Here is a 40,375-nt window from a genome sequence, read left to right as displayed (position 1 = left end):
CTAACCACACCTCATCCGCCGATTTTTCAACATCGGTCGGTTCGGACCTCCACTTGGTGTTACCCAAGCTTCATCCTGGACATGGTTAGATCACCAGGGTTCGGGTCTATAAACACTGATATCTCGCCCTCTTCAGACTCGGTTTCCCTTTGGCTCCAGCATTCTCGCTTTAACCTACCAGTGCCTATAAGTCGCCGGCTCATTCTTCAACAGGCACGCGGTCATCCGTTAAATCGGACTCCCACTGCTTGTAAGCTTATGGTTTCATGTTCTATTTCACTCCCCTTCCGGGGTTCTTTTCACCTTTCCCTCGCGGTACTTGTTCACTATCGGTCACACAGTAGTATTTAGCCTTACGAGGTGGTCCTCGCTGATTCACATGGAATTCCTCGTGCTCCATGCTACTCGGGATTCAGCTACTATCCTTTGGCTTTCAACTACGGGACTTTCACCCCCTCTGGTACAGTATTTAGCTGTTTCGTTTAGCCTCTAGATTCGATATTGCTGTCCCACGACCCCAAAGGATAAATCCCTTGGTTTAGGCTCTTCCCCTTTCGCTCACCACTACTTAGGGAATCTCTAGTTTGATTTCTCTTCCTCCAGCTACTAAGATGTTTCAGTTCGCTGGGTTGGCTCTTTCCTGTCTATATATTCAACAGGTAGTACATAGGGTTGCCCCATTCGGATATTTCCGGCTCTTAGTTTGCTTCCAACTCCCCGGAACATTTCGTCGGTAACCACGTCCTTCTTCGCCTCTGTGTGCCTAGGTATCCACCATTAGCCCTTATTAGCTTGACCACAATGTCTGCTTGTTTGCTTTCACATCCATCTCAATGTCTGTGTCTGCGGTGCTTTTTCTCTTTCTCTTATGCAGTTTTCAAGGTTCTGGCTGGAATTTAACCCAGCAGTCTAACTATGTTTGTTAGGTGCTGACTTTGATTCAATTTTTGAACTAAGCCAAATAATACTTTGAAAGATATCTACCAATCTCGACCGACCTAGGTTAGACCAATTTAGTTTCTATTCACAATTTGCATTGCTTTCGAGTTCTAAATGGATTAGGTCTCCCTAAAAGGAGGTGATCCAGCCACACCTTCCGGTACGGCTACCTTGTTACGACTTCACCCCAGTCATCAGTCCTACCTTAGGCATCCCCCTCCAAAAGGTTGGGGTAACGACTTCGGGCGTGACCAACTTCCATGGTGTGACGGGCGGTGTGTACAAGGCCCGGGAACGAATTCACTGCAGTATGCTGACCTGCAATTACTAGCGATTCCTCCTTCACGAAGGCGAGTTGCAGCCTTCGATCTGAACTGAGCTACGGTTTATGAGATTCGCATCACATCGCTGTGTAGCTGCCCTTTGTCCGTAGCATTGTAGTACGTGTGTAGCCCAAGACGTAAGGGGCATGCTGACTTGACGTCATCCCCACCTTCCTCCGGTTTGTCACCGGCAGTCTCTCTAGAGTGCCCAACTTAATGCTGGCAACTAAAAACGAGGGTTGCGCTCGTTGCGGGACTTAACCCAACATCTCACGACACGAGCTGACGACAGCCATGCACCACCTGTGTTCACGCTCCCGAAGGCACTTCCATCTTTCAACGGAATTCGTGACATGTCAAGCCTTGGTAAGGTTCTTCGCGTTGCATCGAATTAAACCACATACTCCACCGCTTGTGCGGGCCCCCGTCAATTCCTTTGAGTTTCACAGTTGCCTGCGTACTCCCCAGGCGGGATACTTAACGCGTTAGCTACGGCACAGCTCGGGTCGATACGAGCTACGCCTAGTATCCATCGTTTACGGCTAGGACTACTGGGGTATCTAATCCCATTCGCTCCCCTAGCTTTCGTCCCTCAGTGTCAGTCTTGGCCTAGCAGAGCGCCTTCGCCACCGGTGTTCTTCCTGATATCTACGCATTTCACCGCTACACCAGGAATTCCCTCTGCCCCGACCACACTCTAGCTTTGTAGTTTCCACTGCTTTTATTTGGTTGAGCCAAACTCTTTAACAGCAGACTTACAATGCCACCTGCGGACCCTTTACGCCCAATCATTCCGGATAACGCTTGCATCCTCCGTATTACCGCGGCTGCTGGCACGGAGTTAGCCGATGCTTATTCCTCAGGTACCGTCATTTTGTTCTTCCCTGAGAAAAGAGGTTTACAACCCAAGAGCCTTCCTCCCTCACGCGGTATTGCTCCGTCAGGCTTTCGCCCATTGCGGAAAATTCCCCACTGCTGCCTCCCGTAGGAGTCTGGGCCGTGTCTCAGTCCCAGTGTGGCTGATCATCCTCTCAGACCAGCTACTGATCGTCGCCTTGGTAGGCTCTTACCCCACCAACTAGCTAATCAGACGCAAGCTCTTCTTCAGGCAGCAAGCCTTTCACCTCTCGGCACATTGGGTATTAGCCACCGTTTCCAGTGGTTGTCCCCAACCTGAAGGTAGATTCTTACGCGTTACTCACCCGTCCGCCACTATCTCCGAAAAGACCGTTCGACTTGCATGTGTTAAGCATACCGCCAGCGTTCATCCTGAGCCAGGATCAAACTCTCCATTTTGTGTTTTCGAGTTTGTTGGCTCCGAAATTAGTTAAAATCTCGAATCCTCTTTCAATTATCTTTACGACGAGGACTGGTTTAATCTATTCTTTCAAAGTATTATTTTTTCTCGGTTCAGTTGTCCGGGAGTTGTTTCTTTCTCTCGGCACTTATCTAATATAGCAATCCTTCCTTTTTCTGTCAAGTGGGTTGAGAAATATTTTTTTAGGGGATGGGCTGGAAATAGCTGAAAGCTCTATGCAATTAGGGATTCAGGGTATTTTTGATTTATCGGATCGGCAATAATTCTATGGATATGGCGAAAAAACAAGAGTGATATTTTCTGCTTGATGCAGGTTAGAGAAATATAGTAATAAGTAGGGGTTGCTGGGAAAGTTATCTGTGAGGGACATAAGTATGGCTAACGCCACGCTGCGCTATCAGCAAGCCCTAAGTAGGTGAACACAATAAAACCAAACTGTGTAAAGAAACGTAAAATCGCTGAAAACTTCTTTACTCTTGCCTCTTGCCTCTTGTAATTTAAGGTTATTTATTGGGAAGTTTTTGAGGGGGAATCCTTTTGTAAGCGCAGTAATGTATTATAAAGCTGTCGTTTTAAATTACTGTTTTTTTGGATTTCTACGGTAATTTTGTTAAATTGCTCGATGGTGAGACCACTATCCTCAACTATCTTTTGAGAATGGTTGCAATAATTTACGGCAATATCTTTGGCTTTGTTTGGTAGTGTAATGAAACTTTTGGAATCATTACAGATTACTTGGGGAATGTCTTTGCTACCGATCAGGTTTTTAATTTCTTTGAATGCCTGCTGACGGGCTGGCTCCATGCCTAATACAGCTTTTGCGTAATTAGTTACTTCTGTACTGTTAAGGTTTAAAGTTTGAGCAGTTACTTTGGAATTGAGGCCAAAAGTCCCGGAAATCAGGCTTGTACTGGTAATAGTTGCCAAGATCAAGGATTGATAGAGGGTTCTCTGCAACCGTTTGGTTAAATAAAGACTATAAGTTTTGAGCATACAACAGGTGACACAGAGGGAAAATAGGGAATAACATAATATGTTTGAATTATTTTCTGAATTAGAAGTTCCAGTCAAGATTGAAATTGAATATTTCGATGTGGGTATCAAGTGCGGCGGCATATTTGACAAAGTTCGATGACTTTAGTTTGTAGTGTTGAGGTTTCGGATGCACCTTGCTTGAGGCTGACTTCTAATTCTAATAGCAGTGGTAAGGCAGAGATGAGTTGCTGTAGGGGGAGGGATTTGACTTCTTGCTGTAGGAAGTAGATGCGTTTGGGGTTAGAGATTTCAGCACCTTGAGCGATCGCTTGGGGGTTGCGTTCACCACTGTCCATCATCATTTTGACTAATAACCAGGTGCGAAATTGACCAATGAGTGTGGCAACTATCCGTAAACCTGGTTCTGCGGCATTACTGAGATCGCCTAAGATTCCTAAAGCTTTTGGGGTATCTCCTGTTCTGATGGCTGTTGCTAATTGTAAGGTATTTTGAGTAGTATTTCTGACTAACTCAGATACTGTATTTACGTCTAAGGGTTTGTTCCTGCCTCCGCTGTAGAGGCGTAATTTCTCCAGTTCATTGTAGAGAAGACGGGTATCATTGCCTACGGATTCGGCTAATAGTTCGGCTACTAGGGGACTGATTTTTAGACCGATGGTTTGAGCGACTTGTTGAACTGATTGGACTAAAAGTTCGGTTTTCCAAGGGGGAATGAGGGAAAATTCGGAAATTGTCGCAAATTGTTTGAGGAGTTTTGTGCTTTTCAGTCGTTCATCTGGTTTGTTGCGACTGGTTAATAGTAAGGTAGAGTCTGGAGGGATGACCTTAAGAGTGCGTTGTAATTCTGCGAGGATGTGGTCTGGACAATTTTGCCCCAGAGCGGTGTTGATGAGCCATACGAAACGCCCACCAGCACCGAATGGCGGTGTCATTGCTTGATTTAAAGCTTGGACGATAGAATCGGGTTGATCTGGAGGAAATGAGGTATAGTTAAAACTAGTCCACAGGGGATCAAGAATGCGATCGCGCAAAGTGACTACGGCTTTTTCCATCGCAAAATCATCTTCGCCCCAGTAAACATATATTGGCATGGTAATTTAGTTAAAATTAAAAATTAATTTGGTCAAATTGAGTAAATCTCCCTACAATCTATCAAAAGAGCGCAAGGTGATCAAGATTGGACGACAACTACCAAACTTATTTAAATCGGGTAGCACGCATGACGCTACCAGAATCTTACAAAACCCAGATTCAGCATATTCAGGAATCTTCTAAATTTCGAGTTCATGCTGGAGTCAGAGAGGCTACACCCTTTCCAGGCTATACGCTGATTACCCCACCAGCAGCAGAAGATGCAAACAACGCTGCTTTTTACAGCCAAATACAAGCCTATCAACAGCAATTATTAGAGTTACCCATTGCTAGGGATTTGATTGTACCTGTTCCTCCTGCTAGTTTTCATATGACGGTGGCAGATTTAATTTGGGACAGTGCTTTTCATCATGCTTGTGCAAAAAACCCCCAATTTGCTGAAGATTTGAATTCTCAATTAGCTGAGAGGTTTCAAGAATATCAAAAATTGATGACAAAGGGATCACCTATATCTTGGCAAATGTTAGGATTGATTGTCATGCCCAGGGCTGTGGGTATGTGTTTAGTACCAAAAGATAAACGTTCCTATGAGGAAATTATTCAATTTCGGCGGATAATTTATCAAAATCGCAGATTAATGGGTTTGGGTATTGAGCAGCATTATCATTTTACAGCCCATGTGACATTGGGTTACTTTGGCGAAATTCCCCCAGAATTAAACAGGGTAAACCTGACAACCATGTTTTGTGAGTTTAATCAATCATTGCCGTTAGATACGCCAGATTTTCTCATTGATCAGGTGGAATTACGAAAATTTGATAATATGACCCATTATTATCGTCAACCAGACTGGCCAAGTGTAAATTTCTAAGTCAATGGGGGTTGAGCAAAAGCTTAATGGTGTCAACTTAAGCTACAGATGGCTTATTTGTTTGGCTTCCATACCCACTCAGAAATGATGGCGTAGCGTGGCGTTAGCCATATGGAACGAAGTGAAATGAAGCAATCGCCAGGGTTGTGATTGCTTCCCTTCCCTCGCAATGACTGTAAATATTTTTGTCCAATTACTTATGGCAATTTATCCAAATAAGGACTGACATCAACAGCTAATTTTTGTCCTAGTTTCAGTAATTGACGACATTGCATAGTTTCTGCTTCACTCTCAAGACTGGTAATTCGTGGCAATATTTGACTGTGTAAACAACTCCAATAGAGTTCTTGGGAATGGTTTAAATTAATGCCAAGATGTAATTTATAACCAACATCAATTAATCGTTCTAACCGCTGAATATCTGCATCTATCTTGCTATTGGCAGTATATAATAATTGCCACAATAACCGGACTATTAATTGCTCTAAAATTTGATTACCATCGGGAATATTCAATTGACAACGCAGATGTTCAGCTTCTGTAGCGATCGCTTCCAACTCTCCAATCAAATTCCAGCTTAATTGCAATTCAGTAATATCTTGTTCTAGAGATTTCAACGTTGTTAGACAACGATACCCCAAAGCAATTTCCGCCGCTACCTGTAATTCTCGTGGTACTTCCAACTCATCCCGATGAAAAGCCATAATCACACCGTAATTATCACGATATGCCTGAGTATATAACTGGTCTAATCGTGCCAGTGTATCCTGACTCAACAACCGCATAATCCGGTGACGTTCTTCCGCAAATAAAGTCTGTAAACTAAAGGTATCGTCCCCAAATAATTGAGTCATCACCAAAATCACATGAGCGATACTAGCCTGTTGCAGGGCTGTAAACAGCTTTTCCTTGATTTGACTATAGTTACGTCGTCCTGCGAACTGCTGAATACAGCAATGAAAATCCCAACCACCCAAATGCAAAACCGCAAATACTAAATTTTCACTTTCCCAAGTAATATCTGACACTAGCTGCAAATGCCCCACTGCCATAGTTAATGGTCCCAAGCTTTGCTTATGATAATCTAGCTCATGGGCATTATAGCAATAAACACGCTGATGAGGAATATGGTGATGTTTATCTGTTTGGTGTTGAGGGAGAGTATTTTTGTGATGATTAAAAAGGGAAGTAATAGCGTAATGAGCGGCAACTTGTTTAAAATCAATTTGGGCAGTTAGCACCAACTGACGATATATTTCTGCCCCATGTTTAAACTCTTCTACATTACTAGGAGCTAAACCCAAACGTTTAAGAAAGCCTTTTTCTAATTGTACACCTGCCACATCTCCTGCTAATTCTAAAGCGCGAGAGGCATAACGCAAAATCTGTGTTCCCTCTGGGCGAGAAATTTCTTCAAAAAACCAGCCGCAACTGGTGAACATCAGCAAAGAGTGACGCTGCATTTCCAACAAGCGTAAAGCTTCTACCTGTTCAGCCGCTTGGAGTTTGCGAGTTTGATGGTGAGATAGAAATCGTTGAATATTAGCGGGAGTGCGATCGCCCATGACATGAATATATTCGTCCCTCGCTTGCCAAGGATCACGAAATAAAGGATTACCATATTCCTCATAGACATCAATTAACTGATCTCGCAGCCAATTTAAGGCATTACGTAACGGTCGCCGCCATTTTTGATGCCACACACCACCTTCACCACCACAACCACAATCATCTTGCCATCTATCAACACCGTGAGCGCAACTCCAAGCCGTCACTGACTTTAATTTTACTTCCCAAGAGGGAGGATTTAAACTTAGATAGTGGGCAAAATTGGTGACAGTCCAACCATGACGGGGAAACTCACCAATAAAGGCATAGGCTAAAGTCTTCTCTGTTCCCTTTTTGTGATGTCCAAAAGTTTCTCCATCTGTAGCTACAGAAATCAATTGGGACTGACGATGATCCCCGCGAATAGCCGCCCCAATCCGTCCTGCAAAATGATGGGAATTGTAGACAACATCACTAAAACCCATATCCCGCGAAATTGGACCATCGTAGAAAAAGATATCAATATAGGCAGTTGATGTTTTTGCAGGCTCGTCACTATCTAAATAACAGCGATAAGGACGAGTAGGATCAATCTGATTACCCCCCACCTCATGCCATTGACTACTAGAATCATCTTCTGTGGGGATTGGACGACAACGCTGGGCTTGAGAAGGGGCTAAAATGATAAATTTAATGCCTTCCGCTACCAAGGCTTCTAAAGTGGCATAATCTACGGCTGTTTCCGCCAACCACATTCCTTCAGGTTCACGACCAAAGCGAGAACGGAAATCTTCCTTACCCCAGCGAATTTGTGTATGTTTATCCCGTTCATTGGCTAGAGGCAGGATAATATGATTATAAACTTGAGCGATCGCATTGCCATGACCATTGAGGCGATCGCAGCTTTTAGCATCAGCCTCCAAAATCCGCTGATAAACCGACCCATCGTGGCGTTCTAACCACGACATCAGCGTTGGACCGATATTAAAGCTCATGTATTCATAATTATTCACAATCTTCACAATCTCGCCTCGGTCATTGAAGACCCTAGCAAAAGCATTAGGACGATAGCATTCCCAATGAATCCGCTCATTCCAGTCATGAAAAGGACTAGCACTAGGTTGACGTTCAATCGCATCAAGATAGGGATTTTCTCTAGGAGGTTGATAAAAATGCCCGTGAACCGTCACATAAACGCCCTGAGCAGTTTTCAGGGGATCATGTTCAGGACTGGATTTAGCCTCTTGATCTAATGGTAATATTGAGTCATAACTACTTGGTATTTCCGCTGCCAAAGTCATATATTTTTATCCAAATAAATGTGTAATTTTGAAGAATATTCTTACTATATATACCTTTTCACAATTGTTGTCACTGTGAGGAATAGAAGTTCAGGAGTATGGCTAACGCCACGCTACGCTATCAGGAGGTAGGGGCGCAATGCCTGCGCCCGTTTAGGAGTAGGAGGAAGAAGAATTTTCTCAATGACCAATGACTAATGACCAATGACTAATGACTAATGTACAGATATGATAGGTATTCAAATGCACATGATATTTTAGACATTGTGTAAAAATCCCCTAAACTCAAGGTAAAAATGTCAATCAAGAACATTATTTTCAGCATTCTGCTCCTGTTTATACCCATATCCCTAGCAGCCCACTTTTTAGAATGGGGAGACTTAATAGTTTTCATCACCGCAGCATTAGCGATTCTCCCCCTAGCAGCTTGGATGGGTACAGCTACCGAAGAAATCACCGTAGTCGTCGGTCCAGGAATAGGCGGATTTTTAAACGCGACTTTTGGCAATGCCACAGAATTGATTATCGCCTTAGTTGCCCTGAACGCGGGTTTAATAGATGTCGTTAAAGCCAGTATCACAGGTTCAATTATCAGTAACTTACTCTTAGTCATGGGCTTATCCATGCTACTAGGGGGAATTCGCTACAAAGAGCAAACATTTGAATCAGTTGTAGCGCGAGTAAATGCTTCCTCCATGAACTTAGCAGTAATTGCTATTTTGCTACCAACAGCAATGAACTATACCTCCGTAGGTATTAACGAAGCAACCGTACAGAATCTCTCCCTAGCTGTAGCCATTGTCCTAATTTTGGTTTACGGCTTAACACTACTATTTTCGATGAAAACTCATGCTTATTTGTATGAAGTTGGTATAGCAGAAATAGAAGAAGACGAAGTTACCCATGAAAAACCAAATCTTTGGTTATGGAGTGGTGTGCTTTTAGTTTGTACCCTGTTAGTTGCCTGGGAGTCAGAATTGCTAGTTGATTCCTTAGAAGTCGCTACATCTAAACTAGGTCTAAGCGCACTATTTACCGGGGTAATTTTAGTTCCCATTATCGGTAACGCTGCTGAACACGCCACCGCAGTCACCGTAGCCATGAAAAATAAAATGGATCTGGCTATGTCTGTCGCTGTAGGTTCAAGTATGCAAATTGCCCTGTTTGTTGCCCCAGTCTTAGTAATTGCCGGTTGGATAGTTGGGCAACCAATGGATTTAGATTTTAACCCCTTTGAATTAGTGGCTGTTGCTGTATCAGTTTTAATTGCTAATAGCATTAGTTCCGATGGTAAATCTAATTGGTTAGAAGGAACATTACTTCTAGCAGCTTATACTGTCTTGGGTTTTGCCTTCTACTTCCATCCAGTTACTAATGGGATGGGTTAATTACACCATGCCACGGTGCTGACAAATACCCCAACAAATTTATTCAAGATTTGATATTCCCAATCTAATCAATTGGGATTTTTTATCCTTTACTAAGACCTAAATATTTTTTTGATAATTTTAACTCCCTTAAGATAGATGAATAAAATTCATAATAATTATAGTCTCAAATCAGATCATTCTTCCGATATTAACCGCTAGTACCGCCAGGCGCAAGTGAAAAATCAAAAGCAATAAGTCATAAGCTTTTTAGCGAGTGAGAATGGCTGGGTTATTTAAGCCGCAGTGTACTAGATTTATTGTGGGAATCTTTACAAAAAAGAGAGTGGGGAATAGGGATTTTTATTTGTTCCCATTTATTCCCCAGATATTCAATTAATTTTGCTCGGATACCTGTATACAGGTATTATGCTAAACACGGGTGAGATTTAAACTTTTGCCAAACGACAAAGAACCCAAATGTGTAGGGGTAAAGCCCGCCTGGGAATGAATTCCCAGTCTAATAGCAGAAGTCATCTGAAGATGACTAAAAATCCCCAGTTTACTTTAGTAAACTTTACTTATTAGCCCGGAAATATGGCTTACGCCACGCTACGCTATCATTTCTGGGTGGGTGTTGAAGCCAACAAATAAGGCATCTGTAGCCTAAGTTGACACCAATGAAGCTCTTGCTTTACCCCTACCTTTAGAATCAAACAATCAAGCCGTTTTGAGTATATATTTAATTTTCTAAATAACTCAGTACCATTCTACATTGCCTCTACTTTTCTTTTGCTATTTACTACTTTATAAATAAGCACAGCGATAAAATAAAATGACTGAAATCGGACTGCTGATGATGGGTGTATTAAATCCAAAACCACTAAATGTACCCCGTTTTCTCTCACAGAAAATCTTTCCCAGAGAGAATGGTATGGGTTTAACAAATCATCAATCCAATAAATTAGCTGTTTACCCTCAAATTACACCGCCAGAATTTACTCAAATCGGTATAACTTCCCCAAATCATCTTTCAATCCTCTCATTCCGAAGGCACAAAATCTTTGAGCAAATAACCCAAAAACAGATGCCCCTGAGTTCTTTTAAAATAGCTGATGCTGGCATCCCCATCACAAAAAAAAGGGGTATTCCGGTATCCACAAGATATCCCAGAACCCAGAACCAACCCATGCCGGTTATTAGTTTTGGTAGTTCAGGTATATCTGTGAGAGCTTTACAAAAACTTTTAATTGCCAACGGTTATGGAATACCTGTTGATGGAGTTTTTGGACCAGTCACCGAAACTGCTGTCAAAGCTTTTCAAAATCGTCGCCGTCTATCAACAGATGGTGTAGTTGGTCAAAAAACTTGGTGGGAATTAACAATGTAATTGGTCATTGGTCATTGGTCATTGGTCATTGGTCATTGGTCATTGGTCATTGGTCATTGGTCATTGGTCATTGGTCATTGGTCATTGGTCATTGGTCATTGGTCATTGGTCATTGGTCATTGGTCATTAGTCATTGGTCATTGGTTATATAAATCATCTAAATCACAAGAATGATAGTTAAAGATGAGTTCTATCAGTCAAAATTTCATACCCACTATCTGTAACTAATACAGTATGCTCAAATTGAGCAGATAAAGCATTATCAACTGTTACCGCAGTCCATCTATCAGCTAAAATTCGGGTATTCTTAGAACCAGCATTTAAAATTGGTTCAATTGCTAAAGTCATCCCTGAGCGCAATTTCACATTTGGTATCTCACGAGTCCGATAGTTAAATACCGCTGGTTCTTCGTGTAAATTTCTACCTACACCATGACCAGTAAATTGTTCCACTACTGTAAACCCATTGGCTTTGACATGATCTTCAATTGCACCTGCAATCTCTGTCAAATGGACACCAGCTTTTACCTGTTCAATCCCTTTATATAAAGATTCTTCCGCTATTTTAATCAGTCTTGCGGCTTCAGTTGTTACATTACCCACTGCGATAGTAATGCAGGAATCACCATGAAAGCCTTGATAAAAAGCACCTGTATCAACTTTTAGTACATCTCCTGAGCGGATTACCTTTTTAGAGTTAGGAATTCCATGTACAACTTCATGATTAATACTAGAACAAATCGAGGCGGGGAAGCCATGATACCCTTTAAAGCTAGGAGTGGCATCCATTTCGCGGATACGTTTTTCGGCATAAGCATCTAAATCAGCCGTTGTCATTCCTGGTTGCACTAACTCAGAAATTTCTTTAAGAACAGTTGCCACAATCTTCGCCGATTGCCGCATAATTTCGATTTCACGGGCTGATTTAATTTCAATCCCTCGGCGTTGTTGTTTTTCAGGTTTTGGCTGTGCTGGTTGCGAAAGTAGGTTGGTGAAAATATTCATAAGAATACCCGGTAAGTGGGAAACGAGCGCGTCTTTAGACCTGAGAGGGAAACGACACGAGCGGTTTTAACCGCTGTGGATATTAAAATTGAAACCAGATTTTTGATTGGAACCTGGAAACCAACTCCCATTTCTGGGGTAATGTTAGCTTCGACCTGTTATAAGAGCTTGTTAGGCTTGCAACACTGTTCCAGTGACCTTAGAACTGTTTAATCACAAGCGACAGAGCAGGGAACTAGCAACGCATTCCGGGGTGTCGTGACTCAAATAACGGCTACCATGAGAGTAAACTCAGGGTGGTCTGGTCAGTACGGCTTGCTTGATTACTCTTGCAAGCCCAGTCCCTTTAGGGCTGGGTTACTGACATGAAGTTTAGGAGTTAGCGGCGCTTTACCGATTGGGTTTGAAGTTGTTGAGATTTATTGCCAAAAATATCTATGTTTTAAGTTAACTTATTTTGCGCCTCTAGGGGTAGATTATCACTTACTTAATGATAATTTCTCCTTTCATGCCTGCTTCTGTGTGTCCAGCAATAGTACATCGTAAAGTGTATTTACCTGGTTTCATAGGTACAAATACCCATTCTGCCTCTGCGCCGGGTTTAAGTTCTAATTCGTGAATATTACCTTTAATTTCTACATTTCCGGCTTCGACTTTTTGCGTCCAAATTGCATCGGCAAAGTCTTTGGCTGTAAAATAGTGTTTTTGTGAGCTAGGATTACTTAATTTGAGATTGTAACGTTTACCTGAGATCAATTCTAAGTGATTTGGCTCAAATTTTAATTCATTACTAGAATTACCCAAGTTAACTGTAATTTCTATAGCTGGTTGTTTTAGTAAATTATTAGATAGGTTTTCTGCTGTTGCTGGAGATACACCCATGATTACCAGACTGATTAGCAGGGAAAATATACAGATGATTCGAGGTAGATTGTAGTAGACCTGAATTAAGAAGTTACTCATGGCTAAATGGATATTTGCAAATCACATCTATTCTTATCATTAAGATTTATTTAATCTTTTTATGGGCAAGAATTGGTGGACCTGCTGTGACAACTACAATTTTATCAGGATGAAGTAATTCACGAGCAGCTTGATTGACTTGATTGAGGCTGACTTGCTCTATTTTGCTGATATATGACCGCAATTCTTCCTGATTTAAGCCGTAAACTTCATTCATTACCATTTTTTGGCTTAATTGTTCGGGATTGGCTAAGGAAATATTATAACTGCTGATTAAATTCCGTTTGGCTGTTTCTACTTCAATAGGGGTAACACCTTGTTGATGAACTTGTTTGAGGAGGTTGCGGGTACTGGAAATTGCTTTGGGTGCGTCTTCTGGACTGGTTTGCATTTCAATGAGAAATGTACCAACATTTTTACCTGTGATGAAATTGCTATAAATTCCGTAGGTTAAACCTTGGCGATCGCGCACTTCTAGCCCTAGTCTACTCGATAATGTATCACCTCCGAGAATTTGATTCAAGATCATCGCTGCATAAAATCGTTTATCTTGACGATTAATGCCGGTATAACCCATGTAAGTTATCGCTTGGGGTTTACCAGGAACAACAGGATTAACGTGAATCATATTTTTCGGCATCCCCACATTGGGATATTTTAGCGTTGGTGGTTTGCCTTGAACTTGCCAATCTCCTAATTTTGCTTGAATGAGCGATCGCACTTTGTTAACATCAAAATCACCGACAATTGCTAAAACTGTAGTATCAGGGCGATAATGTTGCGCTTTAAAAGCTATCACATCTCGACGTTGAATTTTGCTAATACTCTCCGCAGTCGGAAAGGTATGTAATGGATGTTTTTTCGGATAAATGGACTGCACAAAGATCCGATTTGCAACCTTATCGGCATCATCTAAATCTGAATCTAAGGAAGTTAAAGCTTGTTGACGCGCAAGAGCAAACTCTTTTTCAGGAAATGTACTATTTCTAATTACATCCGTCAAAGTCCCCAGCAAAATAGGTAAATCCACCGCCAAACTACTACCTTTAATCTGCACACCTTCACGATAAGCTTCAAAATTCAAATTTGCGCCCTTTACCTCTAATCCTCTGGCAATAGTCCGCATATCTTGATTTTTAGTGCCATTCATCAGATTTACTGCCACTAAAGAAGCTAATCCTCCCTGATTGTCGGACTCAAATTCTGTTCCCGCTTTAATATTGCCGCTTAAAGTAACTGTCGGCGTAGTTTTATCTGGTAACAGTAGTATGCGTAACCCATTAGCAAGTTGTAATTGCTGGGGTATTTGTCTTTTCTCAGCTTTGGGTAATATGTCTAAAGGTGGTAAATACTGCTTAACCTCCGCAGGAACTACAGCCACATCAATACCAAAATTCTCTTGTGTTGGTGTTGAATAAGATGAACTTTGAACTGTTGCTACTTGTTTAGTCGGTTCAAAAAATCCCACTTTCCGTGCTTCTGGTTGCAAGTATTTATTGATGACATTAATCACATCAGCAACTTGAACCTTACGAATATTTACTAAGTGATTTTCGGTATACTGGTAATTATCGGTCGTGATTTGATCATTACCCAACTGCATAGCTTGATTGGTAATATCACGGTTATTTAAAATTACTGAAGCCGTTAATTGAGTTTTGGCTCGTTCTACTTGTTCCTTTGTCACACCAATTTTAACAAGTTTATCCAGAGCCTTGATTACCGCCGCATCAAGTTTAGTTAAATCCTGAGTTCCCACAGATGTCACTAACATTTCATACCAACCACCCGCGCGTAAACTAGCGACATTTGCCGAAACATCATGAGCTAAACCTGATTCAACTAGCTCTTGATACAAGTAAGAATTTTTACCCGCAGTCAAAATATAATCCATGACTTCCAGTGCGGGGATATCTGGTTGATTGATTTGAGGAAGTGGGTAAATTATTTGTAGTAATGGATTTCCCCCCGGTTCTTGTAACTTAATCACAGGTGTAGGAGTAACGGCTGGGGATGGAATTATGAGCTTATGGGGTGAATATTGACGTTTAGGAATTTTACCAAAAACAGTTTCTACCTTTCTCAAAGTTTGTGAGGTGTCAAAATCTCCCGCAATTACCAAAACAGCATTGTCAGGACTATAGAATTTTTGGTAATATTCCCGCACTTGAGCAACTGTGAATTTTTCTACATCCGCCTTAGTTCCACCAATGGGTAATCTATAGGGATGATCAGGAAAAACCGACATCATCACAGCGCGATTCAGCCTATATGCTGGGCTATTTTCATAACCTTGTAATTCAGAAATAACTACTCGCTTCTCACTAGCTAACTGTTGAGGATCTATTAGTGAGTTTTTCATCCTATCAGCTTCTAATGTCAACAGAGCGGTGAGTTTATCCCGTTCTGCCGTGTTGTAATATGCGGTTTGGTCATAACTGGTAAAAGCATTAGAATCACTGCCTAAAGCACTAAATAACCGCCCAAATTGAATGGGACGATTGCTAGTACCTTTAAACATAAGATGCTCTAGTTGGTGGGCAATACCATTTACCCCAGATGCTTCTTGTCCTGAGCCAAACTTGTACCATACCTGCACTGTGACTACAGGAGCATTATGAACCTCTTTAGTGAGAACAGTTAACCCATTATCAAGGACTGTCTTCCGAACATTTGCTGTAATAGCGAGATTTGATGTTTCCTTAGCGACTAGTGTTTTATGAGATTTTTCTGAGTCGAAGTTGTGGAGACGGGGAGAAAAATCCGCTTTATCTCTGCTAAGAGCAGCATCTTGATGGAAGATAAAAGCCGCTATTACCCAAATACTCAAGATAACTAAAGAAAAGCGATGTCGTTGTGCGATAGAGAAAAAAGACATACTCTTTGGCGAATAGCTATATGTAATTTAAGTTACATATGTTGATTGACTGAGGAAATTGGGCAAATGTTTCTGTACTTCATGGAAATTAAAAATGTAGCTGTAAAGGAACAATATTGCATCAGCCAAAAGGCATTAATAGTAATTTCAAGTTGATTTATGCAAAAACCGCAAAAATTCCAGGGGCAACCCGTCAAAATCAGCGATAAACGCAACTTCTAAAATGTTATCGCCAATTTGCTGCTGTGTAGGTTCTAAAAGAATTTTCAGGGGTGGTAAATATTCTATTGTTGCTAACCGTGTTCTTAAACTTTCCAACCAAGTTGGTAAATCTGGTGTAATCTGTGTCACATCAAACGCCAGATGATAATAGCCTACATAATGCTCGTCATTAAAAGCATCTGGGGCTGGTTTGGGTTGGGGAATTTGGATGAGTTCAATTCGAGTCCCTAAACCTTCCATCCAGCAAGCTAGAGTATAACCGGTAGTGAAGCGATCGCCCACCGTAAACCCTAGCTGCTCATAAAAAGCGATCGCTAAATGGATATTTGCCGTTCTAATAGAAGCATGGTGCATAGAATTTTGGATTTTAGATTTTGGATTAATCTACAATCTAAAACCCAAATTGGGGAACAGGGAACAGTAAGATATTTATTTAGACTTTCTTCTCTCTTACCTCTTGCCCTATTACCTACTCAAACAACCGAAAATATGGGTAACGCACCGGCACACCAGGTTCTTTATCCAAATCAAAGTTAATTACTTCCCAGCAAGGTTCAGCAGCGGAATCGGGGCTAAACTCTACAGGTAAGCCATATAATCGCGCCCCCGTAGCAACTTCCCCTTGTCCAGAACGCCAAGGTGTACTCCGTTCTAAATAGCCACTCATCAACTCCTGATAACGGTTAGCAACAATAATCCTCGTAGCTCGATAACCTTGAGTATAAAGCTTGTCCAAAGCTTCATGAATTTCAAAGCGAATCCCATCAGGATGAGTATGTTGACGATACCATTCTCCATCCCATCTGCGCCAATGACGACCAGACTGTAAATGAACTAACTCCCCAGTTTTGGGTTCAGCTTCAAATGCGCCATGACGAGGACATAAATAAGTATCCGTCAATGTCAATGCCGAAATCGTTTGGCGACAGTGAGGACACTGTATTTCAGGGCCAAATATCGGGTACTGAAAGCCTGGATTTATCATGAAGTGCGTATAAACATAATATTGTGTTTTTTGCCAGCACCGGTAGGTTTAACTTTACACTCCTGTTCCACCACTTTAGATAACTTGCTCAATGCTACATAAAATGAAGATAGTGCTTGAGAAGAAGTTTCACAACCGCCTAACGATAGAAGGTTAATGTCGTGATATTCTGGTTTCGCAACCAGTTCTAAAGGTTGGAGTTTCTCCAGTGTTCCTGGGTACCATATCCATATTCTATCGTGTCTATCTCTTCCGTCCGGAAATCTCCAGAATTTTCTCAAGCTGCTTTTGTGGCAGCAAACGCCATCATTATTGGTTCTGTCACCATAGCAGCCAAAGCCAGCATTTGGTATGGATCTGTGGTGAGAGGTGATGTAGAACGCATTGAAATTGGCGAATGTACAAATATTCAAGACGGGGCAATTCTTCATGGTGATCCTGGTGTCCCCACAATCTTAGAAGATCATGTCACTGTCGGTCATCGCGCTGTGGTACATTCTGCTCACATTGAGCGGGGTTGTTTAATTGGTATTGGGGCAATAGTCTTAAATGGCGTAAGAGTCGGCACAGGTAGCATTATCGGCGCAGGTGCAGTAGTCACTAAAAACGTTCCCCCCGGTTCTCTAGTCATGGGTGTCCCCGGTAAAGTAGTCCGTCAACTCTCAGACACCGAAATCACCGAAATCATCGAACACGCCGAAAAATACCACCAATTAGCCCTTCTTCACGCTGCTAATGGCTAGGAAGAGGCAGGGGGCAGGGGGCAGGGGAAAATGACCAATGACCAATGACCAATGACTTTTAATCAAACTTTACATAGAATCTGGGAAAAATTCCCCAATTTAGATAAAAATAAAAGTTGAGAACTGTTGACAAAACTTAAAATTTTTTAATTTACAGAGGGCTTCTAGATATGGAACTTGATAATCGTGTACTAATTGTTTTAGCACCTGTAGTGATCGCTGCGGGTTGGGCTGTTTTCAATATCGGTGCTGCTGCCCTTAGACAAGTACAAAACTTTTTGAGCAAAGAAGTGTAATTTAGGGAACAGGGAACAGGGAACAGGGAAGAAATTACCAATTACCAATTAATTACCAATTACCGATTCTCATGAACGTAGATTCCCTGCTTCAACCCTTTCAGCATTTTGGTGTGAATTTGGGATTGTCTCGGATTGTCAACTTACTGGCAACCTTGGGAAATCCCCATCACCAAGTGCCAATTATTCATGTAGCTGGAACTAATGGGAAAGGTTCTGTTTGTGCTTACCTATCTGCGGTACTTACTGAGGCTGGTTATAAAACCGGACGCTACACATCCCCCCATTTAATAGATTGGACAGAAAGAATCTGTATTAATGAACATCCAATTGATAGTAATAAACTGTGTGAATTAATACTCCAAATTCAAGCAGCTATTAATTCAGATGAAGAATCACCAACCCAATTTGAAGTCATTACCGCTGCGGCTTGGTTATATTTTGCCCAGCAACAAGTTGATATTGCGGTAATTGAAGTAGGATTAGGCGGTCGTTTAGATGCAACTAATGTCTGTGATAATCCTTTAGTTACAGTCATTACTTCTATTAGTCGAGAACATTGGCAACAACTTGGACCAACTCTAGCCCATATTGCCAGAGAAAAAGCCGGAATTATCAAACCAGGATGTCCGGTGGTGGTGGGTTCATTACCAGCAGATGCGAAAAATGTTGTAAAATCGCGTATTCTAGAGTTAGAATGCCCAATTTTTACCCCACAACCATCTAATCAAATTAATCAAAACTGGGCAGAATATCAAAAAATATCAAGTCCAGAAACAATAAAATATCCTTTACCATTACAAGGACAAATTCAATTACATAACTCAGCTTTAGCTTTAGCTGCTTTGGAAATATTGCAAACACAAAATTGGCAAATTCCTGAGAAAGCTATGATTAATGGTATGGCTAAAACCAAGTGGCCAGGCAGAATGCAATGGACAACATGGAAAAGCCATAAACTCCTCATTGACGGCGCACACAACCCAGCCTCAGCGACAGTTTTGCGTCATTATGTAGATAGTCTCAATACCAAAAATATCACTTGGGTAATGGGAATGTTAGCTACTAAAGATCATAGTGATATTTTTCAAGAACTTCTCAAACCAGGAGATAAATTATATTTAGTTCCAGTACCTGATAGCAATTCAGCAGATTTAACAGCATTAACTAAGTTGGCAACATCAATTTGTCCAGATTTGAACTTTTGTCATATATATCAAGATGTATTTTCAGCTTTAGAGACTGCTTTTAGTGCTACAGATAATCAAGTTGTTTTATGTGGTTCTTTGTATTTAATTGGTCATTTTTTAGCATCTTTGTCTGATAGCGCGCTATCAGACAAAATAAATCATCCTGAAAATCCTGATTTGTGACAAATATACTAAGCTGTTGTGCATTTAGTTTGTATAATTCTAGCGGGCAAGATGCCCGCACTACAAAGTTCAAGTAAATTATGGTTATCAAATTTAGCTGCGTAACAGCTTAAACACGGGTGAGATTTAAACTTTTGCCAAATGACAAAGAACCCAGATGTGTAGTAGGGGTAAGGCAAAAGCTGATATGTGTCAACTTAAGCTCAAATCCCTACCACATCTCGTTCCTAGTCTCTGACTAGGAATGCAGTTAATGAGGCTCTGCCTCTAATATCATTGAAGGCAGAGCCTTCTAGAATTCATTCCCAGTCAGAGACTGGGAATGAGACGACTTGAGGTTTTTCGTAATTTTGTAAAAGTCCATGTCTGAACCGTGTTTAGTATACCTAATCCCCCATGATCAATTACCGATTATCCCACTGCTGGGCGGCATCTTCCACAGCTTTATCTACTGTTTTTTGTCCTAACATTGCCGCTTGTAAATTTTCGTAAATTGATTTTTGCAAAAGTTTAGAATCTTTGAGTTTGGGGGTTAATACCTCCGCTTGTTTTAATTGTGCCGCACTAATTACCCGCCCCTTTTCCGCCGATGTAGCATTAGCAGGAACTTCCTGGAAATAAGTATCAGACAATGCCTTAACGGTAGAAGGTAAAACATTAGCAGCTTTAGCAAAGGCTAATTGGTTTTCATCATTTGTAACAAATAAAGCAAACTTAACAGCCTGATCAGGATATTTACTATCACGAGGAATAACTATATTCATCACGGCAACATTTTTCTTACCCGTATCACCCGTAATTTGTGGCGCAATTGCCGAAGCTTGGGCAACCTTGGGAGCATTATTGGCAATAGTTTTCAGAAATTCAGGACCAGAAGCTAAAAAAGCTGTTTCTCCAGACTGGTATAAATCTATAGCATGACGATGCCCTTGAGTTAAAGACTCCTTGGGCAACAAACCTTTTTTATACAAATCTACCCAATATTGAAAAGCGGCTTTTCCTTGCGGGGTATTAAAACCGGCTTTACCTTCAGCATTAACTAGGGTGACACCCATTTGTACCAAAGATTCCAGTACCTCACCAGAGTCCTGGGGGACAAAAGTAGCGAATATTGCATACTTACCAGTTTTATCCTTAATTTGTTGTGCTGCTTGCCCTAATTCTGCATAAGTGGCAGGAGGTTTTGTCATACCCCCTTGTTTTAACAAATCGGTGTTATAAATAGTTAGTCGCGTGGTGAGATACCAAGGAATCCCAAAACTCTTACCATTGAGGCTACTTGCTTGCCAGATATTTGGTAAATAGGTAGAACGGACTTGACTAGGAACTTTAGCATCTAAATCTAACCAAGCATTTTTACCTGCTAATTGGGACGCAAAGTCAGGATTAAGGTTCACAACATCTGGTGGCGTTTTTGCTGAGACTGCTGTTAGAATCTTGTTCTCCATCGCTGACCAAGGTATGTCTACCCATTTAACTTTGATACTTGGGTTTTGTGATTCAAATGTCTTAATCAGACCTTGGAAATAGTCGGTAAATTGCGGTTGGAGTTGCATTGTCCAAAACTCAATGGTGGCAACCCCAGCAGCCGCAGGTTTGGGATTATTATTAACATTGCTTGTGCTACAACTAACAATCCAGCTAGTAAATAAGCCTAGTAATGCTAAAGAAAACAGTTGTTTAAATTTTTGCAATCGAATCATCGTAGTAGGTGGTAGTATTTTTAGAATTAATCTAGGTAAAAAGAGGATAGAGAACTTAGGATATATCAATTATGGTAATGGGTAATGGGTAATGGGTAATGGGTAATGGGTAATGGGTAATGGGTAATGGGTAAAAATTTTTGTCTGACAACTGACAACTAAGTAGGTGAACACAATAAAACCAAACTGTGTAAAGAAACGTAAAATCGCCCAAACCCTCTTGCCTCTTGCCTCTTACCTTGCCATAACGACAATTTTCAACGCCAACCTACTTAACCTTAATATTTTTCTTTAGTAATCTAACGGGTAAAACAGTGGTTAAAGCTTTTACTAGTTTCTTTGGTAAATCCAATAGAGGTATTGGGATTGAACTAGCACCGGAACGGGTGAACGTAGTTCAACTACGCAAACAACGCCAAAACTTAAAAATTGAATCTTTGACAACCGTACCAGTGCCAGAGGGTATATTTACTGATGGTCAAATTACTGATTCTCCGGGAATGTCCGAAATTATTCAGCAAGCGATCGCCCAAAGCAAAATCAAAGCTACACGGGTGGCTACTTGTATTCCAGGAAGAGATGCGATCGTTCGCTTAATTCCCGTCCCCTCGGAATTAGATGACCAAGAATTGCGAGAAATGGTACTTAACCATGAAGCCTGCTTATATTTGCCCTATGACCGCCAAGAAGCTGATGTTGATTATCAAAAACTTGGGTACTTTATAGACGAAGACGGCATCGAGAAAGTACAGGTATTATTAGTGGCGACTCGTAAAGATGTCACTCAAACCTATTTGAATACCTTTGAACAGGCAGGATTAACCGTTGATATCTTAGAAATTAACAGCTTTGCCCTCATTCGCACCATCCGTGATCAACTGCGGCTATTTGGTCCAGAAGAAGCAGCCGTATTAGTTGATATTGAATTTGACAGTACAGAAATTGCCATCATTATCAATGGTGTGCCACAATTCTCTCGAACAGTGCCAATAGGAACTTATCAACTACAAGCAGCACTGTCAAGAGCCGTGAACCTACCCACATCACGGGATATGGATATATTAGAGAGCATGACTATTCCCACAACCTCAGCAGATTCAGTCAATACTGGGGTAACAGGTAGTAATCCTGGAATGGCTTCTATGTTGAGAATTTTGGGAGAATTAGCCGATGAACTGCGCCGTTCCATTGATTTTTACCTCAATCAAAGTGAAAATTTAGAAGTCGCACAGATTCTTTTAGCAGGTCCTGGGGGAGGATTACCACAAATTGACGAGTTTTTTACTCAAAGATTGAGTTTACCAACTACCCAAATAGATCCAATTACTTCTTTGTCCTTGGAGGTAGATGCTGAAAAATATCCTTTAATTAAACGTCCTGGGTTGGGTATTATCCTGGGTTTAGGAATGCGAGGGGTGTAATAAAATGTACAGTTTAGATATTAACTTTCTTAAAGATCGCCCAGAATATCAAAAGCAAATAGCAACGAAAGTTGAGAAGTCACCTATTCAACTAGGGAATTTAATCCCAGTTTATATAGGAGTGGGAGTAGGTTTAGTATTCCCAGCTTTAATATTTATTGGTTTATCCATCCTGGAAGGGAAAACCGCTGAAGTCACCCAAGAAATCGCCAAGTTAGAGGAGGAAGGTAAGAGCTTAGATAGTAAAATAGCCAACATTAGCAAAATCAAAGCAGAATCAGCCGGCATTCGTACCCAAAATAAAGCCTTAGTAACAGTGTTTGATCAAATACGTCCTTGGTCAGCAATGTTACAGGATTTGCGCGATCGCATTCCTAACAAAGTGCAAATCGAAACCATTAAGCAAATTGCCCCCCCTCTCCCTGGTAAAGATGCCGTAGCTGCTACCACCCCCAACAACACCAACACCGCTGGATTCTTAGAAATTTCTGGTTTTGCTATTTCCTATCCCTTAGTTAACGATTTTGCCCTAAGTCTAGGACAATCTAAGTTTTTTAATAAAGAAGAAACCAGAATCATCACAGCAGAATTAATAGATGCACCAGCCATAACAGGATTTCTGCCCCTAAAAACTGATAAATCTGATCTAAAAATTAAACCCATTCAAGTAGTTAAATACACTATTAAAACAGGTTTAAGTAATGTGCCAGCATCTGATTTAATTCAAGAATTAGAGAAAAAAGGTACAGTCGGACTAGTAGATAGACTTCGTAATATCAAAAAAGTAGGAGTCATTGCCCAATGACATTCAGTGATGATTTAAATTTCCCCAATCAAGGTACAGAGATTCAAAATTCTGGTCCTGTTGTTTTTGGTGTCACCTTAACACCAACTATTATTGGTGGTTTAGTCGGCTTCTTAGGTGTAGCGGGTGCAGGTTATATGCTATTTAACATTGCCCTTCCCGTTTGGGATACCTATCAACAACTGCAAACCAAACAAGATCAACTACAAACAGAAGTTAATCAAAAGAAAACCCAAGCTCAACAAATTGCTAAAATAGAAGCCGATTTAACCGAAGCCAAACAACAACAAAAACAAATTCTAGCTTTATTTGCAGATGAAAAAAGTTTGGATACTCTATTATTAGATACCAGTCGGTTAATAGATTCCAGTAATAGTAAAGCTTTTGGTAATGCCATTAGAGCCAAACTAAAAAGATTTGTCCCGACCTCTGAAAAACCTGTTCTCGTAGAAGATGGCAGTTTTGGGGTAGAAGTTAACAATAAACTCAAACGCAGCATTATCACTGTGGACATGGAAGGGGATTTTGAACAAACTCAATCAATCATGCGAAACATTGAGCGATTACAGCCTTTATTATTAGTTAAAAACTATGACTCTAGATTATCTACACCAGAAATGTCAGAGGATAAAGATAACCCCGTGCAAATTGGTATCGGTAAACTAACAACAACTTTTGCCCTAGAAGCTTTAATGCCACTAACTCCCGAAGAAATAACCGATTTAGCCGCTAAAACAGCAGCAACACCGAAAAAATAATCAAACTTGAGGCAAGAGGCAAGAGGTAAGAGGCAAAAGGCAAAAGGCAAAAGGCAAGAGGCAAAATGAAATATTCTCCCTATTCCCTATTCCCTATTCCCTGTTCCCTGTTCCCTGTTCCCTGTTCCCTGTTCCCTATTCCCTGTTCCCTGCTATACGTGACAATTTAGACTTTTATTTTATGTGAGGAATGAACTGTGAAACAGTTTCATAATAGTGTTTTCGTATCAAGTGCAGCGGCTTGTGTACTCTTAGCCGCCCAACCAGTCCTGGCACAATTAACACAAATTACTGATGTCAAACTCAATCCCATTGAGGGCGGAATCAGTGTCATTTTAAAAACTGCTGCCGGCAATCGTCCCCAAGTATTTACAACTAAAAAAGATAAATCCTTAATTGCAGATGTAATTAATGCCCAACTGCGTCTACCCAAAGGTGATAACTTCCGTCAAGAAAACCCCGCACCGGGAATCAAGACTATTGAAGTTAAACAATTAGATGCTAATAGCATTCGGGTGATAGTCACAGGTGTTGATGATGCACCCAGCAATCAGCCCGTCATGCGAAAAGATAATAATCTTACCCTTGGCTTTACCACCACCACAAATTCAACAGCATCAACCGCCACTAAGCCTACAGAAAAAGTATCAGCAGCCCCAGCTACCACACCTGAATCTAAACCCGAACCCGGTAAACCTCCAGATGTCCTAGTCCCTAATCCCCAAGTCACCATTGACGGTAAAATTGCCCAATCAGCAGGACCAAATCAACCTTATAACCAAGCGCCTCCTTTCTTACCCAGAGCCGTCGCTCCACCAGTAGGAGATATTACTCAATCAAATATTGATACATCACCCACAGTAATTGATTTAGGGACTCAGGAACGAGTTCCCCGGTTGGTATTACGTGATGCACCTGTGAGAGAGGTGTTATCACTGTTAGCGCGGGCTGCTAATTTAAACGTAGTTTATATCGGTGGTGAAGCAGAAAAAGCACCAAGTGCGGCTGGTGGTGCGGCTGGTGGTGCGGAAACTGCAACTAAATCATCTCAGACAATTTCCCTAGATATAGAAAACGAACCTGTACAAGATGTTTTTAACTATGTACTACGTTTAAGTGCGTTAGAAGCTAATCGCACGGGACGGACAATTTTTGTCGGGGCTAAATTACCTAACTCCACCCGTGATACTGTCATGCGGAGTTTACGACTAAATCAGGTAACAGTGGGAGTGGCGTTAAACTTCTTGGTAACTTTGGGTGCGGAAAGTGCCGTCAGCCGGGAACGATTGGTTACTAGTGTCAATGCTGTAGCTGTTGAGAAGAATGCAGTAGCTCCCATTACCCAAACTCAAACTACCACAGAAACAAAAGTTGAAACTCAACGAATTGATTATAAAGATTCAACACCTTTACTGAGAGGATTACAAGCTTCAGGAGATGAGCGTACCAATTCTGTCACATTAATTGGTTCTCCTAAAATGGTGGAGATGGCAGTATCTCAATTAGTACAGCTTGATGTCCGTCGTCGCCAAGTGGTAGTGAATGTCAAAATTATTGATGTCAACCTTTTAGGTATTCAAGATACTAACTCTAGTTTTTCCTTTGGTCTTGGTAATAGCTTTTTTACTAATGATGGTGGTGCAGCAAGTTTCAATTTTGGTGGTTCTCGACCGGCTAAAGGTAGTGAATTAGCAAATAGTGTTACCGAAACACCTGTGATTCCAAATCCAGTTACAGGAGCGCCTTTCTTTGATATCAATAGTCCACAAACTTTACCAGGGGGTGGTCCGGGTACGACCATAATTAACACATCTTCTCAGAAGTTTACAGATAGTAGTGGCTTAGTGGTGGATTCTAATTCTATTGGACGTGTTGGTAATACTAATTCAACTTTCTATAAACCAATTGTGCCAACTTCAACTAATCCTTTACAACCAGGCTTCTCAAACATTACTCAGGCAACTGATAATGTCCTGACTGTAACAGATGTATTAGACGCGAATGGTTTTCCAACAGGAAGACAGACTGTTGCTTTATCACAAGGTACTCGTGGAACAGTAACGGCAGCCCTCCCTCCTCTCTATCAATTCCCTAAAAAGTTTCTGGCTAGTTTGACAGCACAAGTTACAAGTGGCAATGCCAAGATTTTGACAGACCCCACCCTAATTGTCCAAGAAGGACAGGAAGCAACAGTCGCTTTAACGTCAGAAGTATATGGAGGAATTAGAATAACGCCCACACTTAGAGAACCTATCATCAAGGAGGCAGGGCTAACTCTGAAAGTGAAAGTAGAAAGGATTGATGATAATGGTTTTGTGTCTTTGTCTGTTGCCCCTACTGTTTCTGCTCCTGCTGGTACAGTAACAACAACTGATGGTGAGATTGGCTTAAGATCGGGAAGAAGTCTTCAATCTGGTCTACTCCGCTTGCGAGACGGTCAAACGCTGATTCTTTCCGGTATTATTCAAGATCAAGACAGGACAACTGTTACCAAGCTACCAATTTTAGGTGATATTCCCCTGCTGGGTGCGCTGTTTAGAAAATCCAATAGAACTAATGAACGCAGAGAGGTAATTGTCTTAATGACACCTCAAATTATGGATGACTCTGAGCGTTCTAGCTATGGTTATAATTACACACCCAGTCCCCAGGTACGGCAAATCTTAGAACGTCGGGGGTTGAAGGTTCAGCCTCGCTAGTTAGTTCTTGGTGATTTTTGTCTGGATACCCGATTTATGGGAGAAGTAAATAAGCTATCCCTGTTGACTAGGGCAGGCAGGATGCCCACCCCACAAGATTAAAATATTAATTGTGGGGTGGGCTTCTAGCCTGCCCATCTTATATTTAATTGTCTAAAAAAGTTAATTTCAATTACTAATTAACTCCACAGCGTCTCGTCCATCACTATCTTGCAGATAAACTTTGACAATTTCTTCCTTCGCTGTGGGTAATTTTTTACCAACAAAATCTGGATGAATTGGTAACTCCCGATGACCTCTATCTACTAATACAGCTAAACGAATTACCTCTGGTCTACCATATTCATTCACGGCATTTAAAGCAGCACGAATAGTTCTGCCTTTAAAAATGACATCATCTACAAGTACCACGGTTTTACCTGTCAAATCAAAGGGAATATCGGTTTTTTCTGGAGTTCTCAAGCCGATTTTATCAAGATCATCACGATAAAATGTAATATCTAAAGAGCCTACAGAAACGTTGACATCTTCGAGAATTTCTATTTGACGAGCTAATGAATAAGCTAATGGTACTCCTCTAGTGTGAATACCCAGAAGTAACAACTGAGATAAATCTCGTGTTCTTTCTATAATCTGAGAAGCCATTCGAGTTAATGTCCGACGCAGTTCTTCTGATGAGAGAATTTCAACTACTTTAGTAGACATAAGATTGGTAATTGGTGATAGGTGATAGGTGATAGGTAATTGGTAATTGGTAATTGGTGATTTCTTGTTTCTCGTTCCCATACTCTGTATGGGAATGAATTCCAGAAGGCTCTGCCTTCAATAACAGCAGAGGCAGAGCTTTCTCCTGACCATAAGTAGTCAGACAGAATTAATTACACAATGTCATTGGGAATGGAACGAAGTGAAATGAAGCAATCGCCAGGGTTGTGATTGCTTCCCTTCGCTCGCAATGACTGTAAATATTTTTGTCCAATTACTTACTCTGTGTGGGAATGAATAAGTAGTGAGACAGAATTAATTACATAATGTCATTGCGTTAGCGCAGCGTGGCGTTAGCCATATGGAACGAAGTGAAATCAAGCAATCGCCAGGGTTGTGATTGCTTCCCTTCGCTCGCAATGACTGTAAATATTTTTGTCCAATTACTTACTAGAAGGCTCTGCCTTTAATAATAGTAGAGGCAGAGCCTCTGTGATAGCATTCCCAGTCAGAGACTGGGAACGAGATAAGGAGATAACTAAGGTATTAAAAATATTGCTAGTCCTAACCATAGTAAAAACGCATATCGGGTTAGTTGTAAAGCTTGATCAATAGAATCTGGCGTAATGGGATAAATAGGATCTCCTAAAAGTGGTTTCTCTTTAGCTATTCCACGATACCAATTTATGCCTCCCATTTGCACACCTAAAACCGCAGCATAAGCGCATTCACTCCAACCAGAATTGGGACTGGGATCTTTGATGGCATCCCGGCGACAAATTCGCCAAACTTTTACAGGTTGCAAGGATAATAATGATAAGGTTATCACTGTTAACCGACAAGGCAACCAAGTTAAACCGTCTTCCCACCGCGCACTAAACCAACCAAGATAAGTATAAGGTGCTTCCTTGTAACCGACCATTGAATCTAAAGTGCTACTGGCTTTATATGCTAAAGCCAAAGGGACAGCACCAATAATGGGGATGAATGCACCAATAATAGTATAAAAAAGAGGAGCCATTACGCCATCGGTAGCATTTTCGGTGACGGTTTCCAAAACTGCTCTGAGAATTTCTGCTGCGGAAAGATTGGCTGTATCTCTCCCGACGTAATTACTTAAAACCTGTCGCGCTGGTTCTAATTCTCCATTTTTTAAAGGTTGCAGAACTTCCATTGCTGCATTTCGTAAACTTTTGAAAGCAAAACAACTAGCTATAAGAATACTTTCTACGGCAATTCCTAAAAATGGATGTACCCATTTGGCGACTTGAACTATTATCCAACCCACTAAACCACTACCGATTATCACAATTATCCCTAAGAAAATTCCGGCGAGACGTTGAGAAAGAGGATTTTGACAATATTGGAGGGCGAGGTTACTCAAGCGAGAAATTACCCATCCCATGACTCGTACGGGATGAGGCCAACCCCAAGGATCTCCTATTAAGTAATCTAACAAGGCAGCGAAAACCAAAACAGCAGATGTCATTTATTCTTTTTCCTAACTCCTACAGCAAATTGTCATTAAACCCGAAACAAGAACCCCCCCTCCCCGCAAGTGATGAGGGGGCTAAGATGTACCTCTCATAAGATTGGAAATCACTGTAATTGCTGACTCTGGACAACTACGGGGGGTTGCCCCTACTAAACTACAAAATTGGCTTCTTCTCCTTGAGATGCTTGCCAACTACGGGCATCATAATAAAGGTCTGCGAGGGTAATATTGTACAAGGCTTCTTTTAGCTTTTGGTTGAGTCTGTTCCAGAGGCTGGATGTTACCCAATCTGCTGTTTGAGTAGGTGTGGGATTATTTAAGGGTAAGTTAGTAATATTTTCACCAACTGCTTCTAAAATTTGACCAATAGATATAAGTGCCGGTTTTTTGGCTAGTTTGTATCCACCGTCGCTACCACGAATTGATGTAACTAATCCTGCTCGACGCATTTCGATGAGTAGTTTTTCTAGATAGGGAGCAGGAATATTTTGACGTTTGGCGATCGCTCTGACAGATTCAGGTCCATATTTTGGACGTAAACTCAAATCTAGCAATGCTTTCACACTATAGTGTCCTCTTGTCGTTAGTTTCATATAGCAGTTATCATGAATTTTATTTTCCCAATCTCTCTTTCCTCATCCCTACCTGATTTGATAATTTGGCAAATCAAATAACAATACTACATAAGACTCCCATTTGATGCTTGAAAAAATTCATTACACATCTAAGAGCTATTTTCTCCTGTTCCCCCTTCCCTGCCTACATCAATAAATTGATATCTTCTTGACTATTGCTATATCTATAGTAGCTATCAACATCATCGTAATTATATTTCCTATAATTTTTTAACAAAATTGATAATAGTGCAACAATTTTGGCTATGAGTGTAATATACTTGGCTAGGCTGATCCCAAAATTAAAGGATTATGTTCCTATTAGTTCAATGTCGGCTAAAATAAAATCCACTTGACAACTTCAAACATTCATTTTCGACCTAAGTTGATGCCTAAACAGAAAAAAATTGAACCCCTCGTCGGCGAAGAACTGCTCAAAAAAGTTAAAGAGCTAGAAGCCATCAGCAAAGACGACAAAGCTAAACAGTGTGGCTACTATACCATTACCAAAAATGGTATAGAGCGCGTCAATATGATGAAATTCTTGAATGCCCTAATTGATGCGGAGGGTATTCAGTTGGATAGTTCACCTAGTGCTAATGGACGTGGTGGACGCAGTGCCAGCTATAGAATTAGTGTCCAACAAAATGGCAATTTATTAATCGGTGCAGCTTACACAAAACAGATGAATCTTCAGCCTGGGGATGAGTTTGTCATTACTTTAGGGAAAAAACATATTCGACTGCGGCAAGTAGATTTGGAATCCAGAGAAGATGCCGAAGTAGAAGCTACAGCTTAATGAATATTCATTAGTTAGTTGTAGGTTGTCAGTTGTCAGTGGTTGCGTTTTAACCCTGACTGCTGAATAACTGACTGATTACCAAAATTAACATACTAGGCAATAGGTAATAGTGATAAATCCTGATTCCTATGCCTTGCAAAAAATTTGTATGGCTAACGTCACGCTATCAGCCAACCCCGCATAAAAAAGGCTGCTGAATTCAGCAACCCCAATATTGAGCAACATTGTGTTTTTAATCAATAGATGCCAATTTAACCGTTTGTAAAGATTTTGTCGTATCTACAATTTTTTTATTAATTTCCGACTTAATCGGATTACTACTACTAGAATTTATCTCTGGAGATAAGTTGTCTTGTCTCTCATCATAGCTAGGTTCATGGATGATCAGGCGATCGCACGGAATTGTATCTGATATAATCGCACTTGCCATCATCCCAGTATGAACTTCCATTTGTCCTTCTGGAGGCACTTCAAACACCAGCCTTTGTCCAGGAAAGACAACCCTTTCAAAGTACCAGTTAGGAATATTGGAGATACGCGCCACCTGGATTTTACTCGTGGCGTTGACGTAGCAGCAGAGAATTTTCCCCGAATGCTCCGGTGGTAGAGGATCTAATATCTGAGCCATAACTGCTGAAGAGCTTATTTGCTCCACAATTTTACATTACATCAGTAAAGCTAACACCCGATGATCCCCGGTTACTGTAACCGCGACTACCAACTGCGAGTTTCTGCATTATTTCTATCTAAAGATATATAGAGATTATAAAATTTTTGTAAATAAATCTGTATTTACTTAACAAAATAGACGATAAAGGAAAATCTCCATTGTTATATCCGCTAGAATCTCCGTAAATCCTTTACAGACAAGAATTTCCCCTTTTTACCGCCAAGATTTATCATCCCTGGTAAGTTGAATTATTTCTTGCATCTATCTTCGGAGTTACCACGAAAAATCATCGCTAAATTCATAAACTCGATGTTATGGTAAATGTATATGAAAATTTCGTTCATAAATCCCATCTATATATAACAAGCAAATTTTATGCAGTGCAGTTTTCACATTCACTTTGATCACTAACGGCAAAATTTTTTGCATACCACAAAACAACTGAAATGTCAAAAATAATGCTAGTCCAGTCAGAAGCAAATTCACAATTCCTCTAGTCTTTTTCTCAACTACGGCAAGCATTACAGTTAAACCACGTATGAACACAACTAAAATCCTCTACGTTCGCCTTCCCTGTAACCCTATCTTTCCGATTGGGGTTGTCTATCTTTCCGATCATGTCCACAAATTATTTCCCCATACCGAACAGCGAATTCTTGACTTAGGCACAATCCCCCCCCTAGATTATACTTCCGCCCTAGACCGATGTATTGATGAGTTTCAACCCACCCTACTAGTCTTTTCCTGGCGAGATATTCAAATTTACGCTCCAGTGGGTGGACGGGGCGGCAATCCTCTGCAAAACGCCTTTGAATTCTACTACGCGAAAAACCCGGTTATAAAATTGCGTGGTGCTTTGGGCGGGTTGAGAATTTTTATTGCTTATTATGTAGAATTATGGCGCAATTTGGGACTAGTTAAACGGGGTTTAAAACGCGCCCAAAAATATCAATCTCAAGCCCGTGTAGTCTTAGGTGGTGGTGCAGTTAGCGTATTTTATGAACAGTTGGGTAAAAGCTTACCGCCCGGAACAATTATTTCCGTAGGTGAGGGAGAAATCCTACTCACAAAACTGCTCAAGGGTGAAGATTTTCAGGATGAGCGCTGTTATGTAGTGGGAGAAAATAAACCACGTCAACGGCTAATTCATGAACAACCCACCCCCCTAGAAAAAACAGTTTGTAATTACGATTACATCGAAACTATTTGGCCGGAATTTAATTATTACCTGCAAGAACAGGACTTTTATATTGGTGTTCAAACCAAACGCGGTTGTCCCCATAATTGCTGCTACTGTGTTTATACAGTAGTTGAAGGTAAACAAGTCCGCATTAACCCTAGTGATGAAGTTGTAGCAGAAATCCGAGAATTATATAACCGGGGTATTCGCAACTTTTGGTTTACAGATGCTCAATTTATCCCCGCCCGGAAATTCATTGATGATGCTGTAGAACTTCTCCAGAAAATCGTTGATTCGGGAATGTCGGATATCCATTGGGCAGCATACATCAGAGCCGACAACTTAACACCCCAATTGTGTGAGTTAATGGTAAAAACAGGCATGAATTATTTTGAAATCGGGATTACCAGCGGTTCTCAAGAACTGGTTCGCAAAATGCGAATGGGTTATAACTTGCGGACTGTTTTACAAAATTGCCGTGATTTAAAATCCGCCGGTTTCAATGATGTAGTTTCTGTTAACTACTCCTTTAATGTGATTGATGAACGTCCCGAAACTATTCGTCAAACTATTGCCTATCACCGCGAACTAGAACGGATTTTTGGGGCTGATAAAGTTGAACCTGCTATTTTCTTCATTGGACTCCAACCCCATACCCATTTAGAAGAATATGCCTTTAAAGAGGGTATTCTCAAGCCTGGTTATGATCCTATGAGTTTAATGCCTTGGACAGCCAAAAAACTCCTCTGGAATCCTGAACCATTAGGTTCTTTCTTCGGTGCGGTTTGCTTACAAGCTTGGCGACAAAATCCCAATGACTTCGGACGAGAAGTGATGGATATTTTAGAAGCCAAATTGGGTTGTGCTGATTTGGAAGATGCACTTTCTGCACCCATAGAAAAACCAGATAAACAGTTAGCAAGCGTATCTTAAAACTCCTGGGCGATTAGCCCGGGTGATTAGAAATCACGGCTACACAAACAAAGTCCGCCTGCGCGGACTAATTAAAAATTAAGGGTTTGAAATGAAACCCACGCAGGTGGGTTTTGCCTGTGTAGACGCGGCTTATAAGCGCCGTATTATCGGAAATCCCCAATTAATTCCATGTTACAAGGTTCAATTCTCCAACAGTTAGAAGCATCTCACCGCCACAGTGCTAGACCTATTCATTTTGGCGTGTACTATAAAAATACCTTAGTGTCTCTCTGCCATGCTTTGGAAGATCATATTCTAACTAAAGATAATGATCCTTTCGTGATCACGGCTTTCCAGGAGGGTAAATGGTATCTGGAAGAGGCTCAAAGATACGCAGATATCGCGCAACACAGCCGGGAAATTGTCATTATGGCAACGGCTGATTCTGGTTTTGCTGAACATCCAACCGGTCAATTACCTAACATTGATTTGGTGGGACTAGCTGCTGATGATCCTGTGGCGCAGGAGTGGCACTTGATTATTCTAGCTCCTGATTACACGGCTATGGTAATTTGTCAAGAGTTATCTGAAGCTGACTATGGGAAAGATGGATTACCAACTTGCGATTTAGAGCGTAAATTCTATGGTTTATGGACATTTGAACCGGAATTGGTGGAGGAAACCGCAGAGTTAGCGATCGCTCACATTCAAGACTATCATCCCGAACTAGCGCTCAAACTGAGTCAATATAAACAAGCAATTCACCCAGCTATCTGTCCGGGCGAAGAAGTAGCTACCGTTGTCTCTCGTGTTGTTGATTACCTCAAAACCGGACAAGGTAACTTACCTGTTCTCACCGCATCCCACCAAAAATTTCTAGATCGTAACTTGGTATCTAACGAAATTCAGGCATTTTTGCGGATGGCACAGTTGATTGATCTAGCAGATAGTCGTAACCCCGCCGCTGCCTCAGAAGTAGCATCTCTTGTCGAAACAATGGGGCAATTATTAGATTTACCCGCATGGCAAATTAAAAGATTACGCCTAGCTGCTTTTTTGCATCGCTTAGACCCACTGCAAAAAGCCGAAAGCCTGATTAGTCCCACCCATATAACAACAGCTTATCAAGAACAATCTCCTAGTTGTCCTCTGGCTTGTCCCCTCGTCCCAGGAGCGCAAGCATTACGAATCATGCCACGACTACGAGCCATAGCCCAAATTATCACCCACCAAAGCGAATGGTGGAATGGTACAGGCGGACCCGCCGGTTTAGCCGGTGATGATATTCCTTTAGAATCACGAATTTTGTCATTGATAGCAGAATTTCAGCTACAAGTCAATCAGTATAAATACTCCAGCAAAGGAGAAGCAGAGATATTTACTCAAGCCTTAGATCAGTGTCGAAAACAACAATCTACCCGCTTTGATCCTAAACTTGTAGATACATTAACTTTATTAGTGATGGGTTTACAACAGGGGCTTGATTTACCGATAATGACACCCAAGGTCAGCAGTGGTTTATGGTTACTTGACTCCCGTTGGGATGCCGACAGCAAAAGTAGTGAGCAGATTTCAGTGTACAGCAAATGAATATAGAAACCATTAGATTAGGGCAAAACAAACAACTTCCCGGTGCAAATTTAGAAGATGAGGATCTATCTCACCTAGATTTAAGGAAGATAAATTTAACAGGGGCTAAACTGGTGGGGACTGACTTCACTGGTTCTAAATTAGAGGGTGGTCATTTTGAAGGTGCAAATTTAATGGGGGCAAACCTACAAGAAACCGACCTGCGGGCTAACTTGATGGGTGCAAACTTGATGCAGGCTAACTTGACAAGTGCGGACTTACGTGGTAGCAACTTACGGGGTAGTAACTTGATGGGATCAATCCTCAACGATGCCTCTTTAGCTGGTGCTTTTTTAAGTGGTGCTAATTTGCATGGTGTAAATTTGCAGAGTGTTGACTTACGATGTGCAGATTTACGAGGTGCAAATTTAACGGGAGCTAATCTCAAAGGTGCAGATTTAAGCGGTGCAGATTTACAAGGTGCTGTACTAATTGAAGCGAATCTTGAAGAAGCAGATTTAAGAACAGCAAATTTAGCAGGGGCTAATTTAACCGGAGCTAATTTACTCTGTGCTGAATTAGATGCAGTGAAGTTAAACGGGGCAAATTTAGATCGGGTGTGTTTACGGGGAACAGTTTTGGAAGCTAGTACCGCCGCAGGACGAAATTAAGGCGTTGCTGAATTAGGGTATGAAATTGAAAAATCAATGATTTCAAACTCTTACTCTCTGCGACTGGATCACCTTTGCGTGTGCCGTAGGCATAACAAAATCATACTCTTAACCAGCAACGCCCATTTTTCTTTGTCGGATTTGGAAAATTGAGGATATCCAGATCGTTGAAACTGTTCCCTGTTCCCTGCCTTCACAGACAAATTATTCAGCAAACCCTATAAGTAGTGAGATAGAATTAATTACATAATGCCATTGCGTAAGCGAAGATTGGCGTTAGCCATATGGAACGAAGTGAAATGAAGCAATTCCAAGGGTTGTGATTGCTTCCCTTCCCTCGCAATGACTGTAAATATCTTTGTCCAATTACTTATAGTTCCTCTGGGTTCTCGGATCAGGGATTAACTGAAATAATGATATTGTTATGAGTGTTATTTCCGAGATTTAACAGTTTAATGAATATTATCTCCACCTCTATTCCTGATATTCTTCTCCTCGAACCCCAAGTTTTCCAAGACTCACGGGGCTTTTTCTTAGAATCCTATAATCAGAAAACATTCACAGAGAAACTGGGAATTACAGCCAACTTTGTCCAGGATAATCACTCAAAATCTGAATACAATGTGCTACGAGGCTTACATTACCAAATCATCCAACCTCAAGGTAAATTAGTTCGCGCCATTGTTGGTAAAATCTTTGATGTCGCAGTAGACATGAGAAAAAACTCCCCCACCTTTGGACAATGGGTAGGTTACGAACTCAGCGCCGAAAACAAACGCCAATTGTGGATACCAGCAGGATTTGCTCACGGCTTTCTCGTGCTTTCAGAAACTGCCGAAGTTTTGTACAAAGCTACAGATTATTATACACCACCAGGCGATCGCGCTATACTTTGGAATGATCCAGATTTAGCTATAGATTGGCCTCTGAAAACACCCCCAATTTTATCAGCTAAAGATAGCAACGCTCCAACTTTCAAAAACGCCGAAGTTTATGAATAAATCAATATTATTAATAGGTAGTAACGGACAAGTTGGAACAGAACTACAACATACCCTTGCATCCAACTACAAAATTATAACAGTTGCGCGTCCGCAAATAGACTTAACTCAACCTGAAAACTTACGCCAAATTATCAGAGAAACCCAACCGGAAATAATTATCAATGCGGCTGCTTACACCGCAGTAGATAAAGCCGAAAGTGAACCAGATATTGCTCACATAATTAATACTACAGTTCCCCAAATTATTGCTGAAGAAAGTCAAAAATTAGGAAATTTATTAATTCACATTTCCACAGATTACGTATTTGATGGTAACAGTAATTATCCCTATCAAGAAAACAAGATTACCAATCCATTGAGCGTATATGGAAAAACAAAATTAGCCGGAGAAATAGCAATTCAAAATATTTGCCCTCAACATATAATTCTCCGTACAGCTTGGGTTTATGGAACTTATGGAAAAAGCAACTTCGTTAAAACCATGTTACGACTAGGTATTGAAAGACCGGAAGTTAGAGTAGTTGCCGATCAAATTGGTAGTCCTACATGGGCGCGAAATATAGCCTTAGCAATTACCCAAATTATCCCCCAATTAACATTAGAAACTGCGGGAATTTATCACTATACAAATAGTGGTGTAGCCAGTTGGTATGACTTCGCCATAGCTATCTTTGAAGAAGCAGAAAAACTCGGTTTCCCCCTCACCATCAAAAATATTATCCCCATTACCACTCCCGAATATCCTACACCAGCAAAACGTCCTGCTTATTCTGTCTTAGCTTGTGAGAAAATATCCAAAGTCTTGGGAACTTATTCTCCTCATTGGCGACAAGGACTCAGATTAATGTTAAAAGAATTACAAGAAAAATCTCTATGAAAGCCCTAATTTTATCCGGTGGAAAAGGTACTCGTTTACGCCCATTAACTTATACAGGAGCAAAACAACTTGTACCCGTTGCCAACAAACCAATTTTATGGTACGGCATTGAAGAAATGGCTACAGCAGGGATTACTGATATTGGTATTATTATCAGCCCAGAAACCGGGGAAGAAGTCAAGAGTAAAACCGGAAATGGTGAAAAGTTCGGCGTTAATATTACCTATATTTTACAAGAAAAACCGGCAGGATTAGCCCAAGCTGTCCAGGTTGCCCGTCCTTTTTTAAAAGATTCACCCTTTGCCATGTATTTAGGTGATAACCTAATTCAACAAGGTGATTTGAGTTCATTTTTAGATAAATTTACTCAACAACAACCAGATGCTTTAATTCTGTTACGGGAAGTCACAAATCCTAGCGCTTTTGGTGTGGCAAAGGTAGATGAAAAAGGCAGAGTATTACAATTAATTGAAAAGCCGAAAATTCCGCCTTCAAACTTAGCATTGGTAGGGGTTTATTTCTTTTCACCAGTTATCCATGAGGCGATTTCTCTGATTAAACCTTCAGCTAGAGGAGAATTAGAAATTACTGATGCAATTCAATGTTTAATAGATCAAGAAAAAGAAGTTTTAGCCTGTAATCTTGACGGTTGGTGGTTAGATACAGGTAAAAAAGATGATTTATTAGAAGCTAACCGTCTCATTCTTGATACCTATTTAACAAAATCAATTCTGAGTGATATTGACTCTACAACCCAGATTACTGGAAGAGTGGAAATTGGCGTTGGATCTAAAATTACCAACTGTACAATTCGCGGACCTGTGATCATTGGTAATAACTGTTATTTAGAAAACTGTTTTATCGGTCCTTATAGTAGTATTGCCGATAATTCAACACTGATAGAAACAGATTTAGAACACAGCGTAGTATTAGAAGGTGCTAAAATCACTGGCATTCAACAACGAATTATTGACAGCCTAATTGGACAACGCGCCCAATTAAGTATTGCCCCCCGTCGTCCTAAAGCATTACGCTTTTTAATTGGTGATGATTCGCAAATTGAACTGACTTGAAGGCAAGAGGTATTCTTCTAGACACTGTACCAATATTCAATAAAAAGGCTGGTTTTAGCAATACTATAAATACCTTGCTACAACTGGCTTTTATTTCAATATGTTCTGTCATGATTATTTCTTTTTATCTTTAGGACTTACGCACAAGTTACTAAAAACGAACCACAGAGAACACAGAGAACACAGAGGAATGAAAGTTTGAGATCGAGTAAGTATCTACCATTCATCAAAGTCAACCTTTTCACAATCTTGTTTTATTGCTTCACTCATTAGCTGTAAGTCTTCTTTGGGTATTGAACCGGCAAACTTTAGTAATTCTTTACCGGGAACGCCTTTGATTTTTGATTTTGTTAAATTGCGGGCAAATTCCAGGACCTGATATTGCAAGTCTTGAGGTATTATGTTTAATTGTTGAATAATTTGATCAGAAATAGATGTAGTCATAATTTCCTTGAATTTTGACTTTGAATGAGTGCAAATTAAACTACTGTTATCCGTGCATTATCTCTCAATTTAGGTTTGACTGTAATTTCTACATCAATTCCCAAAGTATTGAGAAATCTAAACATTCTTTCTAGAGAAAAACCTGTAAATCTTCCTCTCATTAAAGCAGAAACTTTTGGTTGATCAATTCCTAATAATTCGGACGCTTCTGCTTGGGTGATATGACGTGCAATAATAGCATTACTGATTTTACGTGCAAGTTCTGCTTTTACTAGCATTTCCTCTGGGTTGGGTAAATCTAAATCAGCAAATACGTTACCGCTACTGGTTTTTATGGCTCTTGCGTCTCTTTTATGGTGATTGAGGATTGATGATAACAAAACCCTTGCGGGACAAGGGTTATAAACAATTATTTCCATATTTTCAATGAAATGTCTACACAATAGGGCTTTCAATGATTTTGAACCAGGTTTTCCATAAAAATAACCGAAGAACCGTTTTTATTTCAATCTTTTCTGTATTGTAATTGTGCATCTACTTTAATTACTCAATTACAGGGATTTGCAATGATATCTTATTAGATGATATCAACACAACAGAATGGGATAAAGATGAATGGCAATGGTAGTCAACAGATTTGATGTATTCCTAGTTAATCTTGACCCTCCCATTGGCAGTGAAATTAAAAAAACACGCCCTTGCTTAATAATCTCACCCAACGAAATCAACCATTATATTTCCACCGTAATAGTTACACCAATGACAACAAAAGGGCAACTATACCCCACAAGAGTAACCTGTCAATTTCAAGGAAAAGAAGGGCAAATCGTACTTGACCAAATTCGCACAATAAATAAAACTCGACTAATCAAACTTCTCGGTCAAATTACCACAGAAGAACAAAAAGCCGTTTTGGATATCTTAGCGGAAATGTTCGCAGAATAAATAACCTTCTTCTTCCTTCGTGTCCTATCCCTACGGGACGCTGCGCGTTAGCTTCTTCGTGGTTTGTTTCTCATAAAACCAAGACGCAGAAAACGCCTTTTGCGCCTTTTGCGTCTCTGCGTGAAAAAACCCCTTTACACCATCTCAGAAGTCTGCACCGTAGCTTGTTTTCAAAACCCAAAAATTAAAAATCCAAAATTATTTTTTTTGAATTTTTAATTGTTTAAGTTCCTACGACACCAGAGTAAATTAAACCCCGCTGTATATCCAAAGTCAAAATTGCACCATCCTTAATTACTTGTGTCGCATCCTTCACGCCTACAATTACTGGTACACCGAGACGTAAACCAATAACTGCGGCGTGACTGGTGAGACTTTCTTCTTCAGTAATAATCCCCCCGGCTTTACGAATTGC

At 40.7% G+C, this 40,375-nt stretch carries 36 protein-coding genes and 2 rRNA genes (2 of these 38 cut by a window edge); 19 read left to right on the top strand and 19 right to left on the bottom strand.

Annotation, left to right across the window (positions count from 1 at the left end):
- From NG743_RS16770 to holA, 4 genes are all read right to left on the bottom strand, one after another.
- Positions 1-798 (bottom strand): 23S ribosomal RNA (locus NG743_RS16770); it reaches 2,027 nt to the left of the window's first position.
- A 273-nt stretch (positions 799-1,071) separates the two neighbouring features.
- Positions 1,072-2,558, bottom strand: a 16S ribosomal RNA gene (locus NG743_RS16765).
- Together the 16S and 23S rRNA genes form the textbook arrangement of a ribosomal RNA operon.
- 529 nt (positions 2,559-3,087) lie before the next feature.
- Positions 3,088-3,573: a DUF4168 domain-containing protein gene (locus NG743_RS16760; RefSeq protein ID WP_027403897.1), complete on the bottom strand. Its 486-nt coding sequence runs from the start codon at positions 3,571-3,573 to the stop codon at positions 3,088-3,090.
- Between the two features lie 107 nt (positions 3,574-3,680).
- Positions 3,681-4,667, bottom strand: a complete 987-nt coding sequence (gene holA / locus NG743_RS16755) for a DNA polymerase III subunit delta (protein WP_027403898.1) — start codon at positions 4,665-4,667, stop codon at positions 3,681-3,683.
- Between the two features lie 86 nt (positions 4,668-4,753).
- On the opposite strand from holA, the gene NG743_RS16750 reads away from it, so the two are divergent.
- A complete protein-coding gene (locus NG743_RS16750) occupies positions 4,754-5,539 on the top strand; it encodes a DUF1868 domain-containing protein (protein ID WP_027403899.1) in 786 nt (261 codons plus the stop codon).
- A gap of 197 nt (positions 5,540-5,736) precedes the next feature.
- Here NG743_RS16750 and NG743_RS16745 read toward each other — a convergent pair whose 3' ends face one another.
- Positions 5,737-8,388, bottom strand: a complete 2,652-nt coding sequence (locus NG743_RS16745) for a DUF3536 domain-containing protein (protein ID WP_257120476.1) — start codon at positions 8,386-8,388, stop codon at positions 5,737-5,739.
- Positions 8,389-8,684: 296 nt separating this feature from the next.
- On the opposite strand from NG743_RS16745, the gene cax reads away from it, so the two are divergent.
- The 3 genes from cax to NG743_RS16730 all read left to right on the top strand — a co-directional run bounded on the left by cax (position 8,685) and on the right by NG743_RS16730 (position 11,319).
- A complete protein-coding gene (gene cax / locus NG743_RS16740; protein ID WP_257120475.1) occupies positions 8,685-9,776 on the top strand; it encodes a calcium/proton exchanger in 1,092 nt (363 codons plus the stop codon).
- 814 nt (positions 9,777-10,590) lie between these two features.
- A complete protein-coding gene (locus NG743_RS16735; RefSeq protein ID WP_257120474.1) occupies positions 10,591-11,145 on the top strand; it encodes a peptidoglycan-binding protein in 555 nt (184 codons plus the stop codon).
- The gene (locus NG743_RS16730) at positions 11,146-11,319 is read left to right on the top strand and encodes a hypothetical protein (protein WP_257120473.1); all 174 of its coding nucleotides are present in this window, start codon (positions 11,146-11,148) and stop codon (positions 11,317-11,319) included.
- A gap of 3 nt (positions 11,320-11,322) precedes the next feature.
- On the opposite strand, the gene map is transcribed toward NG743_RS16730, so the two are convergent.
- The 5 genes from map to NG743_RS16705 all read right to left on the bottom strand — a co-directional run bounded on the left by map (position 11,323) and on the right by NG743_RS16705 (position 17,198).
- On the bottom strand, positions 11,323-12,150 hold the full coding sequence (gene map / locus NG743_RS16725; protein WP_027403902.1) for a type I methionyl aminopeptidase: 828 nt from the start codon (positions 12,148-12,150) through the stop codon (positions 11,323-11,325).
- Positions 12,151-12,633: 483 nt separating this feature from the next.
- Positions 12,634-13,032 carry a cupredoxin domain-containing protein gene (locus NG743_RS16720; RefSeq protein WP_306459797.1) on the bottom strand — a complete coding sequence of 133 codons (399 nt, stop codon included), beginning with the start codon at positions 13,030-13,032 and terminating at the stop codon, positions 12,634-12,636.
- A gap of 127 nt (positions 13,033-13,159) precedes the next feature.
- Positions 13,160-15,991 (bottom strand): M16 family metallopeptidase, encoded by a 2,832-nt coding sequence (locus NG743_RS16715; protein WP_257120472.1) that lies wholly within the window; start codon positions 15,989-15,991, stop codon positions 13,160-13,162.
- 147 nt (positions 15,992-16,138) lie between these two features.
- Positions 16,139-16,567 (bottom strand): VOC family protein, encoded by a 429-nt coding sequence (locus tag NG743_RS16710; protein ID WP_027403905.1) that lies wholly within the window; start codon positions 16,565-16,567, stop codon positions 16,139-16,141.
- 115 nt (positions 16,568-16,682) lie between these two features.
- Positions 16,683-17,198, bottom strand: coding sequence for a TIGR02652 family protein (locus NG743_RS16705; RefSeq protein ID WP_027403906.1), 516 nt, complete (start codon positions 17,196-17,198; stop codon positions 16,683-16,685).
- Between the two features lie 239 nt (positions 17,199-17,437).
- On the opposite strand from NG743_RS16705, the gene NG743_RS16700 reads away from it, so the two are divergent.
- The 3 genes from NG743_RS16700 to NG743_RS16690 all read left to right on the top strand — a co-directional run bounded on the left by NG743_RS16700 (position 17,438) and on the right by NG743_RS16690 (position 19,610).
- Positions 17,438-17,941, top strand: coding sequence for a gamma carbonic anhydrase family protein (locus tag NG743_RS16700; RefSeq protein ID WP_257120471.1), 504 nt, complete (start codon positions 17,438-17,440; stop codon positions 17,939-17,941).
- A 170-nt stretch (positions 17,942-18,111) separates the two neighbouring features.
- Positions 18,112-18,237, top strand: coding sequence for a photosystem II protein Y (locus NG743_RS16695; protein ID WP_027403908.1), 126 nt, complete (start codon positions 18,112-18,114; stop codon positions 18,235-18,237).
- A 71-nt stretch (positions 18,238-18,308) separates the two neighbouring features.
- Positions 18,309-19,610 carry a bifunctional folylpolyglutamate synthase/dihydrofolate synthase gene (locus tag NG743_RS16690; RefSeq protein ID WP_257120470.1) on the top strand — a complete coding sequence of 434 codons (1,302 nt, stop codon included), beginning with the start codon at positions 18,309-18,311 and terminating at the stop codon, positions 19,608-19,610.
- A 404-nt stretch (positions 19,611-20,014) separates the two neighbouring features.
- On the opposite strand, the gene NG743_RS16685 is transcribed toward NG743_RS16690, so the two are convergent.
- Positions 20,015-21,313, bottom strand: coding sequence for an ABC transporter substrate-binding protein (locus tag NG743_RS16685; protein WP_193962763.1), 1,299 nt, complete (start codon positions 21,311-21,313; stop codon positions 20,015-20,017).
- A gap of 314 nt (positions 21,314-21,627) precedes the next feature.
- On the opposite strand from NG743_RS16685, the gene pilM reads away from it, so the two are divergent.
- From pilM to NG743_RS16665, 4 genes are all read left to right on the top strand, one after another.
- Positions 21,628-22,734 (top strand): type IV pilus assembly protein PilM, encoded by a 1,107-nt coding sequence (pilM, locus tag NG743_RS16680; protein ID WP_027403910.1) that lies wholly within the window; start codon positions 21,628-21,630, stop codon positions 22,732-22,734.
- 4 nt (positions 22,735-22,738) lie between these two features.
- Positions 22,739-23,539: a PilN domain-containing protein gene (locus NG743_RS16675; RefSeq protein ID WP_193962765.1), complete on the top strand. Its 801-nt coding sequence runs from the start codon at positions 22,739-22,741 to the stop codon at positions 23,537-23,539.
- A complete protein-coding gene (locus NG743_RS16670) occupies positions 23,536-24,297 on the top strand; it encodes a pilus assembly protein PilO (protein ID WP_190383493.1) in 762 nt (253 codons plus the stop codon). The genes NG743_RS16675 and NG743_RS16670 overlap by 4 nt, the downstream gene beginning before the upstream one ends.
- A 197-nt stretch (positions 24,298-24,494) precedes the next feature.
- Positions 24,495-26,996: a type IV pilus secretin family protein gene (locus tag NG743_RS16665; RefSeq protein ID WP_257120469.1), complete on the top strand. Its 2,502-nt coding sequence runs from the start codon at positions 24,495-24,497 to the stop codon at positions 26,994-26,996.
- Positions 26,997-27,164: 168 nt separating this feature from the next.
- Here the strand turns inward: NG743_RS16665 and pyrR are convergent, their stop codons facing one another.
- The 3 genes from pyrR to NG743_RS16650 all read right to left on the bottom strand — a co-directional run bounded on the left by pyrR (position 27,165) and on the right by NG743_RS16650 (position 29,789).
- Positions 27,165-27,701, bottom strand: a complete 537-nt coding sequence (pyrR, locus tag NG743_RS16660; protein ID WP_039200174.1) for a bifunctional pyr operon transcriptional regulator/uracil phosphoribosyltransferase PyrR — start codon at positions 27,699-27,701, stop codon at positions 27,165-27,167.
- Between the two features lie 538 nt (positions 27,702-28,239).
- Positions 28,240-29,190 (bottom strand): adenosylcobinamide-phosphate synthase CbiB, encoded by a 951-nt coding sequence (cbiB, locus tag NG743_RS16655; RefSeq protein ID WP_027403915.1) that lies wholly within the window; start codon positions 29,188-29,190, stop codon positions 28,240-28,242.
- A 155-nt stretch (positions 29,191-29,345) separates the two neighbouring features.
- Positions 29,346-29,789 carry an Rrf2 family transcriptional regulator gene (locus tag NG743_RS16650; protein WP_027403916.1) on the bottom strand — a complete coding sequence of 148 codons (444 nt, stop codon included), beginning with the start codon at positions 29,787-29,789 and terminating at the stop codon, positions 29,346-29,348.
- Positions 29,790-30,198: 409 nt separating this feature from the next.
- Here NG743_RS16650 and NG743_RS16645 point away from each other — a divergent pair, with 409 nt between their 5' ends.
- Positions 30,199-30,609, top strand: a complete 411-nt coding sequence (locus NG743_RS16645) for an AbrB family transcriptional regulator (protein ID WP_027403917.1) — start codon at positions 30,199-30,201, stop codon at positions 30,607-30,609.
- Between the two features lie 235 nt (positions 30,610-30,844).
- Here NG743_RS16645 and NG743_RS16640 read toward each other — a convergent pair whose 3' ends face one another.
- Together NG743_RS16640 and NG743_RS16635 are read right to left on the bottom strand one after the other, a co-directional pair.
- Complete coding sequence (locus NG743_RS16640) at positions 30,845-31,240, bottom strand: DUF1830 domain-containing protein (protein WP_027403918.1); 396 nt, start codon at positions 31,238-31,240, stop codon at positions 30,845-30,847.
- 354 nt (positions 31,241-31,594) lie between these two features.
- Positions 31,595-31,828, bottom strand: coding sequence for a hypothetical protein (locus NG743_RS16635; RefSeq protein ID WP_027403919.1), 234 nt, complete (start codon positions 31,826-31,828; stop codon positions 31,595-31,597).
- On the opposite strand from NG743_RS16635, the gene NG743_RS16630 reads away from it, so the two are divergent.
- The 6 genes from NG743_RS16630 to NG743_RS16605 all read left to right on the top strand — a co-directional run bounded on the left by NG743_RS16630 (position 31,821) and on the right by NG743_RS16605 (position 38,571).
- Complete coding sequence (locus tag NG743_RS16630; RefSeq protein WP_035082715.1) at positions 31,821-33,395, top strand: photosystem II high light acclimation radical SAM protein; 1,575 nt, start codon at positions 31,821-31,823, stop codon at positions 33,393-33,395. The genes NG743_RS16635 and NG743_RS16630 overlap by 8 nt on opposite strands.
- A gap of 171 nt (positions 33,396-33,566) precedes the next feature.
- Positions 33,567-34,967, top strand: coding sequence for a DICT sensory domain-containing protein (locus NG743_RS16625; RefSeq protein WP_257120468.1), 1,401 nt, complete (start codon positions 33,567-33,569; stop codon positions 34,965-34,967).
- Positions 34,964-35,617: a pentapeptide repeat-containing protein gene (locus tag NG743_RS16620; protein WP_257120467.1), complete on the top strand. Its 654-nt coding sequence runs from the start codon at positions 34,964-34,966 to the stop codon at positions 35,615-35,617. Before NG743_RS16625 ends, NG743_RS16620 begins: the two co-directional genes overlap by 4 nt.
- A 455-nt stretch (positions 35,618-36,072) precedes the next feature.
- On the top strand, positions 36,073-36,618 hold the full coding sequence (rfbC, locus tag NG743_RS16615; protein WP_027403923.1) for a dTDP-4-dehydrorhamnose 3,5-epimerase: 546 nt from the start codon (positions 36,073-36,075) through the stop codon (positions 36,616-36,618).
- Positions 36,611-37,498 (top strand): dTDP-4-dehydrorhamnose reductase, encoded by an 888-nt coding sequence (rfbD, locus tag NG743_RS16610; protein WP_193963338.1) that lies wholly within the window; start codon positions 36,611-36,613, stop codon positions 37,496-37,498. Before rfbC ends, rfbD begins: the two co-directional genes overlap by 8 nt.
- Positions 37,495-38,571, top strand: coding sequence for a glucose-1-phosphate thymidylyltransferase (locus NG743_RS16605; protein ID WP_027403925.1), 1,077 nt, complete (start codon positions 37,495-37,497; stop codon positions 38,569-38,571). The genes rfbD and NG743_RS16605 overlap by 4 nt, the downstream gene beginning before the upstream one ends.
- Before the next feature lie 216 nt (positions 38,572-38,787).
- Here the strand turns inward: NG743_RS16605 and NG743_RS16600 are convergent, their stop codons facing one another.
- Together NG743_RS16600 and NG743_RS16595 are read right to left on the bottom strand one after the other, a co-directional pair.
- Positions 38,788-39,015 (bottom strand): hypothetical protein, encoded by a 228-nt coding sequence (locus NG743_RS16600; RefSeq protein ID WP_027403926.1) that lies wholly within the window; start codon positions 39,013-39,015, stop codon positions 38,788-38,790.
- A 35-nt stretch (positions 39,016-39,050) separates the two neighbouring features.
- Positions 39,051-39,434, bottom strand: a complete 384-nt coding sequence (locus NG743_RS16595) for a helix-turn-helix domain-containing protein (RefSeq protein ID WP_257120466.1) — start codon at positions 39,432-39,434, stop codon at positions 39,051-39,053.
- 202 nt (positions 39,435-39,636) lie between these two features.
- Here NG743_RS16595 and NG743_RS16590 point away from each other — a divergent pair, with 202 nt between their 5' ends.
- On the top strand, positions 39,637-39,960 hold the full coding sequence (locus NG743_RS16590) for a type II toxin-antitoxin system PemK/MazF family toxin (protein ID WP_228043884.1): 324 nt from the start codon (positions 39,637-39,639) through the stop codon (positions 39,958-39,960).
- A gap of 223 nt (positions 39,961-40,183) precedes the next feature.
- Here NG743_RS16590 and pyk read toward each other — a convergent pair whose 3' ends face one another.
- Positions 40,184-40,375, bottom strand: the 3' portion of a protein-coding gene (pyk, locus tag NG743_RS16585) for a pyruvate kinase (RefSeq protein WP_027403929.1). The gene runs 1,578 nt beyond the window's last position; 192 of the gene's 1,770 nt are visible here — the last part of the coding sequence; its start codon lies off the right edge, out of view; its stop codon occupies positions 40,184-40,186.

It is taken from the genome of Dolichospermum heterosporum TAC447 (assembly GCF_024584745.1).
GTDB lineage: Bacteria > Cyanobacteriota > Cyanobacteriia > Cyanobacteriales > Nostocaceae > Dolichospermum > Dolichospermum heterosporum.
Note: the sequence above shows the minus strand (reverse complement) of the source record. Positions and strands in the feature narration are given on the sequence as shown.

What these genes read in the sequence shown, in the direction of transcription:
- cax (WP_257120475.1), top strand. Translation starts at nt 8,685, where the DNA reads ATGTCAATCAAGAACATTATTTTCAGCATTCTGCTCCTGTTTATACCC.
- NG743_RS16760 (WP_027403897.1), bottom strand. Translation starts at nt 3,573, where the DNA reads ATGCTCAAAACTTATAGTCTTTATTTAACCAAACGGTTGCAGAGAACC.
- NG743_RS16600 (WP_027403926.1), bottom strand. Translation starts at nt 39,015, where the DNA reads ATGACTACATCTATTTCTGATCAAATTATTCAACAATTAAACATAATA.
- NG743_RS16605 (WP_027403925.1), top strand. Translation starts at nt 37,495, where the DNA reads ATGAAAGCCCTAATTTTATCCGGTGGAAAAGGTACTCGTTTACGCCCA.
- NG743_RS16695 (WP_027403908.1), top strand. Translation starts at nt 18,112, where the DNA reads ATGGAACTTGATAATCGTGTACTAATTGTTTTAGCACCTGTAGTGATC.
- NG743_RS16705 (WP_027403906.1), bottom strand. Translation starts at nt 17,198, where the DNA reads ATGATAAATCCAGGCTTTCAGTACCCGATATTTGGCCCTGAAATACAG.
- NG743_RS16720 (WP_306459797.1), bottom strand. Translation starts at nt 13,032, where the DNA reads ATGGGTGTATCTCCAGCAACAGCAGAAAACCTATCTAATAATTTACTA.
- NG743_RS16675 (WP_193962765.1), top strand. Translation starts at nt 22,739, where the DNA reads ATGTACAGTTTAGATATTAACTTTCTTAAAGATCGCCCAGAATATCAA.
- NG743_RS16650 (WP_027403916.1), bottom strand. Translation starts at nt 29,789, where the DNA reads ATGAAACTAACGACAAGAGGACACTATAGTGTGAAAGCATTGCTAGAT.
- NG743_RS16710 (WP_027403905.1), bottom strand. Translation starts at nt 16,567, where the DNA reads ATGCACCATGCTTCTATTAGAACGGCAAATATCCATTTAGCGATCGCT.
- NG743_RS16690 (WP_257120470.1), top strand. Translation starts at nt 18,309, where the DNA reads ATGAACGTAGATTCCCTGCTTCAACCCTTTCAGCATTTTGGTGTGAAT.
- NG743_RS16595 (WP_257120466.1), bottom strand. Translation starts at nt 39,434, where the DNA reads ATGGAAATAATTGTTTATAACCCTTGTCCCGCAAGGGTTTTGTTATCA.
- NG743_RS16630 (WP_035082715.1), top strand. Translation starts at nt 31,821, where the DNA reads ATGAACACAACTAAAATCCTCTACGTTCGCCTTCCCTGTAACCCTATC.
- map (WP_027403902.1), bottom strand. Translation starts at nt 12,150, where the DNA reads ATGAATATTTTCACCAACCTACTTTCGCAACCAGCACAGCCAAAACCT.
- NG743_RS16745 (WP_257120476.1), bottom strand. Translation starts at nt 8,388, where the DNA reads ATGACTTTGGCAGCGGAAATACCAAGTAGTTATGACTCAATATTACCA.
- holA (WP_027403898.1), bottom strand. Translation starts at nt 4,667, where the DNA reads ATGCCAATATATGTTTACTGGGGCGAAGATGATTTTGCGATGGAAAAA.
- NG743_RS16640 (WP_027403918.1), bottom strand. Translation starts at nt 31,240, where the DNA reads ATGGCTCAGATATTAGATCCTCTACCACCGGAGCATTCGGGGAAAATT.
- NG743_RS16670 (WP_190383493.1), top strand. Translation starts at nt 23,536, where the DNA reads ATGACATTCAGTGATGATTTAAATTTCCCCAATCAAGGTACAGAGATT.
- NG743_RS16625 (WP_257120468.1), top strand. Translation starts at nt 33,567, where the DNA reads ATGTTACAAGGTTCAATTCTCCAACAGTTAGAAGCATCTCACCGCCAC.
- NG743_RS16735 (WP_257120474.1), top strand. Translation starts at nt 10,591, where the DNA reads ATGACTGAAATCGGACTGCTGATGATGGGTGTATTAAATCCAAAACCA.
- NG743_RS16590 (WP_228043884.1), top strand. Translation starts at nt 39,637, where the DNA reads ATGGTAGTCAACAGATTTGATGTATTCCTAGTTAATCTTGACCCTCCC.
- pyrR (WP_039200174.1), bottom strand. Translation starts at nt 27,701, where the DNA reads ATGTCTACTAAAGTAGTTGAAATTCTCTCATCAGAAGAACTGCGTCGG.
- NG743_RS16620 (WP_257120467.1), top strand. Translation starts at nt 34,964, where the DNA reads ATGAATATAGAAACCATTAGATTAGGGCAAAACAAACAACTTCCCGGT.
- cbiB (WP_027403915.1), bottom strand. Translation starts at nt 29,190, where the DNA reads ATGACATCTGCTGTTTTGGTTTTCGCTGCCTTGTTAGATTACTTAATA.
- rfbD (WP_193963338.1), top strand. Translation starts at nt 36,611, where the DNA reads ATGAATAAATCAATATTATTAATAGGTAGTAACGGACAAGTTGGAACA.
- NG743_RS16715 (WP_257120472.1), bottom strand. Translation starts at nt 15,991, where the DNA reads ATGTCTTTTTTCTCTATCGCACAACGACATCGCTTTTCTTTAGTTATC.
- NG743_RS16685 (WP_193962763.1), bottom strand. Translation starts at nt 21,313, where the DNA reads ATGATTCGATTGCAAAAATTTAAACAACTGTTTTCTTTAGCATTACTA.
- rfbC (WP_027403923.1), top strand. Translation starts at nt 36,073, where the DNA reads ATGAATATTATCTCCACCTCTATTCCTGATATTCTTCTCCTCGAACCC.
- NG743_RS16645 (WP_027403917.1), top strand. Translation starts at nt 30,199, where the DNA reads ATGCCTAAACAGAAAAAAATTGAACCCCTCGTCGGCGAAGAACTGCTC.